Source organism: Verrucosispora sp. ts21 (genome assembly GCF_002879555.1).
Lineage (GTDB): Bacteria > Actinomycetota > Actinomycetes > Mycobacteriales > Micromonosporaceae > Micromonospora > Micromonospora gifhornensis.
The window spans coordinates 1-56,164 of sequence record NZ_PNOZ01000024.1; the positions used below are offsets into that span (position 1 = coordinate 1).

At 71.0% G+C, this 56,164-nt stretch carries 56 protein-coding genes and 1 pseudogene (1 of these 57 cut by a window edge); 25 read left to right on the forward strand and 32 right to left on the reverse strand.

Annotated features, from left to right (window positions below; translation table 11 throughout):
• Positions 1–182: 182 nt before the first annotated feature.
• Positions 183–1,046, forward strand: coding sequence for an SPFH domain-containing protein (locus C1A38_RS12780; RefSeq protein ID WP_102658053.1), 864 nt, complete (start codon positions 183–185; stop codon positions 1,044–1,046).
• A 92-nt stretch (positions 1,047–1,138) separates the two neighbouring features.
• Here C1A38_RS12780 and C1A38_RS12785 read toward each other — a convergent pair whose 3' ends face one another.
• On the reverse strand, positions 1,139–2,176 hold the full coding sequence (locus tag C1A38_RS12785) for an aminotransferase class V-fold PLP-dependent enzyme (protein ID WP_102658054.1): 1,038 nt from the start codon (positions 2,174–2,176) through the stop codon (positions 1,139–1,141).
• Positions 2,177–2,357: 181 nt separating this feature from the next.
• Positions 2,358–5,891, reverse strand: a complete 3,534-nt coding sequence (dnaE, locus tag C1A38_RS12790; protein ID WP_102658055.1) for a DNA polymerase III subunit alpha — start codon at positions 5,889–5,891, stop codon at positions 2,358–2,360.
• Positions 5,892–6,114: 223 nt separating this feature from the next.
• On the opposite strand from dnaE, the gene C1A38_RS12795 reads away from it, so the two are divergent.
• Positions 6,115–7,179: a cobalamin-independent methionine synthase II family protein gene (locus C1A38_RS12795; RefSeq protein WP_102658056.1), complete on the forward strand. Its 1,065-nt coding sequence runs from the start codon at positions 6,115–6,117 to the stop codon at positions 7,177–7,179.
• A 78-nt stretch (positions 7,180–7,257) separates the two neighbouring features.
• Here C1A38_RS12795 and C1A38_RS12800 read toward each other — a convergent pair whose 3' ends face one another.
• Both C1A38_RS12800 and C1A38_RS12805 read right to left on the reverse strand, forming a co-directional pair.
• Positions 7,258–8,838 (reverse strand): MDR family MFS transporter, encoded by a 1,581-nt coding sequence (locus C1A38_RS12800; protein WP_102658057.1) that lies wholly within the window; start codon positions 8,836–8,838, stop codon positions 7,258–7,260.
• A 181-nt stretch (positions 8,839–9,019) separates the two neighbouring features.
• Positions 9,020–9,634, reverse strand: a complete 615-nt coding sequence (locus C1A38_RS12805) for an acyl-CoA-like ligand-binding transcription factor (RefSeq protein WP_102658058.1) — start codon at positions 9,632–9,634, stop codon at positions 9,020–9,022.
• A gap of 174 nt (positions 9,635–9,808) precedes the next feature.
• On the opposite strand from C1A38_RS12805, the gene C1A38_RS12810 reads away from it, so the two are divergent.
• From C1A38_RS12810 to C1A38_RS12855, 10 genes are all read left to right on the forward strand, one after another.
• On the forward strand, positions 9,809–10,150 hold the full coding sequence (locus C1A38_RS12810; protein ID WP_102658059.1) for a PadR family transcriptional regulator: 342 nt from the start codon (positions 9,809–9,811) through the stop codon (positions 10,148–10,150).
• Positions 10,147–11,091: a permease prefix domain 1-containing protein gene (locus C1A38_RS12815; RefSeq protein ID WP_102658060.1), complete on the forward strand. Its 945-nt coding sequence runs from the start codon at positions 10,147–10,149 to the stop codon at positions 11,089–11,091. Before C1A38_RS12810 ends, C1A38_RS12815 begins: the two co-directional genes overlap by 4 nt.
• Positions 11,092–11,260: 169 nt before the next feature.
• On the forward strand, positions 11,261–11,857 hold the full coding sequence (locus C1A38_RS12820; RefSeq protein WP_199180188.1) for a LemA family protein: 597 nt from the start codon (positions 11,261–11,263) through the stop codon (positions 11,855–11,857).
• Entirely contained in the window at positions 11,857–13,860 is a 2,004-nt protein-coding gene (locus C1A38_RS12825) for a M48 family metallopeptidase (protein ID WP_102658061.1), read from the forward strand. The genes C1A38_RS12820 and C1A38_RS12825 overlap by 1 nt, the downstream gene beginning before the upstream one ends.
• Positions 13,861–13,954: 94 nt before the next feature.
• Positions 13,955–15,235, forward strand: coding sequence for a sensor histidine kinase (locus tag C1A38_RS12830; RefSeq protein ID WP_102658062.1), 1,281 nt, complete (start codon positions 13,955–13,957; stop codon positions 15,233–15,235).
• The gene (locus C1A38_RS12835; protein WP_233196795.1) at positions 15,232–15,948 is read left to right on the forward strand and encodes a response regulator; all 717 of its coding nucleotides are present in this window, start codon (positions 15,232–15,234) and stop codon (positions 15,946–15,948) included. Before C1A38_RS12830 ends, C1A38_RS12835 begins: the two co-directional genes overlap by 4 nt.
• A gap of 82 nt (positions 15,949–16,030) precedes the next feature.
• Positions 16,031–16,924, forward strand: coding sequence for an ABC transporter ATP-binding protein (locus C1A38_RS12840; RefSeq protein ID WP_102658114.1), 894 nt, complete (start codon positions 16,031–16,033; stop codon positions 16,922–16,924).
• Positions 16,921–17,982 carry an ABC transporter permease gene (locus C1A38_RS12845; protein ID WP_102658063.1) on the forward strand — a complete coding sequence of 354 codons (1,062 nt, stop codon included), beginning with the start codon at positions 16,921–16,923 and terminating at the stop codon, positions 17,980–17,982. The genes C1A38_RS12840 and C1A38_RS12845 overlap by 4 nt, the downstream gene beginning before the upstream one ends.
• A gap of 160 nt (positions 17,983–18,142) precedes the next feature.
• On the forward strand, positions 18,143–18,733 hold the full coding sequence (locus tag C1A38_RS12850) for a hypothetical protein (protein WP_102658064.1): 591 nt from the start codon (positions 18,143–18,145) through the stop codon (positions 18,731–18,733).
• 5 nt (positions 18,734–18,738) lie between these two features.
• Positions 18,739–19,794: a hypothetical protein gene (locus C1A38_RS12855; RefSeq protein WP_199180189.1), complete on the forward strand. Its 1,056-nt coding sequence runs from the start codon at positions 18,739–18,741 to the stop codon at positions 19,792–19,794.
• On the opposite strand, the gene C1A38_RS12860 is transcribed toward C1A38_RS12855, so the two are convergent.
• On the reverse strand, positions 19,687–20,421 hold the full coding sequence (locus C1A38_RS12860) for a ribonuclease FAU-1 family protein (protein ID WP_233196796.1): 735 nt from the start codon (positions 20,419–20,421) through the stop codon (positions 19,687–19,689). The two genes, C1A38_RS12855 and C1A38_RS12860, sit on opposite strands and share 108 nt — an antisense overlap.
• 12 nt (positions 20,422–20,433) lie before the next feature.
• A complete protein-coding gene (locus C1A38_RS12865) occupies positions 20,434–20,622 on the reverse strand; it encodes a hypothetical protein (protein WP_013732697.1) in 189 nt (62 codons plus the stop codon).
• A gap of 161 nt (positions 20,623–20,783) precedes the next feature.
• Between C1A38_RS12865 and C1A38_RS12870 the strand changes: the two genes are divergently transcribed.
• Positions 20,784–21,182, forward strand: coding sequence for a nuclear transport factor 2 family protein (locus C1A38_RS12870; RefSeq protein WP_158244893.1), 399 nt, complete (start codon positions 20,784–20,786; stop codon positions 21,180–21,182).
• A gap of 31 nt (positions 21,183–21,213) precedes the next feature.
• Here C1A38_RS12870 and C1A38_RS12875 read toward each other — a convergent pair.
• The 6 genes and pseudogenes from C1A38_RS12875 to C1A38_RS12900 form a co-directional block, all read right to left on the reverse strand.
• Positions 21,214–22,487: pseudogene (locus C1A38_RS12875) on the reverse strand (MFS transporter).
• Positions 22,480–23,094, reverse strand: coding sequence for a winged helix-turn-helix domain-containing protein (locus C1A38_RS12880; RefSeq protein ID WP_102658066.1), 615 nt, complete (start codon positions 23,092–23,094; stop codon positions 22,480–22,482). Before C1A38_RS12880 ends, C1A38_RS12875 begins: the two are co-directional and overlap by 8 nt.
• A gap of 199 nt (positions 23,095–23,293) precedes the next feature.
• Positions 23,294–23,689, reverse strand: coding sequence for a PIN domain-containing protein (locus tag C1A38_RS12885; protein ID WP_102658067.1), 396 nt, complete (start codon positions 23,687–23,689; stop codon positions 23,294–23,296).
• A complete protein-coding gene (locus C1A38_RS12890) occupies positions 23,686–23,898 on the reverse strand; it encodes a type II toxin-antitoxin system VapB family antitoxin (protein ID WP_013732692.1) in 213 nt (70 codons plus the stop codon). The genes C1A38_RS12885 and C1A38_RS12890 overlap by 4 nt, the downstream gene beginning before the upstream one ends.
• Positions 23,899–23,958: 60 nt before the next feature.
• Positions 23,959–24,708: a YebC/PmpR family DNA-binding transcriptional regulator gene (locus C1A38_RS12895; protein WP_013732691.1), complete on the reverse strand. Its 750-nt coding sequence runs from the start codon at positions 24,706–24,708 to the stop codon at positions 23,959–23,961.
• A gap of 221 nt (positions 24,709–24,929) precedes the next feature.
• The gene (locus C1A38_RS12900; protein WP_146017542.1) at positions 24,930–25,226 is read right to left on the reverse strand and encodes a hypothetical protein; all 297 of its coding nucleotides are present in this window, start codon (positions 25,224–25,226) and stop codon (positions 24,930–24,932) included.
• A gap of 184 nt (positions 25,227–25,410) precedes the next feature.
• On the opposite strand from C1A38_RS12900, the gene C1A38_RS12905 reads away from it, so the two are divergent.
• Entirely contained in the window at positions 25,411–26,259 is an 849-nt protein-coding gene (locus C1A38_RS12905) for a helix-turn-helix transcriptional regulator (RefSeq protein WP_233196799.1), read from the forward strand.
• Between the two features lie 541 nt (positions 26,260–26,800).
• On the opposite strand, the gene pdxT is transcribed toward C1A38_RS12905, so the two are convergent.
• The 6 genes from pdxT to pgsA form a co-directional block, all read right to left on the reverse strand.
• Positions 26,801–27,406 carry a pyridoxal 5'-phosphate synthase glutaminase subunit PdxT gene (gene pdxT, locus C1A38_RS12910; protein WP_102658070.1) on the reverse strand — a complete coding sequence of 202 codons (606 nt, stop codon included), beginning with the start codon at positions 27,404–27,406 and terminating at the stop codon, positions 26,801–26,803.
• 76 nt (positions 27,407–27,482) lie between these two features.
• Complete coding sequence (gene pdxS / locus C1A38_RS12915) at positions 27,483–28,403, reverse strand: pyridoxal 5'-phosphate synthase lyase subunit PdxS (RefSeq protein ID WP_102658071.1); 921 nt, start codon at positions 28,401–28,403, stop codon at positions 27,483–27,485.
• Positions 28,404–28,536: 133 nt separating this feature from the next.
• Positions 28,537–29,043 (reverse strand): hypothetical protein, encoded by a 507-nt coding sequence (locus tag C1A38_RS12920; protein ID WP_102658072.1) that lies wholly within the window; start codon positions 29,041–29,043, stop codon positions 28,537–28,539.
• A 26-nt stretch (positions 29,044–29,069) separates the two neighbouring features.
• Positions 29,070–30,230 (reverse strand): glycosyltransferase family 4 protein, encoded by a 1,161-nt coding sequence (locus C1A38_RS12925; protein ID WP_102658073.1) that lies wholly within the window; start codon positions 30,228–30,230, stop codon positions 29,070–29,072.
• 13 nt (positions 30,231–30,243) lie between these two features.
• On the reverse strand, positions 30,244–31,122 hold the full coding sequence (locus C1A38_RS12930; RefSeq protein WP_102658117.1) for a phosphatidylinositol mannoside acyltransferase: 879 nt from the start codon (positions 31,120–31,122) through the stop codon (positions 30,244–30,246).
• Positions 31,123–31,150: 28 nt separating this feature from the next.
• Positions 31,151–31,783 (reverse strand): phosphatidylinositol phosphate synthase, encoded by a 633-nt coding sequence (pgsA, locus tag C1A38_RS12935; RefSeq protein WP_102658074.1) that lies wholly within the window; start codon positions 31,781–31,783, stop codon positions 31,151–31,153.
• 243 nt (positions 31,784–32,026) lie between these two features.
• On the opposite strand from pgsA, the gene C1A38_RS12940 reads away from it, so the two are divergent.
• Positions 32,027–34,177 (forward strand): elongation factor G-like protein EF-G2, encoded by a 2,151-nt coding sequence (locus C1A38_RS12940; RefSeq protein WP_102658075.1) that lies wholly within the window; start codon positions 32,027–32,029, stop codon positions 34,175–34,177.
• A 17-nt stretch (positions 34,178–34,194) separates the two neighbouring features.
• Here the strand turns inward: C1A38_RS12940 and C1A38_RS12945 are convergent, their stop codons facing one another.
• A complete protein-coding gene (locus C1A38_RS12945) occupies positions 34,195–35,250 on the reverse strand; it encodes an aldo/keto reductase (RefSeq protein WP_199180192.1) in 1,056 nt (351 codons plus the stop codon).
• A 353-nt stretch (positions 35,251–35,603) separates the two neighbouring features.
• On the reverse strand, positions 35,604–36,116 hold the full coding sequence (locus tag C1A38_RS12950) for an HIT family protein (RefSeq protein ID WP_102658077.1): 513 nt from the start codon (positions 36,114–36,116) through the stop codon (positions 35,604–35,606).
• A gap of 212 nt (positions 36,117–36,328) precedes the next feature.
• Between C1A38_RS12950 and C1A38_RS12955 the strand changes: the two genes are divergently transcribed.
• Complete coding sequence (locus C1A38_RS12955; RefSeq protein ID WP_102658078.1) at positions 36,329–37,078, forward strand: D-Ala-D-Ala carboxypeptidase family metallohydrolase; 750 nt, start codon at positions 36,329–36,331, stop codon at positions 37,076–37,078.
• 52 nt (positions 37,079–37,130) lie between these two features.
• Here the strand turns inward: C1A38_RS12955 and thrS are convergent, their stop codons facing one another.
• The gene (gene thrS, locus C1A38_RS12960; RefSeq protein WP_102658079.1) at positions 37,131–39,131 is read right to left on the reverse strand and encodes a threonine--tRNA ligase; all 2,001 of its coding nucleotides are present in this window, start codon (positions 39,129–39,131) and stop codon (positions 37,131–37,133) included.
• A gap of 199 nt (positions 39,132–39,330) precedes the next feature.
• Here thrS and C1A38_RS12965 point away from each other — a divergent pair, with 199 nt between their 5' ends.
• The gene (locus tag C1A38_RS12965) at positions 39,331–40,176 is read left to right on the forward strand and encodes a DUF1775 domain-containing protein (RefSeq protein ID WP_102658080.1); all 846 of its coding nucleotides are present in this window, start codon (positions 39,331–39,333) and stop codon (positions 40,174–40,176) included.
• Positions 40,177–40,194: 18 nt separating this feature from the next.
• On the opposite strand, the gene C1A38_RS12970 is transcribed toward C1A38_RS12965, so the two are convergent.
• The gene (locus C1A38_RS12970; RefSeq protein WP_102658118.1) at positions 40,195–41,115 is read right to left on the reverse strand and encodes an ADP-ribosylglycohydrolase family protein; all 921 of its coding nucleotides are present in this window, start codon (positions 41,113–41,115) and stop codon (positions 40,195–40,197) included.
• A 74-nt stretch (positions 41,116–41,189) separates the two neighbouring features.
• Here C1A38_RS12970 and C1A38_RS12975 point away from each other — a divergent pair, with 74 nt between their 5' ends.
• The gene (locus C1A38_RS12975; protein WP_102658081.1) at positions 41,190–41,879 is read left to right on the forward strand and encodes a response regulator transcription factor; all 690 of its coding nucleotides are present in this window, start codon (positions 41,190–41,192) and stop codon (positions 41,877–41,879) included.
• 29 nt (positions 41,880–41,908) lie between these two features.
• Entirely contained in the window at positions 41,909–43,312 is a 1,404-nt protein-coding gene (locus C1A38_RS12980; protein WP_199180190.1) for a HAMP domain-containing sensor histidine kinase, read from the forward strand.
• A gap of 261 nt (positions 43,313–43,573) precedes the next feature.
• Here C1A38_RS12980 and C1A38_RS12985 read toward each other — a convergent pair whose 3' ends face one another.
• Positions 43,574–44,599: an adenosine deaminase gene (locus tag C1A38_RS12985; RefSeq protein ID WP_102658082.1), complete on the reverse strand. Its 1,026-nt coding sequence runs from the start codon at positions 44,597–44,599 to the stop codon at positions 43,574–43,576.
• Positions 44,596–45,390: a trans-aconitate 2-methyltransferase gene (locus tag C1A38_RS12990; protein WP_102658083.1), complete on the reverse strand. Its 795-nt coding sequence runs from the start codon at positions 45,388–45,390 to the stop codon at positions 44,596–44,598. The genes C1A38_RS12985 and C1A38_RS12990 overlap by 4 nt, the downstream gene beginning before the upstream one ends.
• 90 nt (positions 45,391–45,480) lie before the next feature.
• Here C1A38_RS12990 and C1A38_RS12995 point away from each other — a divergent pair, with 90 nt between their 5' ends.
• Together C1A38_RS12995 and C1A38_RS13000 are read left to right on the forward strand one after the other, a co-directional pair.
• The gene (locus tag C1A38_RS12995; protein ID WP_102658084.1) at positions 45,481–46,464 is read left to right on the forward strand and encodes an aldo/keto reductase; all 984 of its coding nucleotides are present in this window, start codon (positions 45,481–45,483) and stop codon (positions 46,462–46,464) included.
• Between the two features lie 56 nt (positions 46,465–46,520).
• Positions 46,521–46,733, forward strand: a complete 213-nt coding sequence (locus C1A38_RS13000; protein ID WP_102658120.1) for a hypothetical protein — start codon at positions 46,521–46,523, stop codon at positions 46,731–46,733.
• Positions 46,734–46,832: 99 nt separating this feature from the next.
• On the opposite strand, the gene C1A38_RS13005 is transcribed toward C1A38_RS13000, so the two are convergent.
• The 7 genes from C1A38_RS13005 to C1A38_RS13035 form a co-directional block, all read right to left on the reverse strand.
• Positions 46,833–47,036, reverse strand: coding sequence for a cold-shock protein (locus C1A38_RS13005; RefSeq protein WP_013732668.1), 204 nt, complete (start codon positions 47,034–47,036; stop codon positions 46,833–46,835).
• A gap of 263 nt (positions 47,037–47,299) precedes the next feature.
• Positions 47,300–47,572, reverse strand: coding sequence for a DUF4235 domain-containing protein (locus C1A38_RS13010; protein ID WP_102658085.1), 273 nt, complete (start codon positions 47,570–47,572; stop codon positions 47,300–47,302).
• The gene (locus C1A38_RS13015) at positions 47,569–47,889 is read right to left on the reverse strand and encodes a DUF3618 domain-containing protein (protein ID WP_102658086.1); all 321 of its coding nucleotides are present in this window, start codon (positions 47,887–47,889) and stop codon (positions 47,569–47,571) included. Before C1A38_RS13015 ends, C1A38_RS13010 begins: the two co-directional genes overlap by 4 nt.
• The gene (locus C1A38_RS13020; protein ID WP_233196797.1) at positions 47,886–48,356 is read right to left on the reverse strand and encodes a phage holin family protein; all 471 of its coding nucleotides are present in this window, start codon (positions 48,354–48,356) and stop codon (positions 47,886–47,888) included. The genes C1A38_RS13015 and C1A38_RS13020 overlap by 4 nt, the downstream gene beginning before the upstream one ends.
• Positions 48,357–48,560: 204 nt before the next feature.
• Positions 48,561–49,751, reverse strand: coding sequence for a mechanosensitive ion channel family protein (locus tag C1A38_RS13025; protein ID WP_102658087.1), 1,191 nt, complete (start codon positions 49,749–49,751; stop codon positions 48,561–48,563).
• A gap of 107 nt (positions 49,752–49,858) precedes the next feature.
• Entirely contained in the window at positions 49,859–50,680 is an 822-nt protein-coding gene (locus tag C1A38_RS13030) for a DUF1206 domain-containing protein (protein ID WP_102658088.1), read from the reverse strand.
• A 60-nt stretch (positions 50,681–50,740) separates the two neighbouring features.
• Positions 50,741–51,100, reverse strand: coding sequence for a hypothetical protein (locus tag C1A38_RS13035; protein WP_102658122.1), 360 nt, complete (start codon positions 51,098–51,100; stop codon positions 50,741–50,743).
• 104 nt (positions 51,101–51,204) lie between these two features.
• On the opposite strand from C1A38_RS13035, the gene C1A38_RS13040 reads away from it, so the two are divergent.
• Positions 51,205–51,486 (forward strand): GNAT family N-acetyltransferase, encoded by a 282-nt coding sequence (locus C1A38_RS13040; protein WP_233196800.1) that lies wholly within the window; start codon positions 51,205–51,207, stop codon positions 51,484–51,486.
• Here C1A38_RS13040 and C1A38_RS13045 read toward each other — a convergent pair.
• Positions 51,470–52,981, reverse strand: a complete 1,512-nt coding sequence (locus tag C1A38_RS13045) for a glycoside hydrolase family 3 protein (RefSeq protein WP_102658089.1) — start codon at positions 52,979–52,981, stop codon at positions 51,470–51,472. The genes C1A38_RS13040 and C1A38_RS13045 overlap by 17 nt on opposite strands.
• 309 nt (positions 52,982–53,290) lie before the next feature.
• Between C1A38_RS13045 and C1A38_RS13050 the strand changes: the two genes are divergently transcribed.
• The 3 genes from C1A38_RS13050 to C1A38_RS13060 all read left to right on the forward strand — a co-directional run.
• Positions 53,291–54,241 carry a TIGR03557 family F420-dependent LLM class oxidoreductase gene (locus C1A38_RS13050; protein ID WP_102658090.1) on the forward strand — a complete coding sequence of 317 codons (951 nt, stop codon included), beginning with the start codon at positions 53,291–53,293 and terminating at the stop codon, positions 54,239–54,241.
• A gap of 57 nt (positions 54,242–54,298) precedes the next feature.
• Positions 54,299–55,930 (forward strand): RecQ family ATP-dependent DNA helicase, encoded by a 1,632-nt coding sequence (locus C1A38_RS13055; protein WP_102658091.1) that lies wholly within the window; start codon positions 54,299–54,301, stop codon positions 55,928–55,930.
• 68 nt (positions 55,931–55,998) lie between these two features.
• Positions 55,999–56,164, forward strand: partial view of a hypothetical protein gene (locus tag C1A38_RS13060; protein WP_013732656.1) — the 5' end (the start) only. The gene runs 338 nt beyond the window's last position; the window shows 166 of its 504 coding nt (coding positions 1–166); the start codon lies at positions 55,999–56,001; its stop codon lies beyond the right edge, outside the window.

Here is a 56,164-nt window from a genome sequence, read left to right on the forward strand (position 1 = left end):
CGCCGAACACTGGAACAGCTGACCCGAAGACCTTCCTCGTACAGGGGGAACAAGAAGCCGATGGCCGGCACCCGCACCCGGGTGCCGGCCATCGGCGTCTTCACGGGGTTCCGAAGGGCACTTGCGCAGGGCCGATAGGTTGATGATCCACTCAGCAGGCCGCTCCGGAAGGTACGCAACCCATGCCCATCGGCTTCATCCTTGCGATCGTCGGCGCGGTCATCGCGGCCGTCGCCGTCGCCGTCGCACTGCTCGGCGGACAGCGGAGCGTACGACAGGTCGGCGCCCTGACCGCGATCACCGCACTGGCCGCGACGCTCCTGCTCACCGTCGCGTCGAGCGCCCACTCGGTACCGATCCGCTCGGTCGGGATCGTCACCAGCTTCGGCAAGCCGACCGGTGAGGTCACCGGCTCCGGCCTGAAGTGGGTCGCGCCGTGGCAGCGGGTCGGCGAATGGGACGCCGGGCGGCAGAAGTACGACCACATCGGCAACGATGCCTGCGTACGGGTGCGTACCGGCACCCTCGCCGACGCCTGCGTCGAGGTGCTGATCGAGTGGCAGGTCCAGCCGGAGAACGCCCCGCAGCAGTTCATGGACTACAAGGGCGACTTCGACAGCTTCCGGGGTCAGCGGGTCGGTGTGCAGCTCGACAGTGCGGTCAACGACGCCTTCGCCTCCTACAACCCGCTGGAGCGTATCGACGCGAAGACCGGCAACCTGAACGTCGACCTCAAGCCCTTCGCCGAGAGCATCAAGTCCAGCGCCGAGGGCCGGCTGGGCAGCGACGTCGACATCCTGTCGGTGACCATCACCCGGGTCAATCACGACGACAAGACCGAGGGCAACATCAAGGCCTTCCAGGACAAGCTCGCCCAGACCCGCAACCTCGAACAGGACCGCCGCAACGCCGAGATCCAGAAGGAGATCACCGAGACCAACGCCAAGGTCGACAAGGTGACCCGCTGCCTGGAGATCGCCGAGAAGAACGGCAGCTCACCGGGTCTGTGCATCAACCCGGGCATCGTCACCGGCAGCGCGAAGTGAGCTGACATACCTCGCCGGACGGCGACTGGACCGGGCAGCGACCGACCGGACGGCTTACCGGACCGGGCGGGCAGTCCGGCGAGGGCGCGTGATCAGCTGGTCAATGCCTCCAGGGCGAGGTCGACGTCGTGCTGGGTCGAGTACAGGTGGAAGGAGGCGCGGACGTTGCCGGCGCGTACCGCCGCGCGGACACCGGCCCGTTCGAGCTTCTCCTGCGCGCCGGCCACCTGGACGGTGACGATCGCGCTGTCGCCCGGCGGCTGCCCCAGCCCGGTGAGGAACCGGTTGGCCAGCGCCACGTCGTGCGCGTGTACTGCCGGCACCCCGATCTCCAGCAGCAACTCCAGCGTCGGGGCCGCACCGACCCAACTGAACCAGGCCGGTGAGATGTCGAACCGGCGGGCGTCGTCGGCCAGCCGCAGCGGTGGACCGTAGTAGGAGCCGTGCGGGTCCTGACCGGCGTACCAACCGGCGGCGTCCGGGCGCAACCGGTCCCGCAGCTGCGGCGCGAGGTAGGCGAAGGCGGTGCCGCGCGGCCCCATCAGCCACTTGTAGCCGCCGACCACCACCGCGTCGGCGCGGGCCGCGTCGAACGGCAGCCAACCGCAGGCCTGGGTGGCGTCGACCGCGACCAGCGCGCCGTGCGCCCGGGCCGCCGCGACGATCTCGTCGTACGCGGCCACCGCGCCGTTGGCGGACTGCACCAGGCTGAACGCCACCAGGTCGGTGCCGGCGTCGATCGAGGTGGCCAGGTCGGCAAGGGGCACCGTGCGCACCTCGACGCCGCGTTCCCGCTGCACCAGCCAGGGGAAGAGGTTGGAGGTGAACTCCACCTCGGGGACGACCACCCGGGCGCCGGCGGGCAGGGCGGCGGCGATCGGTGCCAGCAGCTGCGAGACGTTGACGCCGACCGCGACGTCGGCCACCGGCACCCCGGTCAGCTTGGCGAAGGCCGCCCGCGACCGGTCGGTGGCCGTGCTCCAACTCTCCCAGGAGGCGGTTCCTGCCCGCCATCCGGCGAGCGCCTCCTGCAACGCGTCCCAGGCCGGGTCGGGCGGTAGACCGTAGCTGGCGGTGTTCAGCCACCCGGGGTGCGGTTGCCACAGCTTCTGTGCCTGCTCAAGCTCCACGCCAACCGACGCTAGTCGCCGGTCCCGGCCGGTGAGCAGCGCCAATCCGCACCCCTTGGCCCTCGACCCCAGTGAGGACCGACACCGTTTCGGCGATGTGGCGGTGTTCAGGTCGGCCGGTCACCCCCACTACGCCGAAACGGCGCCCAGCCAGCGAGCGGCGCCCGACCGCCGGGTGGGGTCAGCTGACGTTGGCGGGGCCGAGGACGCTCTTGAGGTCGGCCATCAGGGCGGTGGTCGCCGCCACCCGGACCGGGCCGAGCCGCAGCAGGGTGGTCCGGCTGCCGTTGAGCAGCTTGACGTGCACCTCGGCGTCGCCCGGATGCAGCACCAGTGTCTCCTTGAGCCGCTCCACCAGGGGCGGAGTGCACCGGGTCACCGGGATGGTCAGGGTGACCGCCTTGTTGGTCGTACTCGTGGAGATGTCGGGCAGGGACATGTCCATCGCCATGATGCGGGGGATGTCGTCGCGCCGGTCCACCCGACCCTTGACCACCACGATCGCGTCCTCGGCGATGTACTGGCCGATCACCTCGTAGGTGTTCGGGAAGAACAGGGTCTCCACCCCGCCGGCGAGGTCCTCCAGGGTGGCCGAGGCCCACGCCCGGCCCTGCTTGGTGACCCGCCGCTGCACTCCGGAGAGGATCCCGGCGAGGGTGACCACCGCCCCGTCGGGCACGGTGCCCTCCTCGGACAGCGCGGAGATGGTGCAGTCGGCGGCCCCGCCGAGGATGTGCTCCAGGCCGAACAGCGGGTGGTCGGAGACGTACAGGCCGAGCATCTCGCGTTCGAAGGCCAGCTTGTCGCGCTTGTCCCACTCCCCGTCGCCGATTGTCGGCATGACCTGGGTGTTGGTGGCGACCTCGGCTTCGCCGAAGCCCGCCCCGAACAGGTCGTACTGGCCGACGGCCTCCTTGCGCTTGACGTCGGCGTACGCGTCGATGGCGTCGGCGTGCACGGTGAGCAGACCCTTGCGGGAGTGCCCCATCGAGTCGAACGCCCCGGCCTTGATCAGCGATTCGATCGTCTTCTTGTTGCAGACCACCGCGTCCACCTTGGACAGGAAGTCGTAGAAGTCGGCGTACTCGCCCTTCTCCTCCCGGCAGCGCATGATCGAGGTGACCACGTTCGCGCCGACATTGCGGATCGCGCCCAGGCCGAAGCGGATCTCCCTGCCGACCGGGGTGAACGGACCGGCCGAGGTGTTCACGTCCGGCGGCAGCACCTGGATGCCCATCCGGCGGCACTCCGACAGGTACAGCGCCATCTTGTCCTTGTCGTCGCCGACGGAGGTGAGCAGCGCCGCCATGTACTCGGCCGGGTAGTGCGCCTTCAGGTACGCCGTCCAGTACGACACCAGCCCGTACGCGGCGGAGTGCGCCTTGTTGAAGGCGTACCCGGCGAACGGGACCAGGACGTCCCAGACCTTCTGGATGGCGTCGTCGGAGTAGCCGTGTTCGCGGCAGCCGTCCCGGAACGGGATGAACTCCTTGTCCAGGATCTCCTTCTTCTTCTTGCCCATCGCCCGGCGCAGCAGGTCGGCCTGACCCAGCGTGTAGCCGGCGAGGATCTGCGCGGCGCGCTGCACCTGCTCCTGATAGACGATCAGGCCGTAGGTGGGGGCGAGGATCTCCTTGAGCGGCTCCTCCAGCTCCGGGTGGATCGGGGTGATCTCCTGGAGGCCGTTCTTGCGCAGCGCGTAGTTGGTGTGCGAGTCCACGCCCATCGGGCCGGGCCGGTACAGCGCGAGGACGGCGGAGATGTCCTCGAAGTTGTCCGGCTTCATCATCCGCAGCAGCGAGCGCATCGGCCCGCCGTCGAGCTGGAACACCCCCAGGGTGTCGCCTCGGGACAGCAGCTCGTAGGCGGCCTTGTCGTCCAGCGGCAGACCCAGCAGGTCCAGCTCCTTGCCGTGGTTGAGCTGGATGTTCTTCACCGCGTCGTCGATGATGGTCAGGTTGCGCAGGCCGAGGAAGTCCATCTTCAACAGCCCGAGCGACTCGCACGTCGGGTAGTCGAACTGGGTGATGATCACCCCGTCGGAGTCCCGGCGCATCAGCGGGATGTGGTCGACGATCGGCTCGGCGGACATGATGACCCCGGCGGCGTGCACACCGGTCTGCCGGATCAGCCCCTCGATGCCCCGCGCGGTGTCGATGACCTTCTTGACGTCGGCCTCCGACTCGTACATGCCGCGGATCTCGCCGGCCTCGGCGTAGCGCGGATGCTTCGGGTCGAAGATCCCTTCCAGGGGGATGTCCTTGCCCATCACCGCCGGGGGCATGGCCTTGGTGATCCGGTCGCCGACCGCGTACGGGTAACCGAGCACCCGGGCCGAGTCCTTGATCGCGGCCTTCGCCTTGATGGTGCCGAAGGTGGCGATCTGGGCGACCTTGTCCTCACCCCACTTGTCGGTGACGTACTTGATCACCTCACCGCGCCGACGCTCGTCGAAGTCGATGTCGACATCCGGCATGGAGACCCGCTCGGGGTTCAGGAACCGTTCGAAGATCAGCCCGTGCGGGATCGGGTCCAGGTCGGTGATGCCCAGGGCGTACGCGACAAGGGAACCGGCCGCCGAGCCGCGGCCCGGACCGACGGCGATGCCCTGGTTCTTGGCCCACTGGATGAAGTCGGCGACCACGAGGAAGTACGAGGGGAAGCCCATCTGGATGATGACGCCGAGTTCGTACTCGGCCTGCACCACATGCCCCTCGGGGATGCCGTTCGGGAAGCGGCGGGCCAGGCCGGCGAAGGTCTCCTTGCGGAACCAGGACTCCTCGGTCTCCCCCTCGGGCACCGGGAAACGCGGCATCAGGTTGTGGAACTCGAACATCCCGGTCGGGTCGACCTTCTCGGCCACCAGCAGCGTGTTGCGGCAGCCCTCCAGCCACACGTCGGAATTGTCCACGCCGCGCATCTCGTCGGCCGACTTGATGTAGTAGCCGCTGCCGCCGAACTTGAACCGGTTCGGGTCGGCGACGTTGCTGCCGGTCTGCACGCAGAGCAGCACGTCGTGCGCCTCGGACTGGGCCTCGTGGGTGTAGTGCGAGTCGTTGGTGACCACCGGCGGGATGTTCAGCTTGCGGCCGATCTCCAGCAGCCCGTCCCGGACCTGCTTCTCGATGTCCAGGCCGTGGTCCATCAACTCCAGGAAGAAGTTCTCCTTGCCGAAGATGTCCTGGTACTTCGCCGCCGCTTCGAGGGCCTGCGCGTCGTGGCCGAGCCGCAACCGGGTCTGCACCTCGCCGGAGGGGCAGCCGGTGGTGGCCATCAGCCCGTCGGCGTGCTCGGCGAGCAGTTCCGCGTCCATCCGGGGCCACTTCACGAAGTAGCCCTCGGTGTACGCCTTGCTGGTGAGCTTGAACAGGTTGTGCAGGCCGACCCGGTTGCGCGCCCAGATGGTCATGTGGGTGTAACCACCGCTACCGGAGACGTCGTCGCTCTTCTGCTCCGGACGACCCCACCGCACCCGCTTCTTGTGGAACCGCGACTCCGGCGCCACGTACGCCTCGATGCCCAGCACGGGCGTCACCCCGGCGGCCATGGCCTGCTTGTAGAAGTCGTTCGCGCCGTGCATGTTGCCGTGGTCGGTCATCGCGACCGCCGGCATCCCCTGCCGCTTGACCTCGGCGAACAGGTCCTTGAGCCGGGCCGCCCCGTCGAGCATCGAGTACTCTGTGTGCACGTGCAGATGCGCGAACGAATCGCTCATGCGAAGGCCCCCCGGGTCGGATGATCGAGTCGGTCGACCCACCCTATCGCCGCCGCTGGAGCTGCTCCAGCGCGCCGCGCACTACCGACCGGTGCGGCATCCTGGATCACACTTCCACCCCACTCCACCTGGTTGACCATGAGGTTGGCAGTGGTGCGGCAACTGCTGCGCGCACCGGGGCGAACACGTTGAGTGGATCGATGGGCGCCGCTAGGTTCGTGGCATGAGTCTCCCGACGGAACCGATCGGAAGCATCCCCCGCCCTGCGCAACTCCTCGCCGGCATCGCAGAACACGAGGCCGGCAGACTCGACTCCGACACCCTCCAGTCCCGGTACGACGACGCCGTACGCGACACCATCGCCCGCTTCGAAGCGCTCGGCTCGCCCGTGGTCACCGACGGCGAACAGCGCAAGCCCAGCTTCGCGACGTACCCCGTGCATGGTCTTGATCACCTGGCGGCCGACGGGGTGGAGATCCCGTTCGCCGACGGCCATTCCCGGCAGTTGCCCAAGCTGACCGCCGGCCCGTTCCGCTACGCGGCCCGCTCCGTGGACTACCTGCGGGCCGCCCAGCGGTACGCGACCGTGCCGGTCAAGCAGTCGGTGATCGCGCCCTCCGCGCTGAGCCTGCTCTACCCACCCGAGGGCATCGACGGGTACGACCGGGAGGCGTTCCTCGACGACCTGGTGAACGAGGCCGAGGCGGATATCCGGGAGGCGTTGGACGCCGGGGCCAGCAGCGTGCAGCTCGACTTCACCGAGGGGCGCCTGGCGGTCAAGCTCGACCCCTCCAAGGGACTCCTCGACTCGTTCGTGGCGCTCAACAATCGGGTGCTCGACCGGTTCACCGAGCAGGAGCGGGCCCGGATCGGCGTGCACACCTGTCCCGGCGGCGACCAGGACTCCACGCACAGCCTCGACGTCGACTACGCCGAGCTGCTGCCGAGCCTGTTCGCGCTGCACGCTGGGGTGTTCTATCTCCAGCTCGCCAGCGAGGCCGACCCGGACCGGGTACTCCGCCAGGTCGCCACCCACTCGCGGCCGGACCAGCGGATCTTCGTCGGGGTGACCGACCCGGTCGACCCGGTCGTGGAAACCCCGGAGCAGGTCCGCGACCGGGTGCTCCGGGCCGCCGAGTACATCGCCCCGGAGCGGTTGGGTAGCTGCGACGACTGCGGCTTCGCGCCGTTCAGCGACGACCGTTCCACCTCCAGGGACACCGCCTGGGCGAAGATCCAAGCTCGCATCGAGGGCACTGCGATGGCCGCCGAACGCCTGGGAGCGTGAGGCAGCGGCACACATCGACCACGGCGCCACCGTGGGGCGCCCGGATGCCGGGCGCCCCACGTCGAGTCCAGATCTCGGTCAGTGTGCGACGGGCAGGTTCGCCTCCTGGCGGGCCCGCTCGTCGCCGCTGAGGGTGTGCAGCGGCTTCTCCCGGATGAACAGCACCGCCAGCAGGGCGAGGAACGCGATCGGCGCGCCGATCAGGAACAGCTCCGAGGTGGCGGTGGCGTACGCGTTCTGCACGATCACCAGCACCGGCTCCGGCAGGGTGGACAGGTCGGGTACCTCGGTGGTGCCGCCGTCGGTCGCACCGGCGGCCGGTCCGAGTTGCGCGGTCATCAGGCCGGTGACCCGGTTGGCCAGCACCGCGCCGAGGGCGCTGACCCCGATCGCGCCGCCCATGCTGCGGAAGAAGGTGAGCACCGAGGTGGCCGCACCCAGTTCGTGGGCGGGCACGTCGTTCTGTGCCGCCAGCACCAGGTTCTGCATGAGCATGCCGACCCCGATGCCGAGCAGCGCCATGTAGCTGAACAGCAGCGGCAGCGGGGTGTCGATGTCGATGGTCGACAGCAGCAGCATCGCGACGCCCATGATGGCGGCCCCGGCCACCAGGTACGCCTTCCACCTGCCGTACTTCGTGATGAGCTGGCCGGCGATCGTGGAGGAGACCAGCAGACCGAGGATCATCGGCAGGCTCATCAGGCCGGCGATGGTCGGCGACTTGCCCAGGGAGGTCTGGAAGTACTGGGACAGGAAGACCGTCCCGCCGAACAGGGCGACGCCGACCAGCATGCTGGCCACGGTGGTCAGCGTGACCGTACGGCTGCGGAAGATCTCCAGCGGAATGATCGGCTCGGCGGCCCGGGACTCGACCCAGACGGCCACCACCAGCAGCGCCAGACCACCGACGACCATCAGCGCGGTCCAGCCGGAGGCCCAGGCGAACTTGTGCCCGGCCAGCGAGGACCAGATCAGCAGGGTGCACACACCGGCGGTGATCAGTGCCGCGCCGGCCCAGTCGATGCGGGCCTTGCGGCGGATGATCGGCAGGTGCAGGGTGCGCTGGAGCAGGAAGATGGAGAGGAAGCTGAACGGCACCCCGATCAGGAAGCACCAGCGCCAGCCCAGCCACGAGGTGTCCACCAGCACGCCGCCGATCAGCGGGCCGGCGATGGTGCCGACACCGAACACCGCGCCGAAGATGCCGGCGTAGCGGCCCAGCTCACGCGGCGGGATCATGGCCGCCATCACGATCATCGCCAGGGCGGTCATGCCACCCGCGCCGACGCCCTGGATCACCCGGCTGACCAGCAGCACCTCCACATTCGGGGTGAGACCGGCGACCAACGAGCCGAGCACGAACAGCCCGAGGGAGAGCTGGATCAGCAGCTTCTTGCTGTAGAGGTCGGCCATCTTGCCCCACAACGGCACGGTGGCGGTCATGGCCAGCAGTTCGCTGGTGACGATCCAGGTGTAGACGGTCTGGCTGCCGTTGAGGTCGGCGATGATGCGCGGCAGCGCGTTCGCGACCACCGTCGAGGCGAGGATCGCCACGAACATCCCCACCATCAGCCCGGAGAGGGCCTGGAGGATCTCCCGGCGGGACATCCGGCCGCCGTCCGCCCCTGCGGCGTCGACCGGCTCGATCGCAGTCGTCATGACACTTCTTCCTCACGCATGGTTCAGTCCTCGACGCGGTCGCGCCGGACAGGTGGTCCTGGTCTGGGTGCCGCAGCCGGGCTCGACACACGCCGGACTCGGCAGGCGGCAGGCTCGGCAGGCGGCAGATTCGGGTGGGTGACGGGCTCGGCGGGCGGCAGGCGCGGCGGCGGGCCCGTGGTCAGCCGGTGCGGGGGTCGGGCAGGCCGGCGGCGATGGTGGCGAACGACTCGTCGAGCAGCGTGGCCAGGCGGTGGGCATCGCCGGTCGCCCACCGGATCATCGCGGCCCGCAGGGCAGCCCCCGCGACCGCCACGACCAGCGCCGGGTACGCGTCGTCGGCCGGCAGTCCGGTACGCGCGGCGATCGCCTCGACGAGGGCCCGTTCGGTGGTGGCGTTGCCGGTGACCAGGCGGCCCAGCAGCACCGGATGCTGGGTCACCACCCGCAACCTCAGCTGCCACAGTTCGGCGTCGCCCTGCGCCTCCTCGACGGCCCCGATGAAGGCGCGGCGCAGCGCTTCCAGCGCGGGTTGCTCGGCGGGTACGGCGGCCAGGGCCCGCAGCACTCGCTCGCGGTCGCCCTCGCTGTCGCCCACCAGGGCGTCGTCCTTGGTCGGGAAGTAGTTGAAGAAGGTCCGGGCGGAGACGTCCGCCGCCTCGCTGATGTCCTCGACCGTCACCTGGTCGAGGCCGCGCTCGGCGACCAGCCGCAGCGCGGCGGCGGCCAGGGCGGCTCTGGTCTGCCGCTTCTTGCGGTCCCGTCGCCCCAGCGTCGTCAGCTCGTCCACCTGCACGTCAGAAACCGTAAGGCCAAAGGTGCATACGCTGCAAAGTTTTAGCGTGTGACGCGAATTTCCCTGACTGACACCATGTCGGGCGACCAACACCATTGCCCATACAACACTATTGCCCCACCAACACCATTGGCTATTGGACAACACTGTGCGCCACACAGTATGGTGTGACGCATGGGCAGTGACGACGTGTTGCGGACGCATCTGCAGGAATTACGCCGGGGGACGGTGGTGGTGGCCAGCCTGGTGGCGCTGCGCCAACCCGGCTACGGGTACGCGCTGCTGCAACGGCTCACCGGACACGGCTTTCCGGTGGACGCCAACACCCTCTACCCGCTGTTGCGCCGGCTCGAGGAGCAGGGGCTGCTGACCAGCGAGTGGAACACCGAGGAAAGCCGGCCGCGCAAGTTCTACCGCACCAGCGAGGCGGGCGAGCAGGTGCTGGAGCGCCTGCTCACCGACCTCGCCGCCGTGCAGACCTCTTTGACCGCCCTGATCGAAGGAGCCCCCCGATGACGACCTCGCTGACCGACAGATACCTCGCCGCCACCCTGCGCTCGGTGCCGACGGCGCGCCGCGAGGAGATCGCCGACGAACTGCGCGCTTCGATCGCTGACATGGTCGACGGTCGGACGGCCGAAGGGGTCGACGCCGCGACGGCCGAGCGCGAGGTGCTCACCGAGCTGGGCAACCCCGCCGAGCTGGCCGCCCGGTACGCCGACCGGCGACTGCAACTGATCGGCCCGACGTACTACCTGGCCTGGCAACGACTGATGATCGGGCTGCTGAGCACCATTCCGGCCATCATCGGTGTGCTGATGGGTGTGCTGGAGGCCACCGTCTCCGACAACGCCGGCGGCGCGATCGGCAAGGGCATCGTGGCGGCGTTCAACGTCGCGGTGCAGATCGCCTTCTGGGTGACCCTGATCTTCGCGATCATGGAGCGGGTGGGCACCCCGCTCAACCGGCCGGAGTGGAGCGTCGATCAGCTCCCGGACGAGCCCGTCGAGCGGGACGTCAGCCTCACCGACGTGTGCGCCTCGATCGTGTTCCTGGTCCTGCTCATCGCCGCCCTGCCGTGGCAGCACTTCCAGACGGTGGTCGGCGACGGCGTCCGGTTGCCGCTCCTCGACCCCGCGCTCTGGAGCTTCTGGCTGCCGGCACTGCTCGTCGTCCTGGTCGCCAGCATCGGGCTGGAGGTCGCCAAGTACCGGGCCCGCCGGTGGACCTGGCCGCTGGTCGCCGTCAACGCCGCACTCAACCTGGCGTACGCGGTGCCGGTGATCTGGCTGCTGACCAACGACAGGTTGTTCAACCCCGACTTCGTCGCCCGCTTCGCCTGGCTGCGCGACGGCGGCATCGACACCGTCGCACGGATCAGCATCGTGGTCATCGTCGCCACCACCCTCTGGGACGTCGTCGACAGCGCCCTCAAGGCCCGCCGCGCCGCCCGCTGATCCCCTACCCCAGCCCTGCTGATCATGAGGTTGGCGGCAGTCGTGGAGATCCTCCACCGCCGCCAACCTCATGATCAATGCTGCCGGGCGGCGGTCGTGCGGGGAGCGCGGGTGGTGGGGCGTCAGTAGGGTGGGCTTGACGGAACTGGTGCGGACCTGGGGAGTTGCCGTGGAAGTGATCATCGGTTTGGTGTGCCTGGTCCTGATCGTCGTGGCGGTGCTCGGTTTCGGGGTGTCGATCTACAACGGCTTGGTTCGGGCCCGCAACACGTACCGCAACGCCTTCGCCCAGATCGACGTGCAGTTGGTGCGCCGGCACGATCTGATCCCCAACCTGGTGGAGACCGCCAAGGGCTACCTCAAGCACGAGCGGGAGACCCTGGAGGCGGTGATCAAGGCCCGTAACGCCGCGGTCAACGCGCAGGCCACGGCCGCCGCAGCACCCGGCGACCCGGCGGCGATGCAGCAGCTCAGCGGCGCGGAGAACGCGCTCACCGCCACGCTGGGTCGGCTGTTCGCGCTCTCCGAGGCATACCCGGACCTGAAGGCCAACCAGAACATGATGCAGCTGTCGGAGGAGCTGACCTCGACGGAGAACCGGGTCGCCTTCGCCCGGCAGGCGTACAACGACGCGGTGATGACCTACAACAACAAGCGTGAGGTCTTCCCGTCCAGCCTGATCGCGGGGATGTTCTCCTTCGGGCCGGCCGCGCTGTTCGAGCCGGACGACCCGCAGCAGCGTCAGGCCCCGCAGGTCTCCTTCTGATGAACTTCTTCGAACGGCAGCGTCAGGTTCGCCGGCTGTCCACCCGGCTGGTGCTGCTGTTCGTGCTCGCCGTGATCGGCATCGTGGTGGTGGTGAACGTCGCGGCGATCTTCGCGTTCAACGCCACCGCCGCCGACCCCGGACAACTGGCCGGCTTCGTGGCCATGGTGACCGTGGCGACCGTCGCGGCGATCGGGCTGGCCGCGCTGGTGCGTACCCTCGCGTTGCGCGGCGGTGGCGGGAAGGTGGCCCGTGAGCTGGGCGGAGTGCCGGTGCCGCCGGACACCACCGACCCGGAGCTGCGCCGGCTGCGCAACGTGGTGGAGGAGATGGCGCTGGCCTCCGGCGTACCGGTGCCCGAGGTCTACGTCCTGCCGGAGGAGACGGCGATCAACGCCTTCGCCGCCGGTTGGGGCCCGTCGGACGCCGCCGTCGCGGTCACCCGGGGCGCGTTGCAGCGCCTCAACCGCGACGAACTCCAAGGGGTCATCGCGCACGAGTTCGCGCACGTGGTCAACGGGGACATGCGGCTCAACATCCGGCTGATGGGCCTGCTGTTCGGCATCCTGTTCCTGACCGTGATCGGCCGGGGCCTGTCCCGTTCCGGGCTGATCAGCGGCGGCAACCGGCGCGGCAACAGTGGCGGTGGCGCCAACCCGCTGCTGCTGGTGGGGCTGGCACTGCTGGTCGCCGGGTACGTCGGCGTGCTCGCCGGGCGGCTCATCCAGGCCTCGGTGTCGCGGCAACGGGAGTACCTCGCCGACGCCTCGGCCGTGCAGTACACCCGGCAGACCCGGGGCATCGCCGGAGCCCTGAAGAAGATCGGTGGTCTCTCCGACGGCTCGGAACTGAAGTCGCCCAAGCGCGACGAGGTCGGGCACATGCTCTTCGGCGAGGCGGCCCGGACCTCCTGGTTCGCCACCCACCCGCCGCTGGCCGACCGGATCCGCGCGCTGGAGCCGTCCTTCGACCCGGCCGAGCTGCAACGGCTGTCCCGGCAGTGGGCGGCGGCGCCACCATCGGGCCGGCAGGAGGACGTCGCACTGGGCCTGGCACCGGCCGCACCGCCGCAACCCGCGCCCGGCCAGGTCCCAACCGACCGGGCCGCCGGGGCGGGGACAACCGGTGGGGTACGCCCGGAAGCGTCGCCGTTGCCGGTGCCGGGAACCCGGGTACGCCTCGCGCCGACCGAGGTGCTCGGGCGGGTGGCCGCGCCGACGGAGAACGCCTACCAGCACGCCGCAGCCCTGCTCGACCAGATCCCGGCCCCGCTGCTCGACCGGGCCCGCGGCCGCGACACCGCCGTGCCGCTGCTGCTGGGCCTGCTGATCAGCGCCGAGCCGCAGGTCCGGCAGCACCAGCACGCCGCCCTCGCCCAGCAGCACGGCCGCGAACTGGCCGACGCCGCGCTCGGTCAGGCGCAGGCCCTGACCGGGCTGCATCCGATGCTCGTGCTGCCGCTGGCCGAGCTGACCTTCCCGGCCCTGCGTAGCCGACCGGCTCCGGAACTGGAGTCGACCGTGGCGGCGGTGTTCACGCTGATCCACGCCGACGGAGCGATAAACGTCTCCGAGTACTGCCTGTCCCGGCTGATGCTGGCCGAGATCCAGGAATCGCTGCGACCGGACTCCCGCTGGCGTACCGACCGGCGCACGCTCACCGACGCCCGCTCCGCGGCGGGCTTCCTGCTGGCCACGCTCGCCCAGGTGGGGCACGCCGAGCCCGCCGACGCGCAACGCGCCTTCCAGGCCGGCATCGACATCCTGCTGCCCGGCACCACCTGGGCGTACGCGCCGCCGGACAACGGCGTGCTGGCCCTGGAGAGCGCCTGGCCGGTGCTCGACGGGCTCCGCCCGGCGGACAAGGAGCGTCTGGTCGCGGCCGTGGTGGCGGTGATCAGCCACGACCAGATGATGACGGTGGCCGAGATCGAACTGCTGCGGACGATCTGCGGTCTGCTGCACTGCCCGCTGCCGCCGATGGTCGGCGCCGGGATCGGCTGACCGCACCACCTGCCGCGAGCAGCCCCACCTGTTCGACCGACATCACGTCGGCGCAGGTTGGGTCACCGGCCACGGAAGTGGCATCCTGACCCGAGTGACCAGCGAGACAGCCGACGGGTGGCGGCGGCCGGGGCCCACCCCCGAGCAGCAGCGGGTGGACCTCTACGCCGGTCTGGCGGCGACGGCCCTGGCGCTGTTCAGCCTCACCCTGGCGCACAGCACCGGGTCGTTCCTGCTCGGGCCGCCCCCGTCCGGCCTCGAACAGATCCTCTGGACCGTCGCGGTACCGCTGCCGCTGATCTGTCGCCGCCGCTACCCCACCGTCACCGCGCTGCTCATCTCCGCCGCGTTCATCGGGTCGCAGGTCCGGGCCGTACCCGAGTGGCAGCTGTCCCAGTGGGCGCTGTTCGCCGCCATTTTCACCCTCGGCGCGTGGGGGCGCGATCGGCGGCTGTCCCGTCGGGTGCGCGTCGGCGTGATCGTCGCCATGTTCGTGTGGCTGGCGATCTCCTACGGGATCAACCTCGGCAGTCTGCCGCCGGACGCCTTCGCGGACGCGGTCGGGCCGGTGCCGCCCATCCTCGCCGCGATCGTCACCGGCGTCCTGATCAATATGCTGTTCTTCGGTTTCGCGTATTTCTTCGGCGAGACCGCGTGGGTCGCCGCCCGCCGACAGCACGAGGTGGCCGAGCAGGCCGAGGCGTTGCGTCGGTCGCAGGCCGAGGCACGCGAGAACGCGGTGGTCGGCGAACGGGTCCGCATCGCCCGCGAGCTGCACGACGTGGTCGCCCACCACGTGTCGGTGATGGGCGTACAGGCGGCGGCCTGCCGGCGGGTCTTCGACAAGGACCCGGCCAAGGCCCGGACCGCCCTGACCGCGATCGAGGAGTCCGCCCGCACGGCGGTGGACGAGCTGCGCCGGATGCTCGGTGTGCTGCGGGCCCGCGACAGCGAACCCGACGCACCCCAGCAGGTGGCCGGAATCGCGCAGGTCGAGGCGGTGGTCACCCGGGCCCGCGAGGCCGGCCTGGAGGCCACCCTCGGGGTGTACGGTGACCCGACGCCGCTGCCCGAATCCGTCTCCCAGGCCGTGTACCGGGTGGTGCAGGAGGCGGTCACCAACGTGTTGAAGCACGCCACCGGGGCGCGGCTGCTCGACGTACGGATCCGCTATCTGGCGCAGGAGGTGGAGATCGAAGTGACCGACGACGGCCGGGGCAGCCGGGCACCGAACGCCGACGGCCTGGGGCTGATCGGGATGCGGGAACGGGTCGCCACGCACGGTGGCGAACTGGAGGTCGGTCCGCGGGCCGGCGGTGGCTGGCGGGTACGGGTGCGGTTCCCGCTGCCGGTGCCGGCGGGGCGGGTGACGTGAGCACCGCTGCCGGGCACGCCGAGGAGTCCGGCAGCGACCGGCCGATCCGGGTGCTGCTGGCCGACGATCACCACCTGGTGCGTACGGGTTTCCGGGTGATCCTGGAGATCGAGGACGACATCGAGGTGGTCGGCGAGGCCGCCGACGGGCACCGGGCCGTCAGCATGACCCGCGCCCTGTGCCCGGACGTGGTGTTGATGGACGTGGAGATGCCCGACGTCGACGGGTTGGAGGCGACCCGGCGGATCCGCGCCGAGCAGGACCAGGCAGGGCCGGCCGTGCTGATCCTCACCACCTTCGACCGGGACGACTACCTGTTCGCCGCGCTGCGCGCCGGGGCCAGCGGCTTCCTGCTCAAGAACGGCACACCGGAGGCGTTGATCGAGGCGATCCGGGTGGTGGCCCGGGGCGACGGTCTGCTCGCCCCGGAGATCACCCGCCGGGTGATCGCCACCTTCGCCCGGCCGGGCGGGCCGAGCACCGGCGGGACAGATCCGCAGGCGGCCCTGCGTGACCTCACCCCCCGGGAACGGGAGGTCCTGGTCCTGGTCGCCGGGGGTGCCAGCAACGCCGAGATCGCCACCGCGCTGCACCTCGGCGAGGCGACCGTCAAGTCGCACGTCAGCCGGGTGCTGGCCAAGTTGGAGCTGCGGGACCGGGTGCAGGCGGTGGTCTTCGCCTACGAGCAGGGGGTGGTCCGACCCGGCGGGTGAGCGGACTCCACCGCGAGGAGGAGTCACGATCTCCGTCGCCGGGCGGACGGCAGTCGATCATCAGAGAACTAGCGTGGACGCCGTGACCACAGTCCTCCGCCTCGACGGCGTCGACCGTAGCTTCGGCGACCGCCAGGTGCTCAAGAGCGTGTCCTTCGAGGTCGCCGCCGGCCGGATGACCGGCTTCGTCGGCGGTAACGGCGCCGGCAAGACCACCACCATGCGGATCATCCTCGGCGTACTGGCCGCCGACGCGGGTCGGGTGACCTGGGGCGGTCGGCCACTGGACCGCCGGATCCGGGGACGCTTCGGCTACATGCCGGAGGAGCGTGGCCTCTACCCGAAGATGAGCGTCCGCGAACAGGTGGTCTACCTGGGCCGACTGCACGGGATGACCGCGGAGGGTGCCCGACGCGCCACCGACACCCTGCTGGAGCGGATCGGGCTCGACGAGCGGGGCGACGACCTGCTGGAGACGCTGTCGCTGGGCAACCAGCAACGCGCCCAGATCGCCGCCGCGCTGGTGCACGACCCCGAGGTGCTGGTGCTCGACGAGCCGTTCTCCGGGCTGGACCCGATGGCCGTGGACACCATCCTGACGGTGCTGCGGGAGCGCGCCGCCGCCGGCGTACCGGTGCTGTTCTCCAGCCATCAACTCGACGTGGTCGAACGCCTCTGCGACGACCTGGTGATCATCGCCGACGGCACGATCCGCGCCGCCGGCAGCCGGGAGCTGCTGCGGTCCTCTGCCACCACCCGCCGCTTCGAGCTGGTAGTGGACACCGACGCGGGCTGGCTGCGGGACCAGGCCGGGGTCAGCCTGGTCGACCTGGACGGCCCCCGCGCCGTCTTCGACCTCGCCGCCGACACCGACGAGCAGCCGGTGCTGCACGCCGCACTCGCCCGTGGCCCGGTGCGCGCGTTCCGGCCGGTCACCCCGTCCCTCGCCGAGATCTTCCGAGAGGTCACCAAGTGAACACCTTCGAGGCCACCCGGCTGGTCGCCGCCCGCGAGATCCGGGTCAAGCTGCGTGACCGCACCTTCCTGATCAGTACGCTGTTCTTCCTGCTCATCGCGGCGGCGGCGACCATCCTGCCGCCCCTGCTCGCCGGTGGGCCGTCCACCGTGGCGGTGACCGAGGCGGCGGCCGGCCCGCTGCGCGAGGCGGGGCTCGAGGTGTGGGTCGTGGCCGACGACGCCGCCGCCGAGCAGGCGGTCCGCGACGGCGACGCCGACGCCGCGGTCGTCGCCGGCCCGGCCGTGCTGGCCATGAACGACGCCCCCACCGACGTGGTGTCCGCCCTGAGCAGCGCGCCCCCGGTGCGGCTGTTGAACCCGGACGCGGTGGACCCGGTGGTGGCCTTCCTGGTGCCGTTCGCCTTCGCCTTCATCTTCTTCATCACCTCGCAGACCTTCGGCATGCAGATCGCGCAGAGCATCATCGAGGAGAAGCAGACCCGGATCGTGGAGATCCTCGTCGCCGCGGTGCCGGTGCGCGCCCTGCTGGCCGGCAAGATGCTCGCCGGCACCCTGCTCGCGCTGGGGCAGATCGGGCTGATCGCCGCCGTCGCGTTGGCCGGCATGGCCTTCGGCGACAGCAACCAGTTGCTGTCCCTGCTCGGCCCGGCGATCGGCTGGTTCGTGCCGTTCTTCCTGCTCGGTTTCGTGCTGATCGCCTCGATGTGGGCGGCGGCCGGCGCGCTGGTCAACCGGCTGGAGGACATCAGCGGGGTGTCCATGCCGGTGCAGCTCGCGGTGATGCTGCCGTTCTTCGCGGTGATCTTCCTCAACGACAACGCCGGTGCCATGCAGGTGCTGTCCTACCTGCCGTTCTCGTCGCCGACCGCGATGCCGCTGCGGCTGTTCAACGGCGACGCCGCCGTCTGGGAACTGTTCGCCTCGCTGGCCCTGCTGCTGGTCGCGGCGGCCGGCTTCGTGCTCGCCGGGTCCCGGGTGTACGAGGGTTCGCTGCTGCGCACCAACGGCCGCACCTCGATCCGTACCGCCTGGCGGGAGCGCGAGACGCTGGGCTGACGGCACCCGGCCCGGTGCAGCGTGCCGACGTCCTCTCCGGGACGTCGGCACGCTTGCAGATCACCCGTATTCGTGATGAATAGCCGCATAACGGTCACAGGCCCACAGAAGCCCCTAATCTCCTCCTCGACGGAGTGACCGATCTGGAGGAGGTAGCTGGATGAGACGACGACTGGTGACCACCGCGCTGGCAGGAGTGGCCGCACTGGCGGGCACGCTGCTGGCCGCAGCGCCGGCGCAGGCCGAGACCTGCGAGGCCGGTGTCGACTGCGAGACGGACCTGACCTTCGAGGTCATCGCCGGGCCGCTGCAGATCACCGTGCCCGACGACGCGACACTCAGCAGCGGCCCGCCGGGCGGATACGCCTCCGGCCAGATCGGCGACGTCCTGGTCGAGGACCTTCGGGCCGAGTCGGGAGTGGGTTGGGTCGCCTCGGTCAGCAGCAGCGACTTCACCACAGGCACCGGCGTCGGCGCCGGTGAGACGATCACCAGCGACAACGTCTACTACTGCTCGGGCATTGCCGACACCACCGGCACCGGCACCTTCACCCCCGGCCAGGTGGGACCCTGCACCGCCCCGCCGCCTCCTGCCGGAGTCGCGCTGGACGCCGCCGTAACGGCCTACAGCCACGGCACCGACGGCTCCGGCAACAACACGGCGACCTGGGATCCGCTGGTCACCGTGTCGATTCCGCTGCAAAGCGTCGCCGGGACGTTCACGGGCACCATCACCCACAGCGTGAACTGAGTTCGATGCGCCCAGGGACAACCCGTTCGTGGGGCCTGCCGGTCGCGGCGCTCGCCATCCTGGTGGCGAGCGTCGTGATCGGCACCCCCGCGGGCGCCACCGACCGGGACCGCGGCACCGGCGCGAGCCCCGCTCCGGCATCGGGCAGCATCGGCATCCGGCTGGTCGAGGCGTCGGTGGACCGGCGTGACGACCCCCGCGCCCGGGTCTACATCGTCGACCACGTCAAACCGGGCAGCCGGATGACCCGACGGATCGAGATCAGCAACAGCTCCGCCTCGACCCATCAGATCACCATCGGGGTCGCCGCAGCCGAGATCAAGGACAACGAATTCGTGCCGGCGTCCGAGCCGGACGCCAACGAACTGTCCGAGTGGATCACCATCGACCAACCCGTCATCGTGGCCCGGCCATACAGCACCACGACGGTACGCGCCACCATCGCCGTACCGCCCTCCGCGTCCCGAGGTGAGCGTTACGGCACGATCTGGGCCACGGTCGGCGCCGCGGAACGACGAGACGCGGCGATGCTGGTGCGCAAGGTCAACCAGGTCGGCATCCGGGTCTACCTCGACGTCGGCCGGGGCGGTGAACCGCCGTCGGACTTCCGGATCGAGAAACTGACCCCGGGCCGGACCGAGCAGGGTGCCCCGGTGGTACGGGCGCGGGTGCGCAACACCGGGGAACGGGCCCTCGACCTGACCGGCAAGCTGTGGCTCTCCGACGGCCCGGGCGGGCTGTCGGCCGGGCCGTTCCCCGCGACCCTGGGTGCGACCGTGCTGCCCGGCGACACCACCCACCTCGAGGTGGTGCTGGACCAGCAGGTCCCCAACGGCCCGTGGCAGGCCCGACTGCGGGTGGAGAGCGGACGCCTCCACCGGGAGGTCACCGCGGAGATCACTTTTCCGGACCAGAAGGGTTCCTGGGGGCTGCCGACCACCTTCTCCGAACAGCTACCGATGATCATCCTGATCAGCGGGGCGGTCGCCACCGTCGCCGGCCTGGTCATGGCCGTCGGCTACCGTCGCGCCCGGCGCCGCAGGTACCAGTTCGTCCACTGACCCGCCGACCGCCGAGTGCGGCACCGTGACCCAGTCGGCCGGCAGGCGCGGCACCGGCCAGGCCGGGTCGGGTTGCCAGGTCGCCCAGGACTCGTCCCACCAGCGCTGGCCCGCGTCGAGCAGGGCGGCGATCCGGTCACCCTCGGCCCGGATCGCCTCGGCCATGCCGGGATAGCGTCCCTCCACCAGCCGCTGGGCGAACAGTTCCACGTCCTTGAAGACGTACCGGTCGGCGTCCGCCGCCCACCACAGGTCGAGCTCGTGGTCGAGGGTGTCCACCCCGATCGGCGTACGCCGGAACGGGTCCTGGAGGTTGAAGTACCAGCCGGCGAAGGCGCGCTGCGGGCCGGACCAGAAGACGTCGACGGCGTGTGCCTCGCCGGGACGCTGGAGCATCAGCTTGCCGTGCCCGCTCCAGGCCCGGTGACCCGCCACCTGCCAGGGGTGCCGGCCACACGGAAACCTGCCCTCGACCGGGAAGCCGAACTCCGCGCCCGGCGGAAGGTAGAGCGCCAGCAGATCGGGGCTGTCCTCGACGCAGATCGTCGGGCAGGCGAACCAGACCTCACCATGCAGGATCTCCCGCCGGATCACCACGTCACCCGGGCTGAAGCGTTCGACCGCCACCACTCCCCCTGCTCAGTCCTGGGCCAACTCCGGCCGATACTCCCGGATCCAAGCCTCCACATCCGACTTCCGCCACACCTTGCCCATCGCCAGCACCGCGATGGGCTCGGGGAAGTTCCGCTGGTTGGCGATCACGGACGCGCGCTGCCGGGAGACGTTTCCCAGCATCTCCCGGATCTCCGACACGCCCACCAACTCCATGGGTTGACAATGACAGCGTCAACCCTACTCGACTCCGACAACGACGGAGTCTATTGACGTAGACAGCAGGGCTAGGCAGTTGGCTGCATGAGCGCACTCGGGCCGCAGTGTCGCAGCCCGGTGGTAGAACTCCGGGAACCACCTGCCCGAGGAGCATGATCATGGATGTACGGGACGCGGCGCAGCGCTGGGCGGACGCCTGGGCGCACGGCTGGCCCACCAAGGACGTCGAGAGCATCGTGGCGTTGCAGGCGACCGACGGCGTCCACTGGGCCTCGCTGTTCCGCCCCTGCCGAGGGCGTGACGGGCTGCGCGCCTACGTCGAGGAGTGTTTCGGCGAGGAGACCCGCCCGGCCGAGGTCTGGTTCGCCGCACCGCGCTGCGACGGCGCGACGGCGACTGTCGAATACTGGGCGGTCACCTACCCGGACGACGCGCCACTGACCATCTCCGGCTGCACCCTGCTGCGCTTCGACGCCGACGCCCTGGTGGCCGAGTCGCGCGACTACTCGCACGCCAGGGAGGGCAGGTTCCCGCCACCGGCCGGCATCTTCGACTGACGGGTCTGCCGATCGACAGCGCGGCCGGGTGTCACTCTTCGGGCAGCGTGCGCATGCCCCGCAACGGTGAGAAGACGACCCAGAGCAGCCCGAGCAGGGCGCCGATGCTGGCGATCCAGAGCGCGGGGCGTACCCCGATCGAGGCGCCGAGCGTCCCGCCGACCAGGGCGCCGATCGGTCGGATGCCGTGGTTGACGGTGCGTCGGAAACCGGAGACCACGGCGAGCATGGCCACCGGTGTGGCCGCGATCTGCACCGATCCGACCGCGATGTCGAGGACCATGACACCCAGCGCGGAGACGAACTCGGCGGCGAACAGCAACCCGAGCACCACCGGCTCCGGCCCCATGGCCAGCGGCACGAGGACCAGTGGGGCGGGGAAGACGACGAACCCGACGAGCACCGCGGGGCCGATGCCGATCCGGCGACTGACCAGGCCGGTCACCGCCACACCGAGGAGTCCCCCTACCGCGCCGGCCCCGATGACCAGCCCCAGGATGCCGGGTGTAACGCCCAACTCGGTGGTCACGTACAGCACGAAGAGCGCCGCGAACATGTAGTTGAACAGGTTGAGCGTGGTGGTGCCGAGCAGGGTCGCCCGCAGGATCTCGGAGCGGGCCACGAACCGTACGCCCGCCACCATGCCCAGGGTGGTGCCGGTGGGCACGGTGCGCTCCGTGACCCTCGTCCGGGCCAGGAAGACCGCCGACACCAGATAGGTGAGCACGCCGGAGAAGAGCGCGACCGGGGCGGTGAGCACCTGTACGAGCAGCCCACCGATGCTCGGGCCGGCCACATGCGACATGGCCCGGCTGCCGTTGACCAGACTGTTGGCGTCCACGTAGTCCGGTCGACGGACCAGGGCGGCGAACAGGCTGCTGTGTGCGCCACCTCGAAGAACACCGAGAGACAACCGATCAGGAAGGCCACGGCGCACAGCAGCAGCAGGTTCAGGGTGCCGGTCCACCAGAGCAGCGGCACGGCCAGCAGCAGGCCCGCCCGGCCGAGGTCGGCGACGATCATCACCTGACGTCGGCGTGGGCGGCGATCCACCCAGGCGCCGGCCGGCAGGGAGAGGAACAGGTTCGGCAGCAGCGAGGCGGCGGTCAGGTAGCCCATCTCGGCCGGTCCGGCGCCGACCGCGAGCAGGGCCAGCAGCGGCACGGCGAGCATGGTGACCTGGTCGCCGAAGAGCGAGACGGTCTGCGCCGACCAGTAGCGACGGAAGGCCGTCTGCCGCAGCAGGCGTGGGATGCGGGGCCGGCGCGGCGGCGCCGGGTCGGCCAGGACCAGGGGTTCAGTCATGGTCGGACTCCCCGCGCTGCTCCTCGACGGGTACGCCGCCGCGCGGAAGCCGCATCTGGACGAAGGTCACCGGGCGGGACCCGGGCGGCCGCTTCGCCGGGTCGGCGATCCGTTCGTCGTACCGGGCCAGCAGCGCATCGACCTCGGCTGTCAGCTCGCGCAACTCGGCGGCGGTGACGTGCAGCAGCGTGTCACCGAAGCCTGCCGCGATCCGCCACTCGACGGGCTCGTCGGCACGGATCGCCAGGTAGTTCCGCGCCCGTTGCAGGTAGATGTCGACCATCACGCTGTTGATCTGGTCCGTGGCGGCCCGCATGGCCGGATCGTCGGAGTCGTCCCAGGACGTGTACAGCGTGGTGGCCCGCCACGGTCGCTCCCGCCCGTCCGCTCCGGGCACCCGTTCGGCGAACCCGTACTTGGCGAGTTGCCGCAGGTGGAACGAGCAGTTGGGCACGTTGTCGTCGAGCCTGGCGGCGGCCTGTGTCGCGGTCATCGGGCCTTCGCCGCGAAGCAGGCCGATCAGACGCATCCGCAGCGGGTGCGCGTACGCCCGCAGGGCGCGAGGATCGGTGACTTTGACGGTTCGCTGATGCAGCTCTTCGGTCACATGGTAGAGAATGCTTTATAAAGACATCTCTAGCAACCCTTGATGGGCGGCAGGACGAGTCAGGGCGTGCACACGAGCCCGTGGCTCGCGTACACGCCCTGATGTGCTGCCAGTGGTCGGAGCCGGCTCAGCCGACGGCCGCCGTGACGTCGTCGGAGACCTTCGACGAGCGGATCACAGCTGCATCCGACTACGGCGCTCAGGTAATCCGTTCTTGACTCAGTTGCGGCACCAGCCGGGCAGCAGTCTCGAAGTCAGCGTCCTGATGAAGTACCACCAATTTCAGCCGAATGGCAGTAGCCGCCACGAGGTGATCTGCCACGGAAAGCCCTTGGTGAGCACTGTGACTGGCGAGTTCCTGCCGCACCGCCCGCACGACCTGCCAGGCGTCGTCCGGCACGGGAACCCAGGGATACAGGTCGCGGAGTCCGCGTTCGACCCGGTCGTATGCCTTGGCATCCGCGATGGTCAAGGTCTCCACGAGCACCGGGTCGCAGATGGCGATCAGACCACGGGCAGCCAGGTCGGACCAGTGTGGTTCGGCTTGACGACGAACCATGCGGACCAGCGCGCTGGTGTCGATGAGGTACTTCACCTGTCGAGTTCGTCGAGCTGATCGAAGTCGAAGCCGCCCCCGTCAGCGACCTCCTGAAGGTCAGCCAGGGCTCGTTGCCGTCGCTCCCGGCTGGACTCCACCGCCTGCCTGAGCGCCTCTGTCACCGTCTCCTTCTTGGTCGCGGTGCCGAGCGCAGCAGTCGCCTCCGCCAGAAGATCCTCATCGAGATCCAACAGGGTTTTGGCCATGAGATACACCTCCCGGACAAGGATATATCCGGGAGGTTCGCATATCCAACGAAGCGGCTGTCAGCCGACGGCCGCCATGATCTCGTCGCTGACGTCGAAGTTGGCGTAGACGTTCTGCACGTCGTCGCAGTCCTCCAGGACGTCGATCAGCTTGAAGACCTTCCGCGCGCCCTCCTCGTCCAGCGGCACGTTGACGCTGGGGATGAGGGAGGACTCGGCCGACTCGTACTCGATGCCGGCGTCCTGCAACGCGGTCCGGACCGCCAGCAGGTCACCCGGCTCGGAGACCACCTCGAACGCCTCGCCCAGGTCGTTGACCTCCTCGGCGCCCGCGTCGAGGACGGCCAGCATCACGTCGTCCTCGCTGGTGTCGGCCTTCGGCACGATCACCACGCCCTTGCGGGAGAACATGTACGACACCGAGCCGGCGTCGGCGAACGAACCGCCGTTGCGGGTCAGCGCGGTACGCACCTCGGTGGCGGCGCGGTTGCGGTTGTCGGTCAGGCACTCGATCAGCAGCGCGACGCCGTTGGGGCCGTACCCCTCGTACATGATCGTCTGGTAGTCGGCGCCGCCGGCCTCCAGGCCGGAGCCGCGCTTGACCGCGCGGTCGATGTTGTCGTTGGGGACCGAGTTCTTCTTGGCCTTCTGGATCGCGTCGTAGAGGGTGGGGTTGCCGGCGGGGTCGCCGCCGCCGGTCCGCGCCGCAACCTCGACATTCTTGATCAGCTTGGCGAACATCTTGCCGCGCTTGGCGTCGATGACCGCCTTCTTGTGCTTGGTCGTCGCCCACTTTGAGTGGCCGGACATCTGTTACCTCCGTTGCTACCCGCCGTCTGCATCGACCGCACCGCGCACGCCCCGCTCCGCACCCGCGCACGCGGTGGTGCCGGTCTGTTCTGGTGGAAGCCGTGGCGGGCAGATGGCCCTGCCGAATCTCGACAATCCTACCGACGGACGGCGGGCAACCGTCACCCGCCGCACGCCCACGGCCTTGTCGATAAGCGCAGAACGCCGGATAGCGGACGAAGCTACTCCCCCATGCCGTACGATCCCACCACGCTGACCTCCGACATCTCGAAATCCTGGCAACGCTCGTCGAACCCGGCCCGGTAGCGAACGAACGCCGGCAATGACGGCAGTGGCGCCGGCAGATGCGGGCCGATCACCACGTCGATGAAACGGTGCCCGTCGTCGAGCCGCAGCGACTGGTAGCGCAGGCCGGGCGGGCGGGTGTGGGCCAGTTCCCGGTAGACCTCATCGAGCAGGGACAAGTGCTCGTCGAGCCGCTCCGGCCGGACCCGATAGGTGATCAGCATCGTCGTCACGGTCAGCTCCCCTGAACCAGGCGGCGGACCGCGCGTCGTCCCGGACGAATCACCGCGATGGTGGAAGGTCGTTTCTTCATGGGCTCATTCCATCCGCGGCTCGACGTACCGGACAGACCGGCGTGAGGGTGGTCCTGACGGGGCCACCCTCACCGGCCGGTACGACGGCACACTTGACGACGTGATGGACGGGGAGTTGGGCGCCTTCCTGCGCAGCCGCCGAGAAGCGCTGCGACCCGAGCAGGTGGGGCTGCCGGCCGGCCCTCGACGGCGTACGCCGGGGCTGCGCCGCGCCGAGGTCGCCACGCTGGCCCAGGTCAGCGTGGAATACCTGACCCGACTAGAACAGGGACGCGACAACCGCCCGTCGCCGGAGATCCTCGCCGCGCTGGCCGACGCCCTGCGGCTCGACGACGCCGACCGGCGGCACCTTCAGCAACTCGCCTCGGTCGACCAGCACCGGCAGCTGTGCGCAGGCGAGCGACCGATGGTGTCGCGTACCGTCCGCCCCACGGTCCGGACTCTGCTGGAGGCGCTGCGGGACCGGCCGGCGTACCTGCTCAACCGCCTCGGTGACGTGCTCGCCTGGAACGAGCCGTTCGACCGGCTGGCCCGCCCGCTGGGACTGCTGGACGCCGAACACCCCAACCTGGTCTGGTACGTCCTCGCCGACGAACGCGCCCGGGAGCACTTCCCCGACTGGGCCGACCTCGCCGACCAGCAGGTGGCCGACCTGCACCGGCTGCGCGGGGGTGACCCGGCCACCGACATCTTCGCCGAACGACTCGACCGTACCGTCGGGGAACCGTTCCGGTCCCGGTGGCAGCGCCGCCCGGTCGCGGCCCAGTCCAGCGGCGTGCGCCGGCTGCGGCATCCGGAGGTGGGGCCACTGCAACTGGCGTACGAGACCCTGGAACTCGCCGGCGACCAGCAGCGACTGATGGTGGCGCAGCCCGCCGACGCGGACAGCGCTGCGGCACTGGACCGCCTGCTGGGCCGCCGCCCAGGCAGCCTGCGCTCCGTGGCCGGCTGACCGCCCGCCCTCCGCCCCACCCCACACCGCGAGACGGCGCTCGCCCAGGTCCTCGCACGCGCCCCGCCGCCGCACCGCCACGCGGCGACCCGGCGACGCGGCCACACGGCGACACGGCCACACGGCGACCTGGCCAAACGGCCAGGCGGCGACCCAGCCACACGGTCATGCGGCGACGCGGCGATGCGGCGATGCGGCGAGCAACTTCGGGGATGTTGCTGCCTGCCGGCGGACGAAGGCAGCAACATCCCCGAAGTTGCTGCCGATACCTCCGGGTCCGGCGGGTCCGGCGGGCCTGAGCGGTCCGATAGGCCTGATAGGCCCGATAGGTTCTCTGGGTTGGCGGGCCCCTGGGCCGATTGTGGGTGGGGCCGGCAGGGTCAGGCCGGGCGCTGGACCAGCAGGGTCAGGCCGGGCGCTGGACCAGCAGGGTCAGGCCGGGCGCTGGGCCAGCAAGGTCAGGCCGGGCGCTGGACCAGCAGGGTCAGGTCGTCATCGATCGCGACCCGCACCACCCCCGGCGCACGGTGGGGCCACGGGGTCAGGTTGCGGTGCGGACCATGTCGACGAAGTGGGCGTGCAGGCGCAGGTCGCCGGTGAGTTCCGGGTGGAACGAGGTGGCCAGCAGGTTGCCTTGGCGCACCGCCACGACGCGGCCGGTGGCGGGCCCTTCGGCGACCGTGCCCAGGATCTCGACGTCCGCGCCGACGCGCTCGACCCAGGGGGCGCGGATGAAGACCGCGTGCAGCGGGCCACCGTCGATGCCGGTGATCTGCACGGGCGCTTCGAACGAGTCGACCTGGCGACCGAAGGCGTTGCGGCGCACGGTCATCGCGATGCCGTCGAAGCCGCGCTGGTCCGGGCGACCGTCGAGGACCTCGGTGGCCAGCATGATCATCCCGGCGCAGGAGCCGTAGACCGGCATCCCGGCGGAGATCCGCTTGTCGATCGGGCCGCGCAGCTCGAAGATGTCGACCAGCTTGCTGATCGTGGTGGACTCGCCGCCGGGGATGATCAGGCCGTCGACCGCGTCCAGTTCCGCGCTTCGGCGCACCGGGCGGGCTTGAGCGCCCGCGCCGGTCAGGGCGGTGAGGTGTTCACGGACGTCGCCCTGGAGGGCGAGCACGCCGATCACGGGTGCGGGCACTGTGCTCCTTCCGGGAAGCGTTAAGAAGGGACCCTTTCTCTACCGCAGGCGTTAATAAGGTGCCCTTCCTTGCACTTCACCAGCCACGGTCGGCCAGGCGGTGCGGGACGGGGATGTCGTCGACGTTGATGCCGACCATCGCCTCGCCGAGGCCGCGGGAGACCTTCGCCAGCACGTCCGGGTCGTCGTGGAAAGTGGTCGCCTTGACGATCGCGGCGGCCCGCTGGGCCGGGTTGCCGGACTTGAAGATGCCGGAGCCGACGAAGACACCCTCCGCGCCGAGCTGCATCATCATCGCCGCGTCGGCCGGGGTGGCGATGCCACCGGCGGTGAACAGCACCACCGGCAGCTTGCCGGTCTCGGCGACCTCCTTGACCAGCTCGTACGGGGCCTGAAGCTCCTTGGCCGCGACGTACAGCTCGTCTTCCGGCAGCGAGGAGAGCCGGCGGATCTCCTGACGGATCTTGCGCATGTGGGTGGTGGCGTTGGAGACGTCCCCGGTGCCGGCCTCACCCTTCGAGCGGATCATGGCGGCGCCCTCGGTGATCCGGCGCAGCGCCTCGCCCAGGTTGGTCGCCCCGCAGACGAAGGGGACGGTGAAGGCCCACTTGTCGATGTGGTTGGCGTAGTCGGCCGGGGTGAGCACCTCGGACTCGTCGACGTAGTCGACGCCGAGCGCCTGGAGGATCTGCGCCTCGACGAAGTGGCCGATGCGGGCCTTGGCCATCACCGGGATGGAGACGGCGTTGATGATCCCGTCGATCATGTCCGGGTCGCTCATCCGCGACACCCCGCCCTGGGCGCGGATGTCGGCGGGCACCCGCTCCAGCGCCATCACCGCGACCGCGCCGGCGTCCTCAGCGATCTTGGCCTGCTCGGCGGTGACCACGTCCATGATCACGCCGCCCTTGAGCATCTCGGCCATCCCCCGCTTGACGCGGGCAGTGCCGACGACCGGGGTGGTGCTTGTGGTGTTCGGGGAAGTCGTCTCGGACACGGCTCATCGCTCCTTGATGCGCACCGGTGGGGCAGCGACATGCTACGACCGGCGCGAGTGCCGTGCCGACAGCCAATCAGGGCCGTGGTGGCCTGCGGTGTGGCCGCCGTCACCGTACGCAGGGGGCGGTGGGTCAGCGGGTGGTGACGTCGGCGGCGGGCGCGGCCAGGGTCGGGTCGTCGATGTCGAAGTACCGCGGCCAGGTGTGCCGGCGACCCATCCGGAACAGGCGTACCAGGCGCCGGCTGCGCGCCGTACGGGCGTCCCGCACCAGGTCGGTGTGCACCTGCCGGGCCAGGGCGAGCCGCCGGCTGGCCGCGATGACCGCCTCGCAGTCCGGGTCGGTGGGGTCGAGTTCGACCGCGCGCAGCTGCCGGGTCAGGTCGTTCTCGGCCGCCTCCCGCTCCTCCGGCTGCGCGTCGAGCGCGATGCGCGCCGCCGCGTACAGCTCCACGCCGTAGCGGCGCTCGGCCAGCACCGCCGCGGCGGCGGCCCGGCGCAGCAGATGAGCGTCGAGGGCCCGGGCCGCGAGCTGCGCGCGGGCCTGGAGCCGCTCGACCCGGCCGGCGGTCCAGATCAGGTACGCCGCCACCAGGCCGACGACCACCGTCGCGCCCACCACCCACCACATGCCCGGCATCGTAGTGCTGCTCCCGTTCCTCCCGGTCAGTCCGACCCCACCCACTCCTGGTCGATCACCCGCCCGTCGGTCGCCTCGATCGCAGCTGCGTATACCTCCAGAACCCGGCGGGCAACCACGGGCCAGTCGAAATTTGCCACCACCTGGTCGCCGCAGGCGGTCAGCTCCGCCCGGGCAGCCGGATCGTCGAGCAGTTCGGTGAGGGTCTGCGCCAGCGCCGCCGCGTCGCCGGTGCGAAACAGCCGCCCGGCCCGGCCGTTGTCCAGCACGCGGCGGAAGGCGTCCAGGTCGCTGGCGACCACGGTGGTGCCGGCGGCCAGCGCCTCGGTGAGGATCATGCCGAACGACTCGCCCCCGGTGTTCGGCGCCACGTAGAGGTGCACGCTGCGCAGCATCCGGGCCTTGTCCGCCTCGGGCACCAACCCCAGGAAGGTGACCTGATCCCGCAACTCGGGCGGAAAACGGTCGAACAGGTCGTCCGGGTCACCGGGGCCGGCGACCAGCAGGCGCAGTCCGGGACGTCGGGCGGCCAGCTCGACGAACGCGTCGCGCAGGATCGGGAAGCCCTTGCGCGATTCGGTGAACCGGCCCAGGAAGCCGAGCGTGCCGCCGGTGCCCGGCCCGCACTCCCCCGGCCAGCCGGGCAGCGGCTGCATGCCGGCGAACTTGGCCACCGCCACCCCGTTGGGGATCTCCACCGCGCCACCGTCGAGGTGTTCCACCTGGACCTTGCGGGCCAGCGCGCTCACCGCGATCCGGGCGGTGATCCGTTCCAGCACGATCTGAAGGGCCCCCTGAGCTGCGGAGAGCACCCGGGACCGGGTCATCGCGGTGTGGAAGGTCGCCACCACCGGACCGCGGGCGGAGAGCACCGCGAGCATGGAGATGCTCAGCGTCAGCGGCTCGTGCACGTGCAGCACGTCGAAGTCGCCGCGGGTGATCCACCGGCGTACCCGGGCGGTGGAGACCGGGCCGAAGGCGATCCGGGCCACCGAGCCGTTGTACGGCAGCGGCACCGACCGGCCCGCCGACACCACGTACGACGGCAGGGGTGACTCCTCGTCCGCCGGGGCGAGCACGCTCACCTCGTGGCCGAGCCCGATCAACGCCTCGGCGAGGTCCATGACGTGGTTCTGCACCCCGCCCGGCACGTCGAAGGAGTACGGACAGACGATGCCGATCCGCATTGCGCCCGTCCCCTCAGTCCAGCCACATCCGCTGCAGCATGTGCCAGTCTTGCGGATGCCGGGCGATGCCCGCCGCGAGACCGTCCGCGATCAGCTGGGTCAGCGACCGTACTCGCTTGTCCAGCGTGCCGTCCTGGTGGCCCGGCACCGGCAGCGGACCCTCGAGCGAGGCACACGCCGCATCCGGTTCGTACCACATGGACGCCACGTACAGCGGCGCGCCGGTGCGCAACGCCAGCAGAGCCGGACCGGCCGGCATCCGGGTCCGGCCGCCGAAGAAGTCGACCTCCACCCCGCGGGCGGACAGGTCCCGGTCGGCCAGCAGCGGCACCACCGCTCCGGCGTTGAGTCGCTCGGTCAGCACGTCCAGGGGCGGCCGGTGACCACCGGTGGTGGGCAGGATCTCCATGCCCAGCCCCTCCCGGAAGGCCATGAACCGTTTGTAGACGGCCTCCGGCTTGAGCCGCTCGGCGACGGTGGACAGCGGCCAGCCGTTTGCCACCACCCAGGCGCCGGCCAGGTCCCAGTTGCCGGCGTGCGGCAGCGCCACCACCGCGCCCCGCCCGGCCGCCACGTCGGCGGCGAGCAGCTCGGTGCCGTCCAGCCGGAAGGTGGCGAGCACCTGCTCCCGGCTCAGCGAGGGCAGCCGGAAGGCCTCCATCCAGTAGCGGGCGTACGACCGCAGACCGGCGCGGACCAGGTCGTCCAGCTCGGCCTCGGGCAGGTCGGGGCCGACCACCCGGCGCAGGTTGGCGCGCAGCCGGGTGGCGCCGGAGCCCCGACGACGGTGGGCCCGGTCGGCACCGGCGTTGAAGGCCGCCGCGGCCACCGGGCGGGGCAGGGCGCGGACCAGCCGCCAGCCGGCGACGTAGCCGAGTTCGGTGAGATTCACCGGCACCCCCGTCGCCGGGCTGTGCCGCTCACCCCTGGCCGCCCGGCGCGTCGACCTGCTGGGCCTGCCGGTAGACGTGCCGCATCCGCTGGCCGACGGTGAACAGCGACACCGCCGCGAGCAGCCAGAGCGCGATCGGCAGCGCCAGCGGGTGCACCAGGGCGGCGAGCAGACCACCGACGCCGACGATCAGCAGCCGCTCGGTCCGCTCGGCGATGCCGACGTTGGCACTCATGCCAAGTCCCTCGGCGCGCGCCTTGACGTACGAGACGAGCCCGCCGGCGGCCAGGCAGATCAGCGCGGCGGCCATGCCCGCGTGGTCCCCCTCGGTGGCCAGGTAGTACGCGACCGCGCCGAACACCGCGCTGTCGGCGACCCGGTCCATGCTGGAGTCGAGGAACGCGCCGAACCGGGTCGACCCGCCGCTCATCCGGGCCATCGTCCCGTCGAGCAGATCGGTGAGCGCGAAGACCGTCACGATCAGCGCACCGGCGACCAGATGGCCGCGGGCACCGAAGCCGAGAGCGCCGACGAGCACCCCGAGGGTGCCCGCGACGGTGACCGCGTTGGGGGACACGCCCGCGCGCAGCAGGCTGCGGGCAATCGGTTCGACAACGCGGGTCATCCCCGCGCGGACCGACACTTGGAAGATCTTCGCCATGGCGGTCCCACGATAACGGTCGGCCCGACCACGCCGACAACGCCGGTCCGAGCTGGGAGGGTTGTGTCGTGCGGCCATCGGGTGTGGGATCGGGTCGAGAGGGTGACCCAGCTCACCCGACTGCCCGTTGACTGCCCGGTCCGGGGCGAACCACCGGAGGATAGCGCCGCGGTACCCCGTCCGGGCCGCATCCCCGTCGCGCGCGGCGGTCGTCACCACCACCGGTTGAGGGAGGTGCGCCCGATGGCGCAGAGGAGTCAGGACAAGCACGCCACCGGGGTACCGGTGGTGACCGATCCGGCGAAGATTCGCAACGTGGTGCTCGTCGGGCATTCCGGCGCGGGCAAGACGACACTGGTCGAGGCGTTGCTCGCGGCAACCGGCACGATCCCCCGCGCCGGCTCGGTCACCGACGGCACCACCGTCTGCGACCACGATCCAGCGGCCGTACGCCAGCAGCGTTCGGTCTCGCTGGCCTGCGCGCCGCTGATGCACGACGGCATCAAGGTCAACCTGCTGGACACGCCCGGCTACGCCGACTTCGTCGGCGAGTTGCGGGCCGGCCTGCGGGCCGCCGACGCCGCGCTGTTCGTGGTCTCCGCCGTGGACGGGATGGACGCCGCCACCGCCGCGTTGTGGGAGGAGTGCGCCGCCGTCGACATGCCCCGGGCGGTCGCCGTCGCCCGGCTGGATCATCCTCGCGCCGACTTCGACGAGGCGGTGGCGCTGTGCCAGCGGGTCTTCGGCGACAACGTGATGCCGCTGTACCTGCCGATGCTCGGCGACGACGGGGTCTCCACCGCCGGTCTGCTCGGGCTTATCACCCGGCGGGTCTTCGACTACACCGACGGGCTGCCGGCGCAGGTGCGTCAGCCCGACCCCGAGCACCTGCCGGCCATCACGGAGTCCCGCGACGAACTCATCGAGGGGATCATCGCCGAGAGCGAGGACGAGACCCTGATGGACCGGTACCTCGGCGGCGAGGAGATCGACGCCGAGATCCTGATCGAGGATCTGGAGAAGGCCGTGGCCCGCGGCCACTTCTATCCGGTGGTGCCGGTCTGCGCGGCCACCGGGGTCGGGGTGGACGTGCTGCTGGAGGTGCTCACCGCCGGCTTCCCGTCGCCGCCGGAGCACGCGCTGCCCGCGGTCACCGGGGTGGACGGGTCCCCCCGCCCGCCGTTGACCTGTGACCCGGACGGTCCGCTGGTCGCCGAGGTGGTCAGGACCACCATCGACCGGCACGTCGGACGGGTCTGCGTGGTCCGGGTCTTCTCCGGCACCCTGCGCCCCGACCAGACGGTGCACATCGCCGGGCACGGGCTGGCCGAACGTGGCCACCCCGACCACGACGCCGACGAACGGATCGCGCACCTGTACAGCCCGCTGGGCGCCACCTTGCGCGAGGTCGGTGTGGCGGTGGCCGGCGACATCTGCGCGATCACCAAGTCCGGCAGCGCGGAGACCGGCGACACCATCTCCGCCAAGGAGGATCCGCTGCTGATCGCCCCGTGGGAGATGCCGGAGCCGCTGCTGCCGGTGGCGATCGTGGCCCGGTCCCGTTCCGACGAGGACGCCCTGGCCCGCAACCTGGCCCGCCTGGTGGCCGGCGACCCGACGATGCGACTGGAACGCAACCCGCAGACCCATCAGCTGGTGCTGTGGTGCATGGGCGAGGCGCACGCCGACGTGGTCCTCGACCGGCTGCGCGCCGGCGGCGTCGAGTTGGACACCGAACCGGTAAAGGTGGCGCTGCGGGAGACGCTGACCGCCCCGGCGACCGGGCACGGCCGGCACGTCAAGCAGTCCGGCGGGCACGGCCAGTACGCGGTCTGCGACATCGAGGTGGAGCCGTTGCCGCGCGGCGCCGGCTTCGAGTTCGTCGACCGGGTGGTCGGCGGGGCGGTCCCGCACAACTACATCCCGTCGGTGGAGAAGGGCGTACGCGCCCAGATGGAACGCGGCCTGCTCGCCGGGCACCCGGTCGTGGACCTGCGGGTGACCCTGGTCGACGGCAAGGCGCACAGCGTCGACTCCTCCGACGCGGCGTTCCAGACCGCCGGGGCGCTGGCCCTGCGCGACGCCGCCGCCAAGGGCCGCCCGGCGCTGCTGGAGCCGATCGACGAGGTGACCGTACGGGTCCCCGACGGCAGCGTGGGCACGGTGCTGGGTGACCTGTCCGGCCGTCGGGGCCGGGTGCTCGGAACCGAGTCGGACCCGGAGTCGGAGGGGCGCACCCTGGTCCGGGCCGAGGTGCCCGCCACGGAGCTGCTGCGCTACGCCGTCGAGTTGCGGGCGATGACCGCCGGCGCCGGCACCTTCCGTCGCCACTTCGTCCGCTACGACCCGATGCCGGAGCACCTGGCCGACCAGATCCGCAAGGAGCACGCCTGACGGGTGCCCACCGCCGGTCAGGGGCGGGCGGTGGGCAGCATCGGGCTGGGCCAGTAGGGGCGGTCGGCCTCGCGTAGGGCGGCGGTGCGCAGCGCGGCGAGTTGGCGTTCGACCTCGGCGAAGTGGTCGGGGGTGAGCGGGCCGAGGGCCAGGGCGGCGGCGTTCTCCTCGACCTGCGCGACGCTGCGGCAGCCCGGGATCGGGATGGTGCGGTCGCTGCGGGCCCAGATCCAGCCCAGCGCACCCTGGGCGAGGGTACGCCCGTCGGCGGTCAACGCCGCCCGGACCGCCTGCACCCGGCGCAGCCACTCCGGGGCGGGTCGGCCGCCCCGGAACCACTCCAACCAGCCCGAGGCCATCCCCCGCACGTCGTCGTGCGGCAGCGTCGAGTCGGGCTGGTACTTGCCGGTGAGCAGCCCCATGCCCAGCGGCCCCCGGTTGACGCTTGCCAGGTCGTACTTCTCGCAGACGCCGAGCAGTTCGGGGGCGTCGCGCAGCACCGACAGGCTGTGCTGCACGGCGACGGCGTGCGGGGCGTGCTGGCCGAAGGTGGCGGCCCGGTCGACCCGGTCGGTGCTCCAGCCGTACGTCCGGATCAGGCCGTCGGTGACCAGGTCCTCCAGGGTGCCGATCAGGGCCTGCGCCCGGGCCACCGGCAGGTCGGCCAGGTGCAGTTGGTAGAGGTCGATGCGGTCGGTGCCGAGGCGACGCAGCGAGGCCCGCACGGCCCGGTGCAGGTACGCCGGTGAGGCATCCGACCCGGTGGCCTGCCGGGTCTGCTCGTCGAAGGTGTAGCCCCACTTGGTGGCGATGATCGCCGCGTCCCGATGCCCGGCCAGGGCCCGCCCGAGGATGCGCTCACCGTGCCCGGCCCCGTACGTGTCGGCGGTGTCGAACAGCGTCACACCGAGGTCGAGGGCCCGGCGGATGGCCCGTACCGACTCGGCGTCGTCGACCGCTCCCCAGCCCAGCGGGGTGTGCCCCTCCGCCCACGGGCCACCGATCGCCCAGCAGCCCATGCCGAGGGCACTGACTTCGATGCCGCTGCGCCCCAGCGTCCGTGTCGACTGCACCATCGGCGCATCGTGCCATCTTCCAGCCGGTGCTGGGCAGAGATCCATCACGACCATACGTACGAACGACCGGACCCCGGGGATCACCCGCCTACGGGTGCGCCTCGCCCACGTTCCCGGCGCGGACCCATCCGCCCCAGCTCACCGCCGGAAACCGGCCGGTCACCGAGCGGCCGGACCGTTCACGCAGCGCCACCACACCCTCACCAACATCTCTCCTTTGCTCTGCTTCAACAGACGCAACACTTCGGTCGCCGTGCCATTGCGTCGGTTGAAGCAGAGCAAAGGGGGCAGACACCGGTCCGACCCGGACCGACGCGGTCCGACGCGGTCCGACGCGGTCCGGTCGTCGGTCAGCTGGGCCAGGCGCGCAGGAACAGGTCGCGGGTGTCGCTGAGCAGTTGCGGCAGGACCTTGGTACGCCCGATCACCGGCATGAAGTTGGCGTCGCCACCCCACCGGGGCACCACGTGCTGGTGCAGGTGGGCGGCGATGCCCGCGCCGGCCACCCCGCCCTGGTTCATCCCGAGGTTGAAGCCGTGCGCGTTGCTGACCTTGCGGACCACCCGCATGGCGGTCTGGGTGAACGCGGCCAGCTCGACGGTCTCCGGCTCGTCCAGGTCGGTGTAGTCGGCCACGTGCCGGTACGGGCAGACCAGCAGGTGACCCGGGTTGTACGGGTACAGGTTGAGCACGACGAAGACGTGCTCGCCCCGGGCCACCACCAGGCTCTCCTCGTGGGGTCGACCCGGGGCCAGGCAGAACGGGCAGCCGGAGGGCTGTTCGTAGCCGCCCTCGGGCCGGTCCTCACCGGAGATGTACGTCATCCGGTGGGGGGTCCAGAGCCGGTCCAGCCCGTCTGCCATGTCCCTGTCGGTGTGCTGCTCGTCCGCCCCAGTCACACGGCGATCCTACGTACCGCACGGGGCGAGTCCGCCACCCCGTACCGCAGACGTCCGGCTATCGCGGCCACAGGTGACGGCCAATTGCAGAATGCGACAAGGGTTTCTTGACTATTGCATCGACGTCGATGAAACTTTCAGTCCTCCCAATTCGAAGATCGTCGATTGGAGTGGCTGTGGAACGACGTACCGTCCGGCAACGTCTGGCAAGTGCCCTCACCGCCTGCGTCCTGGCCGCGCTGGCGAGCCTGACGGCGGTGACCGCCACCGGCGCCCCCGCCCGGGCCGACGCCTGCTACACCTGGGGTCGAACCCTCTCCTCCGGCATGACCGGCGAGGACGTACGCCAGTTGCAGATCCGCGTCTCCGGCTACCCCGGCTACGGCGCGGTGCTCACCCTCGACGGGGCGTACGGGCCGGCCACCCGGTCGGCGGTGATCCGCTTCCAGCAGGCCTACGGGCTGGCCGCCGACGGGGTGGCCGGTGCGCAGACCTTCAACCAGATCTACGCCCTGCAGGACCCGGACTGCACCCCGGTCAGCTTCAGCTACGCCGAGTGGAACCGGTGCAACAGCGACTGGTCCGGCGGCGCGGTGTCGGCGAGCACCGCACGGTTCAACGCCCTGGTCTCGATGTGGAAGCTCCAGGCGATGCGCCGCGCCATGGGCAACGCACCGCTCTACCTGAGCAGCGGATTCCGCAGCTACTCCTGCAACAGCGCGGTCGGCGGCGCCAGCAACAGCCGACACCTCTACGGCGACGGGATCGACCTGGTCGGGTCGCACTCCTTCTGCGCGCTCGCCCAGCAGGCCCGCAACCACGGGTTCACCAACATCCTCGGCCCGGGATATCCGGGACACAACGACCACACCCACCTGGGCAACACACCCAGCCGTTCCTGGTCGGCACCGAGCTGCGGGATCTGACGCACCCCCGCGACGGCAGCCCCGCCGAACGCGGGGCTGCCGTAACGGCGGGTCAGGCGGCGGACGGGCCGACGTTGGTGCGGGTGTTGACCACGTCGAGGACGTGGGTGACCGCCTCGGCCAACGGCACGCCGTTGCGCTGCGAGCCGTCGCGGTAGCGGAACGAGACCGTACCGGCGGCCACGTCGTCGTCCCCGGCGATCACCATGAACGGGATCTTCTGCTGCTGGGCGTTACGGATCTTCTTCTGCATCCGCTCGTCACCGGAGTCGACCTGGGCGCGGATGCCCTCGGCACGCAGTGCGGCGACGAAGCCGTGCAGGTAGTCCGCATGGTCGTCCCGGATCGGGATGCCGACCACCTGCACCGGGGACAGCCAGGCCGGGAACGCGCCCGCATAGTGCTCGGTGAGCACCCCGAAGAACCGCTCGATCGAGCCGAACAGCGCCCGGTGGATCATCACCGGCCGCTGCCGGGTGCCGTCGGCGGCCTGGTATTCCAAGCCGAAGCGCTCCGGCAGGTTGAAGTCGACCTGGATGGTGGACATCTGCCAGGTCCGGCCGATGGCGTCCTTGGCCTGCACGGAGATCTTCGGCCCGTAGAAGGCCGCCCCGCCCGGGTCCGGTACCAGGGTGAGCCCGGACTCCTCGGCGGCCGAGCGCAGCGCCTCGGTGGCCCGCTCCCAGTTCTCGTCGGTGCCTACCGACTTCTCCGGGTTACGGGTGGACAGCTCCAGGTAGAAGTCGTCCAGGCCGTAGTCACGCAGCAGTTCCAGCACGAAGGCGAGCAGCGACTTCAGCTCGCCGGCCATCTGCTCCTCGGTGCAGAAGATGTGCGCGTCGTCCTGGGTCATGCCGCGCACCCGGGTCAGGCCGTGCACCACACCGGACTTCTCGTACCGGTAGACCGTGCCGAACTCGAACATCCGCAGCGGCAGCTCCCGGTAGGAGCGACCACGGGAGCGGAAGATCAGGTCGTGCATCGGGCAGTTCATCGGCTTGAGGTAGTAGCTGGCGCCCTCCACCTCCATGGGCGGGAACATGCCGTCGGCGTACCAGTCCAGGTGCCCGGAGACCTCGTACAGGTGGCCCTTGGTGATGTGCGGGGTGTTGACGAACTCGTACCCGGCCTGCTCGTGCTTGAGCCGCGAGTAGTTCTCCATCTCGCGGCGGATGATGCCGCCCTTGGGGTGGAAGACCGCCAGGCCGGAGCCGAGCTCGTCGGGGAAGCTGAACAGGTCGAGGTCCACACCGAGCTTGCGGTGGTCGCGCCGGGCGGCCTCCTCCAACAGCTTCAGGTACGCCTTGAGCTCGTCGCGGGTCGGCCAGGCGGTGCCGTACACCCGCTGCAACTGCGGATTCTTCTCCGACCCACGCCAGTACGCGGCGGCCGAACGCATCAGCTTGAACGCGCCGATCAGCCGGGTGTTCGGCAGGTGCGGGCCCCGGCACAGGTCCGACCAGCAGACCTTGTCGGAGTTGGCGGCCAGGTTGTCGTAGATGGTCAGCTCGCCGCCGCCGACCTCCATCACCTCGGAGGAGTCCAGCCCCTCGCCCTTGACGTCGATCAGTTCCAGCTTGAACGGCTCGGCGGCCAGCTCGGCCTTCGCCTCGTCCAGGCTGTCGAAGCGGCGGCGACGGAACCGCTGGCCGGACTTGATGATCTCCTGCATCCGCTTTTCGAGCTTGGCCAGGTCGTCCGGCTGGAACGGCTTGTCGACGGCGAAGTCGTAGTAGAAGCCGTTCTCGATCGGCGGGCCGATGCCCAGCTTGGCCTCGGGGAAGATGTCCTGCACCGCCTGGGCCAGCACGTGCGCGGTCGAGTGCCGCAGCACGTTGAGCCCGTCCGGCTCGTTGAGCGCGACCGGCTCGACGACGGTGTCCTCGGCCGGACGCCAGTCCAGGTCACGCAACACGCCCTGCGGGTCGCGGACCACCACGATCGCCTTCGGGCCGTTGGTGGGCAGTTCGGCGGCGGCCACCGCGTCGGCCGCCGTCGTCCCGGCGGCGACGACGACGGGGTCGGCCACGGCAGGGGTACGGGGTGCGGACACGGGGAACTCCTCGCAGCAGGTGTGACGGAAGGTGCCGGTGACGGCTCACCGCGATGGTATCGGTCGGCCCGGCGGCCACCGTCCCCGACACCGTAGGGGACGAATCCGGCCGACGTTGAACCTTTTCGGCCCGGGAACCGAACTACCAGGTGTGGCCGGAGCCGGTTCCGGCCACGTCGACACGGATGGGGAACCCAGGATGGCGATGACGCGCGGCGGCAGCCGTCGACGCCGGGGTGGGCTGGTGGCCGCCCTGGCCACGGCCGGGGTGCTGCTCTGGCCTGCGACCACGGCGTGGGCCGACGGCGTGACGTTCACTCCGGCCGAGGCCCAGCAGGGCAACTCGGTCAAGCTCGAGTTCCTGGTGCCCGACGAACGGCCCGGGGTCCGGACCGAGCGGATCGAGATCCGGATGCCGGCGGAGACTCCGGTGGCCGAGGTGTATCCGCTCTCGGTGGAGGGCTGGGCGCCCGCGATCACCACCCGCAAGCTGGACGTCCCGGTCGCGGGCATGCACGGCCCGGCGACCGACGTCGTGACCGCCGCGCTGACCTGGACCCGCGCTCCCGGTCCGGCGGATCCGGGTCCGGCCCGCCTGGTCTTCTCGATGGCCCCGCTGCCGCAGACCGACCAGGTGAGCTTCGATCTGACCCAGACCTACGCCGACGGGCTCCAGGTGCATTGGGGTGCCGGCCCTGGTCAGCGTCCGCTGCCGCCGCTGACCCTGACGCCCGGCGACCCGGCCTACCCCGGCGCGCACGGTGGTCACGGCACCGCCCCGGAAGGCTCGTCGGCCGACACCTCGGCGGCTCCGACCGGCACCGACGGGGGCCCGAACGCCGACAGCCTGAACGCCAACAGTCTGGTCGCCGCTGGTCTGGTCGCCGGTCTGGGCGGCGGTGCGGTGGTGGGCTGGCTGATCAGCCGGCGCCGCCGCAGCACCACGGAGGACGTCGACCGCACGGTGCTCGACGAGGAACCGAGCGCCGAGCAACCGACCGCACCGGTCGCCGAGCAGGAGCAGCGGGTCGGCGTCCGGCGCTGAGTGGGTCGGGCGTCGGGGTCAGCCGGTCCACTCCGGTAGCGGTTCACGGGCCGCCAGCCAGCCGGTGGGCACCCCGCCCGAGGTGCCGACTCCGGTGTACCCGGCCACCATCCCGCCGACGATGGCGGCGGTGGTGTCCACGTCCCCGCCCGCCTCGACACAGGCCCGTACGGCCGCCGGATAGTCGTCCAGGTAGCTGGCGGCGACCCACAGGGTGAAGGCGACGGTGTCCTGCGCGGTGACCCGGCTGCCGTTGCCGAGCGCCGCCACGACCTCGGTCAGCGGTCGACCGAGCAGGTCGACGGCCCGGCGTACGCCCCGGTGCACCTCGGTCGCCGGATCCAGCGCGGCGGCCACCCCGGCGAGCAGCCGGGCCGGGTCGGGTCGGTCGCCGTCCAGGCGGGCCCGCGCGGCCAGCGACGCGGCCACCGCCACCGCGACGGCACCGGCGATCCCCTCCGGGTGGGCGTGGGTCACCTCGGCCGACGCCTGCGCCTGCGCGGCGGCCCGGCTGGTCGAGTCGGCGAAGTACGCGCCCAGCGGCGCGACCCGCATCGCCGCGCCGTTGCCGCAGGAGCCCTGCCCGTCGAAGGCGGCGGCAGCGGCGACCGGCCAGGGGGTACCGGTGCGGATCAGCCGCAGAATGCGCACGGCACCGGGGCCGTAACCCCGGTACGGTTCGCAGCGCTGCGCGAACGCGACCGCCAGGGCGTCCCGGTCGATGCTGCCCGTCTGCGCCAGGGCTGCCAGCACCGAGCAGGCCATCTCGGTGTCGTCGGTCCACTGCCACGGTGCCGGCGGAAGCAGCCCGGCAGCCAGGTCGGCCGGCTTGCGGCCCGGTACGAAGAACTGGGATCCGAGGGCATCGCCGACCGACAGACCCGCGAGGCTGTCCCGGGCCAGCGTGAGTCGGGTGTCCGGGTAAAGGGTGAATGTCATCGTCATATCAGCTTGGCGGGTTCCGGGGTGGGCCGCAACGACGAACCATCCGCCGCGCCGAGTACCGTGCTGGGGTGGCCACCGTCCTCCTGGTCGAAGACGATCATGTCGTACGCGGCGCGATGCTGCGGTCGCTCACCGATCGAGGTCACGCGGTGCACGCCGTCGGCACCGCCCTGGACGCGCTGCGCCGGGTCGCCGCGGAGGTGCCCGATCTCGTCGTCCTCGATCTGGGGTTGCCGGATCTGGACGGCTCGGACGCGCTGCGGATGCTGCGCGGCATCACCGACGTACCGATCATCATCGCCACCGCCCGCGACGACGAACAGTCCGTGGTCAAACTGCTGCGGGCCGGAGCCGACGACTACATGGTCAAGCCGTTCACCGGCGCGCACCTGGACGCCCGGATCACCAGCGTGCTGCGGCGGGTGGGCCGGGCCAGTCGGGCGGAGCAGCCGGTCGTGCTCAGCGTCGGCGGCCTGCGGGTCGACCTCGGCGAACGCAGCGCACAGCTCGACGGGGAGTCGCTGGCGCTGACCCGAAAGGAATTCGACCTGCTGGCATACCTCGCCGCGCGTCCCGGCCGGGTAGTGTCCCGGCGGGAGCTCTTGGAGGAGGTATGGCGGCAGCCATCGGTCGGCGAGGACCAGACCATCGACGTTCACCTGTACTGGCTACGCCGCAAAATGGGCGAGTCCGCGGCGAAGCCACGCTACCTGCGCACCGTGCGGGGGGTGGGCTTCCGGCTGGTGGCGCCGGACTGAGGCGGTCCCTGGCTCTGGCGACGGCCGGCATGGGCGTACTGCTGGCGCTGGTCTTCCTGGTGCCGCTCGGGCTGACCCTCGGCAGCCAGGCCCGGGAGGAGGCGATCGCCGACGCCGCTCGGCGCAGCGCGCTGGTGACCGGGGCGCTCGCGGTGAGCACCGACCCCGACGTGGTGGCCCGCGCGGTCGAGGCCAGCGGCGACGACGCGGCGAGCCGCCCGGTGGTGCACGGCCTGGCCGACGACGCTGACGCCGACGCGACCGGACGGGCCGACGCCGACCACCTGGCGCAGGCGCGGGCCGAGCGGCGTTCCGTGGTGTTCGACGTCGACGGTGGCGTGTTGCGGTTGGATCCGGTGGTGCTGGCCGATCGGACCGCCGTGGTGGAGGTCTTCGTGCCGGACTCCGCCCTCGGCGGGGACGCCGGCAACCGGTGGCTGCTGCTCGCCGGTGTGGCCGTCGCCCTGGTGGGTGCGGCGGTGCTGGTGGTGGACCGGGTCGCCGCGCGGACGGTGGACGCCACCCGGGATCTGGTCAAGGCGGCGCTCGCGGTCGGCGACGGCGACCTGGGCGTACGCGTCGAGCTCAGCGGCCCCCGCGAGCTGGCCGAGGCCGGTCACGCCTTCAACCGGATGGCCGAACGTCTCGTCGCGGCCCGCACCGAGGAGCGGGAACTCGTGGCGGACCTGTCGCACCGGTTGCGTACCCCGCTGACCGTGCTGCGGCTCGACGCGGAGGCGTTGGAGCCCGACGACACAAGCGTGGGCTCGTTCAGCCAGGCGGAGTTGGACCACCGGCGGGGGATCCGGCGCATCCGGCAGGCGATCGTCACCCTGGAGGGTGAGATCGACACGCTGATCAAGACCACCCGCAAGGCGGTGACCACCGAGGCGGGGCCGGCCATGTGCGACGTCAGTGAGGTGGTCCGGGACCGGATGGTCTTCTGGGCGGCCCTGGCGGGCGACCAGAACCGTCCGCACCGGGTGATCGGCGCCCAGTTGCGGATTCCCGCGCCGGTGCCCCGGGCGGAGTTGGCCGCCGCGTTGGACGCGGTGATCGGCAACGTGTTCCGCTACACCCCGCAGGGCACCGCGTTCGAGGTGGCGGTCTCCCGACGTGACGGGTACGTGGCGATCCGGATCGACGACGCCGGGCCGGGCATCGCCGACGCCGACCGGGCGCTGCGCCGAGGTGCCAGCGACCAGGGCTCCACCGGGCTGGGCCTGGACATCGCCAAGCGGGTGGCGTTGCAGGCCAACGGTTCGGTGAGCATCGACCGGGCCCGGCTCGGCGGGGCCAGCGTGGTGATGCTGCTCGCCGACCCGGAGGCGACACCGCGTCAGGTCAGCCGTTTCGGCCTGGTCGGGCGGATGGCCCGGGAACAGAAGAGCAGCGGGCGTCGGTGGCCCCGGCAGCGTCCGACGGGCCAGTGAACCCCGACGCGTACGGTGACCGCCGGACGTCGCAGGGATGAGCGGGTTGTGCCCCGGGACAAGTCTTCCTTAGATCGGGATTAACCCCGGCGGTGCGCCCGCCGCTCGCTGGCAGGATTCCTTCGAACCCAGCAGTTCCACCGGCCTTCGCTCCCAGCGCACCGGCCGGTGGAGCCGTGCGCGCGGCGGGAGACATGGTCCCCCCACACCTCCTCCCGCCGCGCGCCACTCACCCGGGTCGTTGCGCTTCTGCGCCGGTGCTCAGGCCAGCGCGGCCGACAGGTAGGCGTCGATCTCGTCGAGGATCCGGCGCTTGCCGGTCTCGTCGAGGAACGACGCGGTCACCGCGTTGCGGGCCAGCTGCGCCACCTGCTCCGGGCCGGCGTCGAGCAGCCGGGCGGCCACCGCGTACTCGTCGTCGAGGGTGGTGCCGAACATCGGCGGGTCGTCGGAGTTGATGGTCACCAGCAGCCCGGCCTCGACGAGGAGGGGCAGCGGGTGCTCCTCGATGGCCGGTACCGCCCGGGTCCGCACGTTGGAGGTCGGGCACACCTCCATCGGGATCTGCCGCTCGGCGAGGTACTTCAGCAGCTCGGGATCCTGCGCGGCGGAGATGCCGTGGCCGATGCGTTCGGCGCCCAGCTCGCGCAGCGCATCCCAGACGGTCTGCGGCCCGGTGGTCTCCCCGGCGTGCGGCACCGAGCGCAGTCCCGCCGCCCGAGCCTGGTCGAAGTAGGGCTTGAACTGCGGGCGCGGCACCCCGATCTCGGGGCCGCCCAGGCCGAAGCTGATCAGCCCGTCCGGGCGTTCGTCGAGGCTGATCCGCAGCGTCTCCTCGGCGGCCTCCAGTCCCGCCTCGCCCGGGATGTCGAAGCACCAGCGCAGCTCGATGCCGAAGTCGGTGGCGGCCCGTCGGCGGGCGTCCTCAATGGCCTCGCAGAACGCCGGGGCGGGGATGCCGCGGCGTACGTGCGAGAACGGCGTCACGGTCAGCTCGGCGTAGCGGACCTGCTGGCGCGCCAGTTCCCGGGCCACCTCGTGGGTGAGGATCCAGACGTCCTCCTGGTCGCGGATCAGGTCCACGACGCTGAGGTAGAGCTCGATGAAGTGCGCGAAGTCGCGGAACACGAAGTAGTCGGCCAGCTGCTGCGGATCCGCCGGGACCGGGCTGCGCCCCTCGTGCCGCGCGGCCAACTCGGCCACGATCCGGGGTAAGGCGGAGCCGACGTGGTGCACGTGCAGCTCCACCTTGGGCAGTCCGGCGATGAAGGTACGCAGATCGGTCACAGATTCTCCTGGGCGCTGGCGCCGACACGGGCGACGACGAAGATCCGGCGGAACGGGAAGTACACCTGCCCCTGCCGCACCGGGTACGCCTCGGCGAGGCGTACGCCCAGGGCGGCCCGGAAGGCCGACCAGCCGGCGGCGTCGAGCGTGGCCCGGACCGGACGCAGCGCGGTGCCCTCCATCCAGGTCAGCACCGGATGATCCGCGTCGGGCCGGGCCTCCAGCAGGTGCACGTAGGTAGTCTCCCAGGCGTCCACGGCGCAGCCGGCGGCGACCAGCGACTCGGCGTAGTCGACCGGCTCGGCGACCGGCACCTCCCGCTGGAACGGGGCCAGTTCGGCGCGCCAGGCCGCGAGTCCGGCTACCTCACGCAGCGCGCGGTGCGACGGGGCCGCGAAGTTGCCGGGCACTCCGATGGCCATCCAGGCACCGGCGGGCAGCTGCGCGGCCCACCTGGTGAGCAGCTCACGGTGTTCAGGCACCCATTGCAGGGCGGCGTTGCTGACCAGCACGTCGGTGTGCGGGTCGGGACGCCAGTCACGCAGGTCGGCCACCTCGAAGCTGACCGGTACGTCGAGCGTGGCGGCTCGGGTGATCATCTCCGGCGAGGAGTCCAGGCCGACGATCCGGCTGGCCGGCCAGCGGGCGGCGAGGGTGGCGGTCAGGGTGCCCGGGCCGCAGCCGAGATCGACCACCGTCCTCGGCTGTTCGGCCGGCACCCGGGCGAGCAGGTCGTCGAAGGGCCGGGAACGTTCGTCGCGGTAACGCAGGTAGGTCGCGGGGTCCCACATCTCACGCCTCCAAAATACAAACCGTACGTACGTCTTGTTAGAATACGGCCCGCTCCGGCTCACAGCAAGTGAGCAACTAGGCTCAGCGTCATGGAGCAACGCACCTTCCCCCGACTGGGCCGGCAGGCCGGCGTGGTCGGCCTCGGCGCCTGGCAGCTCGGTGCCGACTGGGGCACGGTAAGCGAGGACGACGCGATGGCGGTGCTCGATGCCGCGGTCGAGGCCGGCGTCACCTTCCTGGACACCGCCGACGTGTACGGCGACGGGCGCAGCGAGCAGCTCATCGGCCGGTTCCGGGCCGCCCGCCCGGACGCCGCGCTGACCGTGGCGACCAAGATGGGCCGCCGCGTGCCGCAGACCCCCGAGGCGTACACCCTGGACAACTTCCGCGCCTGGACCGACCGGTCCCGGGCGAACCTCGGGGTGGACACTCTGGACCTGGTGCAGTTGCACTGCCCGCCGACGGTGGTCTTCGCCGACGACGCGGTCTTCGACGCCCTGGACACCCTGGTCGAGGAGAAGCGCATCGCCGCGTACGGCGTCAGCGTGGAGACCTGTGACGAGGCGCTGACCGCGATCGCCCGCCCCGGGGTGGCCAGCGTCCAGATCATCCTCAACGCGCTGCGCCACAAGCCGCTGGAGCGGGTGCTGCCCGCCGCCGCGGATGCCGGTGTCGGCATCATCGCCCGGGTGCCGCTGGCCAGCGGTCTGCTCTCCGGCCGCTACGACGAGCACACCACCTTCGCCGCCGACGACCACCGCTCGTACAACCGGCACGGGGAGGCGTTCGACGTCGGCGAGACGTTCTCCGGCGTCGACTTCACCACCGGCCTGGCCGCCGTACGTCGCCTCGCCCCGCTGGTCGGCGACGACCGGACGATGGCCCAGTTCGCGCTGCGCTGGGTGCTCGACCAGCCGGGCGTCACCGTGGTGATCCCCGGTGCCCGGGACGCGGCACAGGCCCGCGCCAACGTCGCCGTGGCCGATCAGCCAGCACTGTCGACATCGGAGCTGGCCGAGGTGGCCTCGGTCTACGACGAGCTGATCCGGCCGCAGGTGCATCACCGGTGGTGAGTGACGCACCGGCCGACGGCGTCGCGCCCCGCCGGCCCGATCACCAGGAAATCGCGATGAGCGGGTGGTTCCGGCTCACCCTCGGGCTGCTGGGCGTGGTCCTCGGCGCGGCCTGCACGGTGCAGGGGCTGGGCTATGTCGAGGGCAGCGTGATGGCCGGCCACCGGATCTGGGCCATCATCGGCCCGGTGCTGATGCTTGCCGGTCTGGTCCTGCTCTGGCTGGGCGCGCGCGCCCGCAACCGCCGGGGCTCGGCACCGCCTGGCTGAGGTGGGCAGGAAAAAGCCCCGCGTCCTGTCGGAACGCGGGGCTTCACACCGATGTGTGGGGCGGCCTCGCCACTGGCCGGCAGCCGCCGACCGGTGTTCTCAGAGGGGGCGGACCTGCTCGGCCTGCGGACCCTTCTGGCCCTGGGCGATCTCGAACTCCACCCGCTGGTTCTCCTCCAGCGTGCGGTAGCCGCTGGACTGGATGGCCGAGAAGTGGACGAAGACGTCTGCACCCCCGCCGTCGACGGTGATGAAGCCGAAGCCCTTGTCAGCGTTGAACCACTTCACGGTTCCCTGCGCCATGTGTATCTCCTTCTAAAACTGGCGGCCCAGCACGCCGTGCGGCCGGTTGGCCGTTTTCGAGCAGCGGTGCCTGAGGCGGCCCCCGGTGAAGGAGAGCTTCTCTCAACCACGCCATCTCTCAACAGCGTGGAACAGCAAACCACGTACGCAAAAACTCTGCACAGCCTAGCGGACGAAATTCTCCGACATGTGACCTGACGGATACGTCGGCATCGCTCGACGGCGGCTGTGCATGAGTCGAAAGTGCCCTGCGCGCGGCCGTTCTAGTCCGGCCAACTGCCGGTCAGGCGGCGTACGCCCACCGCTCCGCCACGATCCACGGCGGCCCGCACCACCGCGAAAATTGCTCCCTGCAGGGCCGCTGCCGCGAGGATCTCACCCCAGCGACGGTCCTCATCGGTCGCGTTGGGCGCCTCGCCGTCTCCGGCGGTCATCTTCCACACCTGACGGAAGATGCTGCCGGCGATGGCGCCGGCGGCGAGGCCCATCAGCACCCCGACCGGCCGGTAGGCGGCCTTGCCGATGCCCTTGCTCATCGACGCCTCCCCTGGATGATGGCCAGAATCACCGCGGCGACGACCGCACCTGCGGCCAGTGCCACGAAGGGTGCCGGACCGCTGCGAGCCCCGTCCGCGGACATCTCCCGGCGCAGGCCGGTCTGTGCACGGACCCGGGCGACGGTCATCGCGGCCTGGTCACGCACCCGCTCCCGGGCCTGGTCCGCAGAGGACTTCAGCCGCTTCTTGACGTCGGCCTTCGCGGCCAGCGCCTCCATCGTCTCGCCCAACTCGACCCGGGTCCGCTGGATCTCCGCCCGCAGCGCCTCGGTGTCGCCGGTGCCGTTGCGCGTCATGCCCGTCCCCTGTCCTTCACCGCGGCGCTGACCACGTCGACGTCGGCGCGCAGGCTGCGCACGGTCGCCTGCGGCACCGGCGGCACCGCCCGGCTGACCTGACGGCGTCCGATCAGAGCCAGCACACCGGCGATCAGGAACATGACCACCGCCACGATCAGCGCGGCGACCCACGCCGGCATCACCAGGGCCAGCAGCAGGATCGCGGTGGTCACCAGCGCACCGAGACCGAAGAACGCGAACGCGCCGCCGCCGGCGAGCAGACCGGCACCGATGCCGGCGCGCTTGCCCTTCTCCGTCAGCTCGGCACGGGCTAGCGTGAGTTCGTCGCGCACCAGCCGGGAGACCTGCTCGGCCGCCCGCTGGACCAGCTCGGCGGTGGACGGTTCGCTCCCGAGATGGGCGGTCTTCCCGTTGTGGGATGTCCCCCCGTTGTGGGATGTCCTGATATTCGCCACGTCGGCCATGCTGTCCCCCTCTCGTTCATCACCGCGCTGTATGCCCGAACTCGCCGCCGGTCAATCCTCGACTCGTCACCCGGCGCAGCACCGAGATGGGACAGAAGCGTCCCGCAGCAGGTCCCCAGAAAACGCGCCGGCAAACGGACGCCACCGAACCGGATGTGCAATTCGAATGCCGTGACGTCCCGTGCCAGAGCGGCCGGCACCGGGTCAGTGGCGCGCCTCGGCGGGTTCGTCGGGGCCGACGAAAGCCTCGCTGCGGGCCTCGCCGTCGTCGCTGCCACCGAAGAGGCGCGCGTCGTCCGGCACGTCGGAGCGACGGCGTGGGGCCCGCGCGGGCCGCACCCACTGCCAGGGCAGGGTGCCGGCACCGTCGCCGACCTCGGCGCGCAGCCGGGGCATCGCGGTGGGCCGCTGGTCGCGTACCCAGGCCACCAGGTGTTCGCGGACCAGGCAGCGCAGGTCCCACAACGCGCCGGCGCTGGCGGCGCTCACCAACGCGCGAATCTTGACCATGCCGCCGGTCGCGTCCGTCACCTGGAGTACGCAGACCCGGCCGTCCCACAGGTCGGTGCCCTCCACCAGGCGACGCAACTCCTCCCGCATGGCCTGCACCGGAACCGACCAGTCGACCTCGAACTCGGCCGTGCCCAGCACGGCGGCCTCGGTCCGGGTCCAGTTCTGGAACGGGGTGCTGGTGAAGTAGGAGGTGGGCAGGATCAGCCGCCGGTCGTCCCAGATCTGCACCACCACGTAGCTGAGCGTCAACTCCTCGATGCGGCCCCACTCCCCCTCGACCACCACCACGTCGTCGAGGCGGACCGCGTCGCTGAAGGCCAGTTGCAGCCCGGCGAAGAGGTTGCCGAGCAGACTCTGCGCGGCCAGCGCGGCGACGATACCGACCACGCCGGCGCTGGTCAGCACACCGGCACCGATGCCACGGACGGCGGGGAAGGTCATCAGCATCACGCCGAGGGTGAGGACCACGATCACCACGATGGTGACCCGGCGGAGCATGACGACCTGGGTGCGTACCCGGCGGGCGTGCCGGTTGTCCGGCACGTCGACGCGGAACCGGGCCAGTGCGGTGTCCTCGACCACCACCAGCAGGGCGGCGACCAGCCAGGCGCTGGCGGCGATGACCGCGAGCACCAGCAGATGCAGCAGCACCTGCCGCCAGGGGGCGTCGACGGCGTAGCCGGTGCTGAAGCGGACGGCGAACTGCACGGACAGCACCGTCGCGGTCACCTGGGCGGCCCGGTGCGCGTGCTCGGCCAGCTCGGTCAGCAGCACCGACCGACGTCCCCACCGTCCGATCAGTCGATGCACCACCTCGACGACCACGACAGCGGCCGCCGCCGCGACGAGCGCGGCGACGACCGTAACCAGGTAACTGTGCACGTGTTCCTCTCCCTCCGGTCCGACGGCAAGATCCGCACAAAGGGGCCATCTTGCCTCGGATCGCCGCCGCCGGCCACCGCTGGGGATGCGGTGGCCGGCCGGAGGGTTCAGACCTTGCGGTAGCGGGACTGGAGGAAGCAGTAGACGCCGAAGGCGGCGATGCCCAGGCCGATCAGGAGCAGCAGGAGGGTGCCGAAGGGCTGGTCGCGCAGCGTCCGCAGCGCGGCGTCCAGGCCACGGGCCTTCTCCGGGTCGTAGTTGACCGCGGCCAGCACGACCAGCAGACCGGTGACGGCGAAGGCGCTGCCCCGGGAGATGTAGCCGGCCATGCCGAGACGGCGGGCGAGCTGGGTGGTCCGGGCGTTCATCTCACCGGTCTTCAGCCGCTTCATGAACTTCTTCTTGGCCCCGTAGACGACCATGCCGACACCGATGCCGGCGAGCACCAGACCGGCGAGGCCGACCAGCCAGCGGCCACCGCTGGACTCCATCAGCCGCGCGGTGAGCTCCTCCTGCTGGGAGGCGCTGTCGGAGTTGGCGTTGGAGAAGACCTTCCAGGCCGTCCAGGCCAACCAGAGGTAGATGACCGTCCGGGCGGCGGAGACGACCCGCTCCTTGGTCCGGTCGTTGCCCTGCGCGGCGTGGTGCCCGACGGCCGCTTCGAGGGCCTGCCAGATCGCCATGGCGAGCATGCCGACGGCGATCGCGATGACAAGGAACTTGCCCATGGGTTGCGCCGCGAGGGTACGCAGCGCGCCGGACTGGTCGCCGTCGTCGGCAGACTTGCCGAACGCGAGCTGCAGGACCAGCCAGCCGAACAACAGGTGCACGATCCCGTAGCCGATGAAACCGGCCCGGGCGAGGAGTTCCAGCCACCGGCTGTCGGCCGTACGGGCGGCGGTGGCTTCGGCGTTCCGGGTAAGAGACATGGGCTCTCAATCACCGAACGCGAAGATTTCCAAACGTGGGCCGCCGCCCGCCGTGACCGCTCAGCCCGGGTTGCGGGCGATCCGGACCGCGACCTGCGAATCCGTGACGCTGTCCAGGGTGACCCCGAGGCCACCGACCTCGGCGGCCTGCTGGCCGACGGTCAACGTCAACTGCTCACCGGCGATGTCGAGGGTGACCTGGTCGTTCTGCACACCGACCAGCTTGGCCTCGACGCCGAGGATGTTGGCACTTGCCTCGACGCCACGGTCGAAGGTCACCGTGCAGGCGTCCAGTCCGCAGTTGGTGCTGGCGCCTTCCGAGCTGCAGCCGGCCAGCAGTGCCGTGCCCAGGGCGAGACCGGCGAGCAGACCGGCGATTCTGCGGGTACGGGGGGTCCTACCGGCGGGGGGTCGGTTCATCACGCCGCCAAGCGTACGAGACGCCGGCGAACACCGTCGGCGTCGCGCCGGCCCGCGAACACCGTCGGCGTCGCGCCGGCCGGTGGACAATGGGCGGCGTGAGCATGCTGGTCGAGGAGAACGCCGCCAAACACCGCTACGAGATCCTGGTCGACGACGCGCTTGCCGGGTTCACCGCGTACCTGCCCCGCGGGGAGGCGCTGGTCTTCACCCACACCGAGGTGGACCCGGCGTTCCAGGGCATGGGCGTCGGCTCGGCGCTGATGCGCGGCACGCTGGACCAGGTCCGCGCCCAAGGCCAGCGGATCGTGCCGCAGTGCCCCTTCATGGCCGCGTTCATCAAAAGCCACCCCGAGTACGCCGACCTGGTCACCAGCCTGACGTGACGGTGACTCCGCTGAGCACCTCGGCCGCGGCCCGTCCCGCGGCCCGGGTGGCGCCGTGGGTGGCGATGTGCACCGGCCCGGTGACAAGCGCGGGGACTCCCAGCTCCACCACCACCGCGTCCGGGTGGGCGGTCAGCGCCCGGTCGACGGCGGCGCGCATCCAGGTGTGCCGGTGCAGGTCCCGCACCACCAGGACCAGGGGCCGGCCGGCGGCGTCGGCACCCGGGTCGGCCGGCGTCGCGGCCTCGGTGTAGCGGGCGACGGTGGTGCCCGGCAGCAGTTCGGCCAGGGGTGCGGCCACGCCCCACGGGGTGTCCGCGCCGATGGCGATGTTGTGCGGTGGCGCGAACTCCACCACGTGCGCGGCGCGGCCCAGCGGCAGCGCGGCCTCCCCACCGGTCCGGGTGATCCGTACGGCGCGACGGGCCGCGTGCAGACCGACCGTCGAACCGGTGCCGTCGGCCGGATCGCCGAGTGGCCCGGCCGCCCGGGCGGCCACCGTCCAGGCGGCGAGTTGACCGACCCGCTTGGCCGCTTCGGCCAGCCGCTCCTCCGGCAGGTCCCCGGCGACGACCGCGGCCACGATGGCGTCCCGCAGGTGACGGACGGTCTGCTCGTCGGCGTGCTCACCGCCCACGCAGATCGCGTCGGCACCGGCGGCGAGGGCCCGTACGACGGCACCGGAGAGGCCGTACCGGCCCGCCACGGCCTGCATCTCGATCCCGTCGGTCACCACCACCCCGCTGAAGCCCAACTCCTCCCGGAGCAGGCCACCGAGGATCCGGCTGCTCAAGGTGGCCGGCAGGTGCGGGTCCAACGCCGGCACCAGCAGATGGCCGGTCATCACCGCCTGTACGCCCGCGGCGACAGCGGCCCGGAAGGGGGCCAGCTCGACGGCGTCCAGCCGGGCCCGGTCGGCGGTGATCCGGGGCAGGTCGTGGTGCGAGTCGACGTGGGTGTCGCCGTGGCCCGGGAAGTGCTTGGCGCAGGCGGCGACACCGCTGGACTGCAGGCCGCGTACCCAGGCGGTGGTGTGCCGGGCCACCAGCGCGGCGTCGGCGCCGAAGGAACGGACCCCGATCACCGGATTGTCCGGGTTGGAGTTGACGTCGGCGTCCGGCGCGTAGTTCAGGGTCACTCCGGCGGCGGCGAGTTCGGCACCGAGGTCGCGGGCGACCTCCTCGGTGAGCGCCGGGTCGTCCACGATGCCGAGGGCGAGGTTGCCCGGCCGGGAACTGCCCCGCACCGACTCGATCCGGGTGACGTCGCCGGCCTCCTCGTCGATCGCGACGATCACGTCGGGCCGTTCCGCCCGCAGCGCGGCGGTCAGCGCGCTGACCTGCTCCGGGTCGACGACGTTGCGGCTGAACAGGACCACCGACCCGAGCCCGTCGCCGAGCCAGCGGCGGACCCAGTCGGGTGGGACGGTGCCGACGAAACCGGGCTGGAGAACGGCTGTCGCCAACGCCGCCAGGTTTCCGTTGGACGCGCTCATGCCCGCTCTCCTCCGCTCGTACCGCCACCCGACGGTGCAGACATGGTCACACCACGCCAACGAATAGTCAATAAACCTTACAGTTGCCTTGGGGGCGCTGCCCCGCGAGAGTGCGGGGATGGAACCGCTGCTTGCCGACGCGACGAACGCGGCCGACATCCCCGGCGTACGCCTGCTCGGCCTGGTGGTCGGCGGCCTGCTGCTGCTCCTCGCGATCCGGGCGATGTTCCGACGCTGACCCCCACCGGGTGTGACCGGCACACCGCGGGGTACCGCTGCCGCAGACACCGACACGGCGAGGGGCAGCCCATGAAGATCGGCTACTTTCTGTCCACTGAGGAGTATGCGCCTGCGGAGCTACTGGCCCAGGCGCGGGCCGCGGAACGGGCCGGATTCGCCGCCCTCTGGATCTCCGACCACTACCACCCGTGGATCGACGCGCAGGGCCAGGCACCTTTCGTCTGGTCCATGATCGGCGCGCTGAGCCAGGCCACCCGGTTACCCGTCACCACCGCGGTGACCTGCCCGACCACACGCATCCACCCCGCCGTGCTGGCCCAGGCGGCGGCCACCAGCGCGGTGCTGCACGAGGGACGCTTCGTCCTCGGGGTCGGCTCCGGCGAAGCGCTCAACGAGCACATCCTCGGCGACCGGTGGCCGCAGGCCGGCGTCCGGCTGCAGATGCTGCAGGAGGCGGTCGAGGTGATGCGCAAACTCTGGGACGGCGGGTTCGTCAACCACCACGGACGCCACTACCAGGTCGAACACGCCCGCCTCTACACGCTGCCCGAGACCCCTCCGCCGGTCTACGTCTCCGCGTTCGGTCCCAAGGCGGTCGACCTCGCCGCCCGCATCGGCGACGGCTTCATCAACACCGTGCCCGACGCCGACCTGGTGCGCCGCTTCCGCGACAACGGCGGCGGCGACAAGCCGTGCCAGGCCGGCTTCAAGGCCGCGTACGCGCCGACCGAGCAGGAGGGCGTACGGCTGGCGTACGAGCGGTGGCCGACCGAGGCGATCCCGGGCGAACTGTTGCAGGTGCTGCCCTCGCCCCGGCACTTCGAGCAGGCCGCCCAACTGGTCGACCCGCAGGCCATGCGCGAGGCGATCGTCTGCGGCAACGACGCCGAGGCACACCTGGCGCGGATCGACGCGTACGCGAAGGCCGGCTTCGACGAGGTCTACGTCGCCAACACCGGACCGCACTGGCAGGAACTGCTCGACCTGTACCAGCGGGAGGTGCTGCCCCGACTGGCCTGACCGGCGACTGCGGTATCCGGTTTCGGCGCGGCGGCACCCGGGTACCTGCGGCCCTCGATGAAACTGACCACGCACTCGATGTCGTTGCGCCGCGCGGCTCGCAGCCTGTTCGGTTGGAGCACCCTGCGGCCCAACCAGCTCGCCGCCATGCGGGCCGTGATGAAGCGCCGCGACGCCCTGGTGGTCCTGCCCACCGGCGCCGGCAAGTCGGCGATCTACCAGATCCCGGCCAGCCTGATCCCCGGCCCCACCGTGGTGATCTCGCCGCTGCTCGCCCTGCAACAGGACCAGATCGCCGCGCTCAACGAACGGCAGCGACCGGAGCTGCGCGCGGTGCGGATCAGCTCGGACGAGTCGCCCAGCCAGCAGGCCGAGGCGATCGCCGAGATCCGCGACGGGCGGGCCGAGTTCCTCTTCATCACCCCGGAGCAGCTGGCCAACCCGCAGCGGCTGGCCGAGGTCCGCGACCTGAAACCGGCGCTCGTCGCCATCGACGAGGCGCACTGCATCTCCGCCTGGGGGCACGACTTCCGCCCGGACTACCTGGCCCTCGGCCAGCTCATCGAGGGCATCGGTCGGCCCCCGGTGGTGGCGCTGACCGCCACCGCGTCCCCGCCGGTACGCGAGGACATCGTCGCCCGGCTGCGGCTGCGCGACCCGGAGATCGTGGTGTCCGGGCTGGACCGTCCGAACCTCTTCTTCGAGGTGGCGCACTGCCCGACCGAGGACTACCGGTGGCGGCGGTTGATCGCGCTGCTGGAGCAGGACGAGCGGCCGGGCATCATCTACGTGCCGACCCGTCGGGCCGCCGAGGAGCTGGCCGAGCGGCTCACCGTCGCCGGCTTCCCGGCGCAGTACTACCACGGTGGAATGGCCGGCGGCGCGCGTTCCCGGCTGCACGAGGCGTTCCTCGCCGACCAGGTGCCGATCATGGTGGCGACCTCGGCGTTCGGCATGGGCATCGACAAGCCCAACATCGCCTGGGTGGTGCACATGGCGCTGCCCGACTCGCCGGACAGCTACTTCCAGGAGATCGGTCGCGCCGGACGCGACGGCCAACCGGCCCGGGTCCTGCTGCTCTGGCAGGCCGAGGACGTCGGGTTGCAGCGGTACTTCAGCGGCGGCCTGCCGGACGCCACCGAACTCCGCGACCTGGCCGCGCTGCTGCGCAGTGGCCCGACCACCCGCAAGGAACTGCGCGAGACCACCGGCCTGGGGCCGCGCAAGCTCGGCCAGTACCTGGCGTTGCTGGAGCAGGTGGGTGCCGCGCAACAGCGCGCCGGACAGCGGGTCGGCGCGCCCCGCTACTCCCCCACCCCGGTGGAAGCCGCCGAGGCGGCCCTGGCCGAGGCCGAGCGGCAGCAGAACCTGACCCGCTCGCGCACCGACATGATGCGCGCCTTCGCCGAGACCAACGCCTGCCGGGGCCAGACCCTGCTGGCGTACTTCGGCGAGCAGATGAGCGCGACCTGCGGGCACTGCGACAACTGTCACGCCGGCACCAGCGTCGCCGACGACGGTGCGGTGGGGCCGTTCCCGGTGCACAGCCAGGTCCGGCATCCGGAGTGGGGTGCGGGCCTGGTGCTCAGTTATGAGGAAGGCCGGATGACTGTGCTGTTCGACGAGGTCGGGTACAAGACGTTGTCGGTAAGCGTGGTGTCCGAACAAGGGCTGCTGTCGCTGGACTAACCTGGGCCAGCCATCGGCCGCGCCCTTGCGCGGGTGCGGCGAGGAGACCGACGACGAGCGGAGGGCACATGATCGAGGAGCCGGCGTACACCGGTTTCGGTTTCACCGACGAGGAGTGGGGGCTGCTCGTCGGTCTGCCGCAGTCGGTGCTCACCGCGGCGAGCGCCGCCGAGTCCGACGGCACCAGGGCGACGATGGCCGAGAGCGCCGCCGGGCTGGAGAGCATCTCCGCCG

What these genes read in the sequence shown, in the direction of transcription:
- pgsA (WP_102658074.1), bottom strand. Translation starts at nt 31,783, where the DNA reads ATGGCGAAGATCTTCCAAGTGTCGGTCCGCGCGGGGATGACCCGCGTT.
- C1A38_RS12810 (WP_102658059.1), top strand. Translation starts at nt 9,809, where the DNA reads ATGGGCAGTGACGACGTGTTGCGGACGCATCTGCAGGAATTACGCCGG.
- C1A38_RS13000 (WP_102658120.1), top strand. Translation starts at nt 46,521, where the DNA reads ATGAGCGGGTGGTTCCGGCTCACCCTCGGGCTGCTGGGCGTGGTCCTC.
- C1A38_RS12865 (WP_013732697.1), bottom strand. Translation starts at nt 20,622, where the DNA reads ATGGAGTTGGTGGGCGTGTCGGAGATCCGGGAGATGCTGGGAAACGTC.
- C1A38_RS12825 (WP_102658061.1), top strand. Translation starts at nt 11,857, where the DNA reads ATGAACTTCTTCGAACGGCAGCGTCAGGTTCGCCGGCTGTCCACCCGG.
- C1A38_RS13045 (WP_102658089.1), bottom strand. Translation starts at nt 52,981, where the DNA reads ATGAGCGCGTCCAACGGAAACCTGGCGGCGTTGGCGACAGCCGTTCTC.
- C1A38_RS12950 (WP_102658077.1), bottom strand. Translation starts at nt 36,116, where the DNA reads ATGGCAGACGGGCTGGACCGGCTCTGGACCCCCCACCGGATGACGTAC.
- C1A38_RS12965 (WP_102658080.1), top strand. Translation starts at nt 39,331, where the DNA reads ATGGCGATGACGCGCGGCGGCAGCCGTCGACGCCGGGGTGGGCTGGTG.
- dnaE (WP_102658055.1), bottom strand. Translation starts at nt 5,891, where the DNA reads ATGAGCGATTCGTTCGCGCATCTGCACGTGCACACAGAGTACTCGATG.
- C1A38_RS12995 (WP_102658084.1), top strand. Translation starts at nt 45,481, where the DNA reads ATGGAGCAACGCACCTTCCCCCGACTGGGCCGGCAGGCCGGCGTGGTC.
- C1A38_RS12925 (WP_102658073.1), bottom strand. Translation starts at nt 30,230, where the DNA reads ATGCGGATCGGCATCGTCTGTCCGTACTCCTTCGACGTGCCGGGCGGG.
- C1A38_RS13055 (WP_102658091.1), top strand. Translation starts at nt 54,299, where the DNA reads ATGAAACTGACCACGCACTCGATGTCGTTGCGCCGCGCGGCTCGCAGC.
- C1A38_RS13040 (WP_233196800.1), top strand. Translation starts at nt 51,205, where the DNA reads ATGCTGGTCGAGGAGAACGCCGCCAAACACCGCTACGAGATCCTGGTC.
- C1A38_RS12890 (WP_013732692.1), bottom strand. Translation starts at nt 23,898, where the DNA reads ATGGCCAAAACCCTGTTGGATCTCGATGAGGATCTTCTGGCGGAGGCG.
- C1A38_RS12850 (WP_102658064.1), top strand. Translation starts at nt 18,143, where the DNA reads ATGAGACGACGACTGGTGACCACCGCGCTGGCAGGAGTGGCCGCACTG.
- C1A38_RS12905 (WP_233196799.1), top strand. Translation starts at nt 25,411, where the DNA reads ATGGACGGGGAGTTGGGCGCCTTCCTGCGCAGCCGCCGAGAAGCGCTG.
- C1A38_RS13010 (WP_102658085.1), bottom strand. Translation starts at nt 47,572, where the DNA reads ATGAGCAAGGGCATCGGCAAGGCCGCCTACCGGCCGGTCGGGGTGCTG.
- C1A38_RS13035 (WP_102658122.1), bottom strand. Translation starts at nt 51,100, where the DNA reads ATGAACCGACCCCCCGCCGGTAGGACCCCCCGTACCCGCAGAATCGCC.
- C1A38_RS12780 (WP_102658053.1), top strand. Translation starts at nt 183, where the DNA reads ATGCCCATCGGCTTCATCCTTGCGATCGTCGGCGCGGTCATCGCGGCC.
- C1A38_RS12990 (WP_102658083.1), bottom strand. Translation starts at nt 45,390, where the DNA reads ATGTGGGACCCCGCGACCTACCTGCGTTACCGCGACGAACGTTCCCGG.
- C1A38_RS13050 (WP_102658090.1), top strand. Translation starts at nt 53,291, where the DNA reads ATGAAGATCGGCTACTTTCTGTCCACTGAGGAGTATGCGCCTGCGGAG.
- C1A38_RS12800 (WP_102658057.1), bottom strand. Translation starts at nt 8,838, where the DNA reads ATGACGACTGCGATCGAGCCGGTCGACGCCGCAGGGGCGGACGGCGGC.
- C1A38_RS12920 (WP_102658072.1), bottom strand. Translation starts at nt 29,043, where the DNA reads ATGCCGGGCATGTGGTGGGTGGTGGGCGCGACGGTGGTCGTCGGCCTG.
- C1A38_RS12855 (WP_199180189.1), top strand. Translation starts at nt 18,739, where the DNA reads ATGCGCCCAGGGACAACCCGTTCGTGGGGCCTGCCGGTCGCGGCGCTC.
- C1A38_RS12980 (WP_199180190.1), top strand. Translation starts at nt 41,909, where the DNA reads ATGGGCGTACTGCTGGCGCTGGTCTTCCTGGTGCCGCTCGGGCTGACC.
- C1A38_RS12815 (WP_102658060.1), top strand. Translation starts at nt 10,147, where the DNA reads ATGACGACCTCGCTGACCGACAGATACCTCGCCGCCACCCTGCGCTCG.
- C1A38_RS12970 (WP_102658118.1), bottom strand. Translation starts at nt 41,115, where the DNA reads ATGACATTCACCCTTTACCCGGACACCCGACTCACGCTGGCCCGGGAC.
- C1A38_RS13015 (WP_102658086.1), bottom strand. Translation starts at nt 47,889, where the DNA reads ATGACGCGCAACGGCACCGGCGACACCGAGGCGCTGCGGGCGGAGATC.
- C1A38_RS12895 (WP_013732691.1), bottom strand. Translation starts at nt 24,708, where the DNA reads ATGTCCGGCCACTCAAAGTGGGCGACGACCAAGCACAAGAAGGCGGTC.
- C1A38_RS13030 (WP_102658088.1), bottom strand. Translation starts at nt 50,680, where the DNA reads ATGTCTCTTACCCGGAACGCCGAAGCCACCGCCGCCCGTACGGCCGAC.
- C1A38_RS12870 (WP_158244893.1), top strand. Translation starts at nt 20,784, where the DNA reads ATGGATGTACGGGACGCGGCGCAGCGCTGGGCGGACGCCTGGGCGCAC.
- C1A38_RS13020 (WP_233196797.1), bottom strand. Translation starts at nt 48,356, where the DNA reads ATGGCCGACGTGGCGAATATCAGGACATCCCACAACGGGGGGACATCC.
- C1A38_RS12940 (WP_102658075.1), top strand. Translation starts at nt 32,027, where the DNA reads ATGGCGCAGAGGAGTCAGGACAAGCACGCCACCGGGGTACCGGTGGTG.
- C1A38_RS13005 (WP_013732668.1), bottom strand. Translation starts at nt 47,036, where the DNA reads ATGGCGCAGGGAACCGTGAAGTGGTTCAACGCTGACAAGGGCTTCGGC.
- C1A38_RS12795 (WP_102658056.1), top strand. Translation starts at nt 6,115, where the DNA reads ATGAGTCTCCCGACGGAACCGATCGGAAGCATCCCCCGCCCTGCGCAA.